59 protein-coding genes and 1 tRNA gene (1 of these 60 only partly in view) are annotated in these 55,785 nt (G+C 65.1%); 34 read left to right on the forward strand and 26 right to left on the reverse strand.

Translation table 11 applies throughout. From position 1 onward, the window contains the following. Window positions 1-431 precede the first annotated feature (431 nt). From GTZ99_RS15050 to GTZ99_RS15060, 3 genes are read left to right on the forward strand one after another with little or no spacing between them, the layout of a single operon-like run. Window positions 432-1,364 (forward strand): sugar phosphate isomerase/epimerase family protein, encoded by a 933-nt coding sequence (locus GTZ99_RS15050; protein WP_161720365.1) that lies wholly within the window; start codon window positions 432-434, stop codon window positions 1,362-1,364. A gap of 57 nt (window positions 1,365-1,421) precedes the next feature. Beyond that, entirely contained in the window at window positions 1,422-2,732 is a 1,311-nt protein-coding gene (locus GTZ99_RS15055; RefSeq protein ID WP_161720367.1) for a glycoside-pentoside-hexuronide (GPH):cation symporter, read from the forward strand. Continuing rightward, window positions 2,729-4,330, forward strand: a complete 1,602-nt coding sequence (locus GTZ99_RS15060; RefSeq protein WP_161720369.1) for a GMC family oxidoreductase — start codon at window positions 2,729-2,731, stop codon at window positions 4,328-4,330. Before GTZ99_RS15055 ends, GTZ99_RS15060 begins: the two co-directional genes overlap by 4 nt. 241 nt (window positions 4,331-4,571) lie before the next feature. Here the strand turns inward: GTZ99_RS15060 and GTZ99_RS15065 are convergent, their stop codons facing one another. After that, window positions 4,572-6,638 carry a TonB-dependent receptor gene (locus GTZ99_RS15065; RefSeq protein WP_161720371.1) on the reverse strand — a complete coding sequence of 689 codons (2,067 nt, stop codon included), beginning with the start codon at window positions 6,636-6,638 and terminating at the stop codon, window positions 4,572-4,574. Window positions 6,639-7,194: 556 nt separating this feature from the next. Here GTZ99_RS15065 and GTZ99_RS15070 point away from each other — a divergent pair. The 4 genes from GTZ99_RS15070 to rutA all read left to right on the forward strand — a co-directional run bounded on the left by GTZ99_RS15070 (window position 7,195) and on the right by rutA (window position 11,131). After that, the gene (locus GTZ99_RS15070) at window positions 7,195-8,202 is read left to right on the forward strand and encodes a LacI family DNA-binding transcriptional regulator (RefSeq protein ID WP_161720373.1); all 1,008 of its coding nucleotides are present in this window, start codon (window positions 7,195-7,197) and stop codon (window positions 8,200-8,202) included. 255 nt (window positions 8,203-8,457) lie between these two features. After that, the gene (locus tag GTZ99_RS15075) at window positions 8,458-8,655 is read left to right on the forward strand and encodes a hypothetical protein (RefSeq protein WP_161720375.1); all 198 of its coding nucleotides are present in this window, start codon (window positions 8,458-8,460) and stop codon (window positions 8,653-8,655) included. Next, window positions 8,652-10,028, forward strand: a complete 1,377-nt coding sequence (locus GTZ99_RS15080) for an amidase (RefSeq protein WP_227711410.1) — start codon at window positions 8,652-8,654, stop codon at window positions 10,026-10,028. Before GTZ99_RS15075 ends, GTZ99_RS15080 begins: the two co-directional genes overlap by 4 nt. A 23-nt stretch (window positions 10,029-10,051) precedes the next feature. Continuing rightward, the gene (rutA, locus tag GTZ99_RS15085; RefSeq protein ID WP_161720377.1) at window positions 10,052-11,131 is read left to right on the forward strand and encodes a pyrimidine utilization protein A; all 1,080 of its coding nucleotides are present in this window, start codon (window positions 10,052-10,054) and stop codon (window positions 11,129-11,131) included. Window positions 11,132-11,293: 162 nt separating this feature from the next. Here the strand turns inward: rutA and GTZ99_RS15090 are convergent, their stop codons facing one another. Beyond that, a complete protein-coding gene (locus GTZ99_RS15090) occupies window positions 11,294-12,508 on the reverse strand; it encodes an MFS transporter (protein ID WP_227711411.1) in 1,215 nt (404 codons plus the stop codon). A 145-nt stretch (window positions 12,509-12,653) separates the two neighbouring features. Here GTZ99_RS15090 and GTZ99_RS15095 point away from each other — a divergent pair, with 145 nt between their 5' ends. Next, window positions 12,654-13,883 carry an amidase gene (locus GTZ99_RS15095; protein WP_161720381.1) on the forward strand — a complete coding sequence of 410 codons (1,230 nt, stop codon included), beginning with the start codon at window positions 12,654-12,656 and terminating at the stop codon, window positions 13,881-13,883. A 2-nt stretch (window positions 13,884-13,885) separates the two neighbouring features. Here GTZ99_RS15095 and GTZ99_RS15100 read toward each other — a convergent pair whose 3' ends face one another. From GTZ99_RS15100 to rpe, 5 genes are all read right to left on the reverse strand, one after another. Beyond that, window positions 13,886-14,347, reverse strand: coding sequence for a Fur family transcriptional regulator (locus tag GTZ99_RS15100; protein ID WP_161720383.1), 462 nt, complete (start codon window positions 14,345-14,347; stop codon window positions 13,886-13,888). Window positions 14,348-14,405: 58 nt separating this feature from the next. Continuing rightward, window positions 14,406-14,546 carry a hypothetical protein gene (locus GTZ99_RS15105; protein WP_161720385.1) on the reverse strand — a complete coding sequence of 47 codons (141 nt, stop codon included), beginning with the start codon at window positions 14,544-14,546 and terminating at the stop codon, window positions 14,406-14,408. Between the two features lie 198 nt (window positions 14,547-14,744). After that, window positions 14,745-16,319 (reverse strand): bifunctional phosphoribosylaminoimidazolecarboxamide formyltransferase/IMP cyclohydrolase, encoded by a 1,575-nt coding sequence (gene purH, locus GTZ99_RS15110; RefSeq protein ID WP_161720387.1) that lies wholly within the window; start codon window positions 16,317-16,319, stop codon window positions 14,745-14,747. Window positions 16,320-16,512: 193 nt separating this feature from the next. Then, window positions 16,513-18,330 carry a heparinase II/III family protein gene (locus GTZ99_RS15115; protein ID WP_406818603.1) on the reverse strand — a complete coding sequence of 606 codons (1,818 nt, stop codon included), beginning with the start codon at window positions 18,328-18,330 and terminating at the stop codon, window positions 16,513-16,515. 123 nt (window positions 18,331-18,453) lie between these two features. Next, window positions 18,454-19,116, reverse strand: a complete 663-nt coding sequence (gene rpe / locus GTZ99_RS15120) for a ribulose-phosphate 3-epimerase (RefSeq protein ID WP_161720390.1) — start codon at window positions 19,114-19,116, stop codon at window positions 18,454-18,456. Between the two features lie 223 nt (window positions 19,117-19,339). On the opposite strand from rpe, the gene GTZ99_RS15125 reads away from it, so the two are divergent. The 7 genes from GTZ99_RS15125 (at window position 19,340) to GTZ99_RS15155 (ending at window position 27,708) form a co-directional block, all read left to right on the forward strand. Then, entirely contained in the window at window positions 19,340-20,575 is a 1,236-nt protein-coding gene (locus tag GTZ99_RS15125) for a M20 metallopeptidase family protein (protein WP_161720392.1), read from the forward strand. 106 nt (window positions 20,576-20,681) lie between these two features. Then, window positions 20,682-21,398: a pirin family protein gene (locus GTZ99_RS15130; RefSeq protein WP_161720394.1), complete on the forward strand. Its 717-nt coding sequence runs from the start codon at window positions 20,682-20,684 to the stop codon at window positions 21,396-21,398. A gap of 74 nt (window positions 21,399-21,472) precedes the next feature. Beyond that, a complete protein-coding gene (locus GTZ99_RS15135; protein WP_161720396.1) occupies window positions 21,473-22,051 on the forward strand; it encodes a nitroreductase family protein in 579 nt (192 codons plus the stop codon). A gap of 304 nt (window positions 22,052-22,355) precedes the next feature. Continuing rightward, window positions 22,356-24,467, forward strand: a complete 2,112-nt coding sequence (locus GTZ99_RS15140; RefSeq protein ID WP_161720398.1) for a putative bifunctional diguanylate cyclase/phosphodiesterase — start codon at window positions 22,356-22,358, stop codon at window positions 24,465-24,467. Window positions 24,468-24,599: 132 nt separating this feature from the next. Then, window positions 24,600-26,429, forward strand: coding sequence for a TadE/TadG family type IV pilus assembly protein (locus GTZ99_RS15145; protein ID WP_320076697.1), 1,830 nt, complete (start codon window positions 24,600-24,602; stop codon window positions 26,427-26,429). Continuing rightward, window positions 26,426-27,007: a TadE/TadG family type IV pilus assembly protein gene (locus GTZ99_RS15150; protein WP_161720400.1), complete on the forward strand. Its 582-nt coding sequence runs from the start codon at window positions 26,426-26,428 to the stop codon at window positions 27,005-27,007. Before GTZ99_RS15145 ends, GTZ99_RS15150 begins: the two co-directional genes overlap by 4 nt. Continuing rightward, window positions 26,998-27,708, forward strand: coding sequence for a TadE/TadG family type IV pilus assembly protein (locus GTZ99_RS15155; RefSeq protein WP_161720402.1), 711 nt, complete (start codon window positions 26,998-27,000; stop codon window positions 27,706-27,708). The genes GTZ99_RS15150 and GTZ99_RS15155 overlap by 10 nt, the downstream gene beginning before the upstream one ends. A gap of 2 nt (window positions 27,709-27,710) precedes the next feature. On the opposite strand, the gene ybaK is transcribed toward GTZ99_RS15155, so the two are convergent. The 7 genes from ybaK to GTZ99_RS15190 form a co-directional block, all read right to left on the reverse strand. After that, complete coding sequence (gene ybaK, locus GTZ99_RS15160; protein ID WP_161720404.1) at window positions 27,711-28,184, reverse strand: Cys-tRNA(Pro) deacylase; 474 nt, start codon at window positions 28,182-28,184, stop codon at window positions 27,711-27,713. A gap of 4 nt (window positions 28,185-28,188) precedes the next feature. Further along, complete coding sequence (locus GTZ99_RS15165; RefSeq protein WP_161720406.1) at window positions 28,189-28,914, reverse strand: HPP family protein; 726 nt, start codon at window positions 28,912-28,914, stop codon at window positions 28,189-28,191. 54 nt (window positions 28,915-28,968) lie between these two features. After that, on the reverse strand, window positions 28,969-29,328 hold the full coding sequence (locus GTZ99_RS15170; RefSeq protein WP_161720408.1) for a hypothetical protein: 360 nt from the start codon (window positions 29,326-29,328) through the stop codon (window positions 28,969-28,971). A gap of 110 nt (window positions 29,329-29,438) precedes the next feature. After that, entirely contained in the window at window positions 29,439-29,918 is a 480-nt protein-coding gene (gene rpsI, locus GTZ99_RS15175) for a 30S ribosomal protein S9 (RefSeq protein ID WP_161720410.1), read from the reverse strand. Continuing rightward, the gene (gene rplM / locus GTZ99_RS15180; RefSeq protein WP_161720412.1) at window positions 29,918-30,397 is read right to left on the reverse strand and encodes a 50S ribosomal protein L13; all 480 of its coding nucleotides are present in this window, start codon (window positions 30,395-30,397) and stop codon (window positions 29,918-29,920) included. The genes rpsI and rplM overlap by 1 nt, the downstream gene beginning before the upstream one ends. Before the next feature lie 190 nt (window positions 30,398-30,587). Next, window positions 30,588-30,920 carry a divalent-cation tolerance protein CutA gene (cutA, locus tag GTZ99_RS15185; RefSeq protein ID WP_161720414.1) on the reverse strand — a complete coding sequence of 111 codons (333 nt, stop codon included), beginning with the start codon at window positions 30,918-30,920 and terminating at the stop codon, window positions 30,588-30,590. Then, complete coding sequence (locus GTZ99_RS15190; RefSeq protein ID WP_161720415.1) at window positions 30,917-31,954, reverse strand: COX15/CtaA family protein; 1,038 nt, start codon at window positions 31,952-31,954, stop codon at window positions 30,917-30,919. The genes cutA and GTZ99_RS15190 overlap by 4 nt, the downstream gene beginning before the upstream one ends. Before the next feature lie 173 nt (window positions 31,955-32,127). Here GTZ99_RS15190 and GTZ99_RS15195 point away from each other — a divergent pair, with 173 nt between their 5' ends. From GTZ99_RS15195 to GTZ99_RS15230, 8 genes are all read left to right on the forward strand, one after another. Beyond that, window positions 32,128-32,502 (forward strand): MerC domain-containing protein, encoded by a 375-nt coding sequence (locus tag GTZ99_RS15195; RefSeq protein WP_161720417.1) that lies wholly within the window; start codon window positions 32,128-32,130, stop codon window positions 32,500-32,502. An 18-nt stretch (window positions 32,503-32,520) separates the two neighbouring features. Then, a complete protein-coding gene (gene thiS, locus GTZ99_RS15200) occupies window positions 32,521-32,733 on the forward strand; it encodes a sulfur carrier protein ThiS (RefSeq protein ID WP_161720419.1) in 213 nt (70 codons plus the stop codon). A gap of 59 nt (window positions 32,734-32,792) precedes the next feature. Continuing rightward, window positions 32,793-33,578, forward strand: a complete 786-nt coding sequence (locus tag GTZ99_RS15205) for a bifunctional sulfur carrier protein/thiazole synthase protein (protein WP_161720421.1) — start codon at window positions 32,793-32,795, stop codon at window positions 33,576-33,578. 234 nt (window positions 33,579-33,812) lie between these two features. Further along, window positions 33,813-34,337, forward strand: coding sequence for a hypothetical protein (locus GTZ99_RS15210; protein ID WP_161720423.1), 525 nt, complete (start codon window positions 33,813-33,815; stop codon window positions 34,335-34,337). Window positions 34,338-34,452: 115 nt separating this feature from the next. Beyond that, the gene (gene dcd / locus GTZ99_RS15215; protein WP_161720424.1) at window positions 34,453-35,019 is read left to right on the forward strand and encodes a dCTP deaminase; all 567 of its coding nucleotides are present in this window, start codon (window positions 34,453-34,455) and stop codon (window positions 35,017-35,019) included. A gap of 17 nt (window positions 35,020-35,036) precedes the next feature. Then, entirely contained in the window at window positions 35,037-35,414 is a 378-nt protein-coding gene (locus tag GTZ99_RS15220; protein WP_161720426.1) for a VOC family protein, read from the forward strand. Between the two features lie 15 nt (window positions 35,415-35,429). Then, a complete protein-coding gene (gene fdhD / locus GTZ99_RS15225; RefSeq protein WP_161720428.1) occupies window positions 35,430-36,275 on the forward strand; it encodes a formate dehydrogenase accessory sulfurtransferase FdhD in 846 nt (281 codons plus the stop codon). Between the two features lie 128 nt (window positions 36,276-36,403). Next, the gene (locus tag GTZ99_RS15230) at window positions 36,404-37,075 is read left to right on the forward strand and encodes a glutathione S-transferase family protein (protein ID WP_161720430.1); all 672 of its coding nucleotides are present in this window, start codon (window positions 36,404-36,406) and stop codon (window positions 37,073-37,075) included. On the opposite strand, the gene GTZ99_RS15235 is transcribed toward GTZ99_RS15230, so the two are convergent. Next, window positions 37,072-38,025: a complex I NDUFA9 subunit family protein gene (locus GTZ99_RS15235; protein ID WP_161720432.1), complete on the reverse strand. Its 954-nt coding sequence runs from the start codon at window positions 38,023-38,025 to the stop codon at window positions 37,072-37,074. The two genes, GTZ99_RS15230 and GTZ99_RS15235, sit on opposite strands and share 4 nt — an antisense overlap. Window positions 38,026-38,322: 297 nt before the next feature. Here GTZ99_RS15235 and GTZ99_RS15240 point away from each other — a divergent pair. Both GTZ99_RS15240 and GTZ99_RS15245 read left to right on the forward strand, forming a co-directional pair. Next, a tRNA-Leu gene (locus tag GTZ99_RS15240) sits at window positions 38,323-38,409 on the forward strand. 165 nt (window positions 38,410-38,574) lie between these two features. Further along, complete coding sequence (locus tag GTZ99_RS15245; protein WP_161720434.1) at window positions 38,575-38,892, forward strand: Arm DNA-binding domain-containing protein; 318 nt, start codon at window positions 38,575-38,577, stop codon at window positions 38,890-38,892. Window positions 38,893-38,930: 38 nt separating this feature from the next. On the opposite strand, the gene GTZ99_RS15250 is transcribed toward GTZ99_RS15245, so the two are convergent. Both GTZ99_RS15250 and GTZ99_RS15255 read right to left on the reverse strand, forming a co-directional pair. Beyond that, a complete protein-coding gene (locus GTZ99_RS15250; protein WP_161720436.1) occupies window positions 38,931-39,554 on the reverse strand; it encodes an alpha-ketoglutarate-dependent dioxygenase AlkB family protein in 624 nt (207 codons plus the stop codon). A gap of 6 nt (window positions 39,555-39,560) precedes the next feature. Beyond that, on the reverse strand, window positions 39,561-40,472 hold the full coding sequence (locus tag GTZ99_RS15255; protein ID WP_201742566.1) for a LysR family transcriptional regulator: 912 nt from the start codon (window positions 40,470-40,472) through the stop codon (window positions 39,561-39,563). A gap of 99 nt (window positions 40,473-40,571) precedes the next feature. Between GTZ99_RS15255 and GTZ99_RS15260 the strand changes: the two genes are divergently transcribed. From GTZ99_RS15260 to GTZ99_RS15285, 6 genes are all read left to right on the forward strand, one after another. Beyond that, window positions 40,572-41,534 carry an alpha/beta fold hydrolase gene (locus GTZ99_RS15260; RefSeq protein WP_201742567.1) on the forward strand — a complete coding sequence of 321 codons (963 nt, stop codon included), beginning with the start codon at window positions 40,572-40,574 and terminating at the stop codon, window positions 41,532-41,534. Window positions 41,535-41,545: 11 nt separating this feature from the next. Next, window positions 41,546-41,731 (forward strand): tautomerase family protein, encoded by a 186-nt coding sequence (locus tag GTZ99_RS15265; protein WP_161720440.1) that lies wholly within the window; start codon window positions 41,546-41,548, stop codon window positions 41,729-41,731. 91 nt (window positions 41,732-41,822) lie between these two features. Continuing rightward, window positions 41,823-42,386 (forward strand): LamG domain-containing protein, encoded by a 564-nt coding sequence (locus tag GTZ99_RS15270; protein ID WP_201742568.1) that lies wholly within the window; start codon window positions 41,823-41,825, stop codon window positions 42,384-42,386. After that, window positions 42,383-43,384 (forward strand): aldo/keto reductase, encoded by a 1,002-nt coding sequence (locus GTZ99_RS15275; RefSeq protein WP_161720442.1) that lies wholly within the window; start codon window positions 42,383-42,385, stop codon window positions 43,382-43,384. The genes GTZ99_RS15270 and GTZ99_RS15275 overlap by 4 nt, the downstream gene beginning before the upstream one ends. A 20-nt stretch (window positions 43,385-43,404) precedes the next feature. Beyond that, a complete protein-coding gene (locus tag GTZ99_RS15280; protein WP_161720444.1) occupies window positions 43,405-43,776 on the forward strand; it encodes a hypothetical protein in 372 nt (123 codons plus the stop codon). Window positions 43,777-44,049: 273 nt separating this feature from the next. Further along, window positions 44,050-45,357, forward strand: coding sequence for a surface lipoprotein assembly modifier (locus tag GTZ99_RS15285; RefSeq protein WP_161720446.1), 1,308 nt, complete (start codon window positions 44,050-44,052; stop codon window positions 45,355-45,357). On the opposite strand, the gene GTZ99_RS15290 is transcribed toward GTZ99_RS15285, so the two are convergent. From GTZ99_RS15290 to GTZ99_RS15320, 7 genes are all read right to left on the reverse strand, one after another. Further along, window positions 45,354-46,439: a nucleotidyltransferase family protein gene (locus GTZ99_RS15290; RefSeq protein ID WP_161720448.1), complete on the reverse strand. Its 1,086-nt coding sequence runs from the start codon at window positions 46,437-46,439 to the stop codon at window positions 45,354-45,356. The genes GTZ99_RS15285 and GTZ99_RS15290 overlap by 4 nt on opposite strands. Beyond that, on the reverse strand, window positions 46,436-48,064 hold the full coding sequence (locus tag GTZ99_RS16985; protein ID WP_161720450.1) for an ATP-binding cassette domain-containing protein: 1,629 nt from the start codon (window positions 48,062-48,064) through the stop codon (window positions 46,436-46,438). The genes GTZ99_RS15290 and GTZ99_RS16985 overlap by 4 nt, the downstream gene beginning before the upstream one ends. Further along, entirely contained in the window at window positions 48,064-48,744 is a 681-nt protein-coding gene (locus tag GTZ99_RS15300) for a glycosyltransferase family 2 protein (protein ID WP_161720452.1), read from the reverse strand. Before GTZ99_RS15300 ends, GTZ99_RS16985 begins: the two co-directional genes overlap by 1 nt. Continuing rightward, window positions 48,741-49,433: a glycosyltransferase family 2 protein gene (locus GTZ99_RS15305; RefSeq protein WP_161720454.1), complete on the reverse strand. Its 693-nt coding sequence runs from the start codon at window positions 49,431-49,433 to the stop codon at window positions 48,741-48,743. Before GTZ99_RS15305 ends, GTZ99_RS15300 begins: the two co-directional genes overlap by 4 nt. Continuing rightward, entirely contained in the window at window positions 49,426-50,496 is a 1,071-nt protein-coding gene (locus GTZ99_RS15310) for a phosphoenolpyruvate carboxykinase (ATP) (protein WP_161720456.1), read from the reverse strand. The genes GTZ99_RS15305 and GTZ99_RS15310 overlap by 8 nt, the downstream gene beginning before the upstream one ends. Then, complete coding sequence (locus GTZ99_RS15315; RefSeq protein ID WP_161720458.1) at window positions 50,489-50,923, reverse strand: PqqD family protein; 435 nt, start codon at window positions 50,921-50,923, stop codon at window positions 50,489-50,491. Before GTZ99_RS15315 ends, GTZ99_RS15310 begins: the two co-directional genes overlap by 8 nt. 186 nt (window positions 50,924-51,109) lie before the next feature. Then, window positions 51,110-51,493: a hypothetical protein gene (locus GTZ99_RS15320; RefSeq protein ID WP_227711412.1), complete on the reverse strand. Its 384-nt coding sequence runs from the start codon at window positions 51,491-51,493 to the stop codon at window positions 51,110-51,112. Window positions 51,494-51,531: 38 nt separating this feature from the next. Between GTZ99_RS15320 and GTZ99_RS15325 the strand changes: the two genes are divergently transcribed. Then, on the forward strand, window positions 51,532-52,653 hold the full coding sequence (locus tag GTZ99_RS15325) for a serine hydrolase domain-containing protein (RefSeq protein ID WP_227711413.1): 1,122 nt from the start codon (window positions 51,532-51,534) through the stop codon (window positions 52,651-52,653). Here GTZ99_RS15325 and GTZ99_RS15330 read toward each other — a convergent pair whose 3' ends face one another. Both GTZ99_RS15330 and pdxH read right to left on the reverse strand, forming a co-directional pair. Further along, window positions 52,654-53,577: a cation diffusion facilitator family transporter gene (locus GTZ99_RS15330; RefSeq protein ID WP_161720462.1), complete on the reverse strand. Its 924-nt coding sequence runs from the start codon at window positions 53,575-53,577 to the stop codon at window positions 52,654-52,656. It lies immediately after the preceding gene. Between the two features lie 15 nt (window positions 53,578-53,592). After that, a complete protein-coding gene (gene pdxH, locus GTZ99_RS15335; protein WP_161720464.1) occupies window positions 53,593-54,213 on the reverse strand; it encodes a pyridoxamine 5'-phosphate oxidase in 621 nt (206 codons plus the stop codon). A gap of 93 nt (window positions 54,214-54,306) precedes the next feature. Between pdxH and GTZ99_RS15340 the strand changes: the two genes are divergently transcribed. After that, on the forward strand, window positions 54,307-55,218 hold the full coding sequence (locus GTZ99_RS15340) for a DnaJ C-terminal domain-containing protein (RefSeq protein ID WP_161720466.1): 912 nt from the start codon (window positions 54,307-54,309) through the stop codon (window positions 55,216-55,218). Window positions 55,219-55,229: 11 nt separating this feature from the next. Next, window positions 55,230-55,785 carry the 5' portion of a YihY/virulence factor BrkB family protein gene (locus GTZ99_RS15345; protein WP_161720468.1) on the forward strand. Its footprint extends 347 nt past the window's final position, so the window shows 556 of its 903 coding nt (coding positions 1-556); the start codon lies at window positions 55,230-55,232; the stop codon falls past the right edge of the window.

The raw sequence follows: 55,785 nt of genomic DNA on the forward strand, positions 1-55,785 counted from the left end.
AAAGCCCCCGCCACCAGCTCGATCTCGCGGTCCAGTTCCGCCGCAATCCGGTGCACCGGGCCAATAAATGCACCCGGACCGCCGCCAATCATCCCCATCCGTAAACGTCGCAAGGCTACCTCCCACCACACCGGCGTCCCGCCCCGTTTGGGCCCGGAATTCCGCGATTGTAAACATTTTCAGACCGCGCACCAGACAGCTGGCGCGCGCCACTGATCTCCGGTGTGACATACAATGGCTGACGCTGTCATGCCAGCATGTGACCGATTATAGCAAACGTATGCCTCAGCCATGCTTGACAGGGCGGAGCCGCTCGCTCAAAATGAAAACGATTACTGCAAATCGGTCAGCCGTCCGCGCCCACCATGGCCCCGCGCCATCGCCACCGCGCCGGACACGCGATGCAGCAGACGGGTTATTCAGGGTAGATCATGTCGGAAACCGCATTTGCAATTGATCTGATTACGTTTTTCCACCCCGGCTTTTGGGATGTGGAGACCGAGACGGACGTGATCGCACTGGGCCATGCCCAACCGCGCCCCTTTTGGGACCGGCTGCTGGACGCGGCGCGCGATAGCGGGGCCAAGGGGATCGAGCTGACCTTCTCGCCGTTCAGCTGGCGCGACACGATCGCCGCCTATGGCTCGGCGGCGGCGTTCGCACAGGAATTACAGGCACGCGACCTGCGCCTGGCCACCGGCTTTTTCGCCGATGTGGCAATTGGTGGCGGGCTGGATGATGCCGGCACGCAGGCAGCCTATATTGCCGAAGCCTCTGAATATGCGGCCTATCTGTCCGAACTGGGTGTTAGCGTCATGGTCATGGGCCTGACGATGCGCAAAAGCTGGAACAGCCAGCCCGCGCCCTATATCGGCATCGATCAAGCCGCCCCCATCGCCGATTTCTGCAACCGTCTGGGCGCGGCCACGCTGGCCCATGGCGTGCAACTGGCCCTCCACACCGAGGCGCACTCGATCTTCTCGCTGGCGCGTGACGTGGATCTGTTCATGCTGCTGACCGATCCGGTGTTCGTCAATTTCTGCCCGGACACGGCACATATCCTGCTGGGCGGGGCGGACCCCATCGACGTCGTCGCCCGCCATATCGAGCGTGTTGTCGCCACCCATTGGAAGGACGCCACCGGCCCCGCGCCCGTGCGCATCGCCATCGACCACGAAGTGCACAAGCAGCACCGCCCCTTCTTTTGCCCGCTGGGCAGCGGCAAGGTGGATTGGGCCCGCTGGCGCGCGCTATTGGATCGCGCCGGTTTTGCCGGGTGGAACATCATCGAAATCGACGCCACCCCCGATCCGGTCGGCGCGGTGCAGGCGTCCTTGGCGTTCATCCGGGGCCATCAGGCCTAAAGACAAACAGCCCCTTTCGGGTCGCACGACAAGGGCAAAAGGATAGGGAGCCGGTCAATGGATACAAAGCTGAGCCTGAATGAGCGCCTGAGCTATGGCGCGGGCAATTTCGGGGTAAACCTCATCTTTGGCCTGACCGGCGCCTATCTGATGTATTTCTATACCGATGTGTACATGATCGCGCCGGCGGTTGTGGCGCAATTGTTCCTGCTGGCGCGCGGGGTGGACGCGATCTTTGACCCGCTGCTGGGTCTGGCGATTGACCGCACCAAAACCCGCTGGGGCAAGCATCGGCCCTATCTGCTGTGGTTTGCGATCCCCTTTGCGCTGTTTGGCGTGGCGGTGTTCTGGGCCCCCGATCTGACTGGCGGGGCGAAACTGGCCTATATCTACATCACCTATACGGTGGTGGGGCTGCTCTATTCCTGCCTCAGCCTGCCGCTCAATTCCATGCTGCCGACGCTGACGCGCGACGTGCCCACCCGCAACACCACCAACGCCATCCGCGAATTCATGGGTTCGGCGGCCACGGTGGGCGTGGGCTATGCGACGATGCCGCTGGTGGCGTGGCTGGGCGGGGCTGATCAAAAGACCGGCTTTCTGCTGTGCGCGGCAATGCTGGCGGTGCTGACGCTGGCGGGCATTGCGGCGGCCTTTTTCGGCACGCGTGAACGGGTTGAGCCCGACAGCAGCCCACAGCAATTGACCACCGCCCAATCGCTGAAGGCGACGCGCGGCAACTGGCCGTGGATCGCGACGATGGCGGTCAACCTGTGCTTCTGGATTGGCTTTATCGGCCATGTGCAGTCGACCGTCTATTACGCCCGCGATGTGGCGGGGCAAGCCGAATGGGTCGCGCCGCTGATGGCGATGATGCTGGTGGTGCTGGCCGGCACGGCGTGCAGCGCCTATGTCGCCAACCGCATTGGCAAGCCCGCGACCGGCATCATCGGCGCGGCCATCGCCGCCATCGCCACGGCGATCATTCCGCTGTCGGGCGATTTTGGCTGGCTGATGGCGATGAATGCCATTGGCTATTTCGGGCTGGGCCTGCTGGGTGGCTTGCTGTTCGCGCTGATGGCCGATGCGGTCGATTACGGCGAATGGAAAAGCGGCTTTCGCGCACAGGGCTTTCTGTTTGCCGCCAGCAGCTTTGGCGTAAAGCTGGGGATGAGCATCGGCGGCGCGGCGGGGGCCTATCTGCTTTCGGCGGCCAATTACACCGCCGGCGCGCCCGCTGACGCGGCCGTCATCACCGCCATCAAGTGGAGCCACGCCTGGCTGCCGGCGCTCTCCTATGTGGCGATGGGTGCCAGCCTGCTGCTGTTCCGTTTCGATCCCGCATATCCAAGGGCGTCTCGTGCATGACCTATGACTATATCATCGTCGGGGCCGGTTCGGCCGGCTGTGTTCTGGCAGACCGGCTGTCGGCCGACGGAACCAAGCAGGTGCTGTTGCTGGAGGCCGGTGGCCACAACAACGACCTGATGATCAACATGCCGCGCGGCATGGCCAAGATCTGGATGAACCCGAAATATTACTGGGGCTTCCCGGTCAAGCACCAGCCCGGCCGCCCCGATGGCGAGGCATGGTATTACGGCAAGGGTCTGGGCGGTTCCTCGGCGGTGAACGGGACGTGGTATTACCGCGGCCAGCCCAAGGATTACGACAGCTGGGCCATGCCCGGCTGGAACTGGGCCGAGATCGAGCGCTGTTACGCCGAGCTGGAGGCCTATCAGGGGGCCAACGCGGCCGATTGCCGTGGCACCGATGGCCCGCTGGAAGTGATCGCCAGCACCGATGACAGCCCGCTGACCCATGCCCTGTTTCAGGCCGGGCGCGAATATGGGCTGGACGTGCTGGAGGATGTCAACGATCCGGGCAGGGGGGGCATCGGCCGATCGCAGATGACGGTCGACCGCCGGGGCAAGCGGGTGACATCGGCCACCGCCTTTCTGGCGCAGGCCCGCAAGCGCCCCAATCTGACGATCCGCACCGGCGCGCTGGTACACAAGGTAGTGACCGAAGGCCGCCGCGCCACGGGCGTGCGCGTCTCGTTTGGCGGCGCGCCCGAAACCATCGCCGCGCGCGAAGTGATCCTGAGCGCCGGCGTGCTGACCAGTCCCAAGCTGTTGCAGCTTTCGGGCATTGGCCCGGCCGATGTGCTGGCCGAACAGGGCATTCCGGTGGTGGCGCATAACGCCGCCGTGGGCGCGAACATGAGCGAGCACATGATGGTCTCGCTTTCGTGGCGTTTGCACGGCATGCATGGCCACAACCGCGAGTTCCGGGGCTGGCGCCTGTACGCCAACGCCTTGCGCTATATGCTGACGGGGACGGGGCTGATGTCGCGGCTGGTGCCGGACGTGTCGGCGATGATCCCGCTGCAGGCGGACAGCGACTGGCCGGATCTGCAATTGGGCATTGCGCCGTTCTCGATGGAATCCTCGGCCGAGGACAAGCCCGAGGCCGGGCGCGGAACGACCGAAAGCCAACCGGGCATCACCATCGTCGGCTTTTACCTGCGACCGCACAGCCGGGGCCGGGTGACGATCCAGTCCACCCGCGCGGCCGACGCGCCGCTGGTGGATGCGGCATGGCTGTCCGATCCGCGCGACCGTGACGCGGCCATGGCCATGGTCAAGGCGATCCGCCAATTCGCCGCCCAGCCCGCGCTGGCGCCCTATATCGGCGAGGAAACCATCCCCGGCCCGGCCGTCACCTCGGACGAGGAGCTGGAAAAGGCGCTGTGGTGGATGCTCTCCACCGGGCTGCACGGCACAGGCACCTGCCGCATGGGGCCGATGGGCGACAACAGCGTGGTGGACGAGAAACTGCGCGTACACGGCATCGCGGGCCTGCGCGTGGTTGATTGCAGCGTCATGCCAACGCCGATCTCGGGCAACACCAACGGCCCGGCCATGGCCGTTGCCTGGCGCGCGGCAGAGATCATCCAGCAGGGCTGATCCACACCCCTTTCTCCCGCAGGGGCATCCCTCTCCCGCCCCTGCCCCCTAAAGCCCCGTCGGTCGTACAGCGGACCGGCGGGGCTTTTTCTGTGGGGCCGGTGTGGCGGAGCGGGCAGTGCGCGGCCGCTGACGTGCCCCCATCCCGCCTTGGGCTACCCCACGCAAAAAGAAAGGCCCGACCGTTGCCGGCCGGACCTTTCCCTGGAAGAACCCTTCCCCAATGTGGGGGGGAGAGGGATCAGAAGCTGTAGCTCAGACGCACGCCATAGGTGCGCGGATCAGCAAACTGCACCAGATAGCCACCGGCATAGCCAGCTTCATCCGAGGCGGTCAGGATCGTCGAATTCTCGACGTTGTAGACATAGGCCGATGCCGAGAAGCCCTTGCCCAGCGGGGTATAGCTGAGGATCAGGTCGGTCTTGGTATAGGCCTTTTGCAGCTGATAATTACGGTTCTCGAAACCAAAGTACGACTTGGTCTGGAAACGGGTCTGAACGCGCGCGGTGATCTTGGCATCGGGCAGCAGGAAGTCATGCGAGTAACCACCGCCATAGGCCCACTCGGGCGACTGGGGCAGGGTGTTGCCCGCATATTGCGTGCCGTTGTTCAGGAAGTCCAGATAACGACCATGCACCCAGTTGATGTTCGCATCGATGCGATCGGTGGGCGTGATGGCAAAGCTGGCTTCGGCCTCGATGCCGTACACGCGGGCCTTGCCAGCGTTGAAGATGCGGCTGATCGCGGTGACCGGATCGTTCTGCTGCACCTGCAGCGACGAGTAATCATACCAGAAGCCGTCGACGTTCAGCTCCAGATGGTTGTCGAGGAAACGGTTCTTGGTGCCGATTTCAAAGGCGCGGATCGTTTCGGGGCCATAGGTATAGCCGTTCTGGAAACCGCCCGACTTGAAGCCGGTGTCGAACTTGGCATAGACCAGATTGGTGCGGGTCGCCTGCCAGTCCAGACCCAGGTGGTAGGTGTCCTTGCTGCCGCTGTAGTGCTGATTGATCACGCTGTAGGTGCCAGCGATGTTGTTGAAACCAATCTGGCTCTTGCGCTCGTCGGTGTAACGCGCGCCGGCCGACAGCTTCAGCGTCTCGGTCAGCTTGTACGAGACCTGACCAAAGCCGGCGAACGACTTGGCGTTGGTGTCATACGAGAAGGTGTAATAGTTGAACGGCGTCGCACCGCCCAGCACCTGGAAATAGGTCAGCGCATAGCCGCCCTCGCGGAAGTAATACAGGCCACCCTGCCAGGCAAACGGGCTGTCATTGTTCGAGGCAATGCGCAGTTCGTGGTTCTGGGTTTCGGTGCTGCCGTCGGTCGGGAAGCCATAGTTATAGGCGGTGCTGCCGTCCTGATCGTTCTGGCGACGCAGGTGCTGCGTGCGGAAGCCACCGATATAGGTGATGCTCGCGCCGTTCAGATCATACTTCAGCGTGCCACGGATGTTCTTGATCGTCAGGTCAATGAAGCCCTGCGTGTTCAGGTTCCAGCTCTTGGTATCGCCCAGCTTGAGCGTGCCATCAGCGTTTTCATTGCCGTACAGGATGCCCTTTTGCACGGCGCCCACGCCGCCCACATGGGTGTATTCACCGGTCACCAGCGCGCTGAAATTGGTGGTCGGTTCCCACAGCAAGTGCAGACGGGCGGCCTGCGACACGTCATCATTGCCACCGCGCGTCACCAGACCCGAATTGGCGCTGCTGAGCGAACCATTGTCGCGGTACGCATCGCGCTGGTGCACCGAGAACGAGCCGCGCACGAACAGGTTGTCAGTGATGCCGGTGTTCAGCATGCCTTCGACCAGCAGGGCGTTCTTGTAGCCAAAGCCGGCGGTCATGCTGCCTTCGGTGCGCTTCTTGGGCTTGGCGGTCTGGATGTTGATCGCGCCAGCGGTCGCGTTGCGGCCATACAGCGTGCCCTGCGGCCCGCGCAGCACTTCGATGCGGTCCAGATCGAAGAAGCCGACGTTCAGCGCCGTGCCGTTCTGCAAGTAGAAATTGTCGGTGCTGATCGCCACCGCCGGGTTGCCGGTTTCGGTATAGTCGCGGCTGGAAACGCCACGGATGGTGATCAAGGTGTTCTGGTTGTTTTGCGCAACGTTCAGCGTCGGCGCGATGTTCGACAGACCGTTGACGTCAGAGACGCCCGCCTGCGCCAGCTGCGCGCCGGTGGCGACAGTCATGGCGATCGGGGTCTTTTGCGCGGTGCTTTCACGCTTTTCAGCGGTGACGACGATTTCCGTCAGGCCGCCCGTGGCTTCGGGCTGCGCGGTCTGCGCGATGGCGTGCGCAGGCGACATGCCAACGGCGAAAGCAACGAGGGCGGCGCTGGCCGCAAGCTTCGATTTATTCAACATCGACAATCCCCATGAGAGTTGATCTGGCGTTCCCGGCGATGCCGCCGTCCCTGCGATGACACATGCTCTGCGCCTCGGAAAAGGCGTTGTGGCAACGTTTTCATTACAATATGACGTTTCCGTGGAAATGCAACAGGGCATGTCCGATGGACAAAAACGCCTATTTTCCTATATTTTTTCGATGCTTAATTATTCCGCAGCGCAGCACAAACGAAATTCGACCTGCGCCTGTGGCATAAATGCCGCTATGGATCGACTCATCCGGCGGGAAGCCTCCGCATCTCGCGAAGAGCGTTTTCCGCCCACGTGCCGATGATAGGTCAAAATACGCCTGATTTGCGGCAGTATTTCGGATAAACACGCGAACCATCCTGTACGACCAAAGTCGGGCATGAAAATGTAAACGTCATTCAAATACGGTCAGCACCCCGATATTCGGCCATTGGCCCTTGCCGCCACGCCGCCCTTTGGGCAAAACCGTTTTCCAGCAGGAGAGGACATGGCCAACATCAAGGATATCGCGGCAATGGCGGGCGTTTCGATCGCCACCGTGTCGCGCGCGTTGCGCCAGCCCGGACTGGTCAAGGACAAGACCGCCGCCAAGATCGAGGAAGCGATCCGCGAGCTGGACTACAAGCCCAATCTGGTCGCGGCCTCGCTGCGCCGGCAAAAGGCGGACGCGGTGATCATCGCCGTGCCCTCGATCCACAACCCCTTTACGTCCTCATTCGTCGAGGGCGTGGAAAACGTCGCGCGCGAAAACGGCACCAAGGTGCTGTTGGCCATCACCGAAAGCCGGTCCGACCTGCTGGACCGCCATTACGAAATGATCGCGGGAAAACAGGCCGATGGCATGATCCTGCTGGACCTGATCGAACCGTCCGATCTGGCCCGCAAGGTGGCCGGCGCCAGCCCTTTGCCGATCGTGCTGGCCTGCGAATATCAGGACGGCAAGGATCAGCCGCGCGTGCGGGTGAACGATGTGGACGCGGCCGCCGATGCCGCCGCCCATATCGCGGGGCTGGGCCATACACGCATCGCCTGTCTGTCGGGGCCTTCGGTCCAGCGGATGAGCCGCGACCGTCAGCGCGGTTTCCGGCTGGGTCTGCGCCGCGCGGGGCTGGAACTGGCCGAGGATCTGATCGTCGCGGGCGATTATTCGCTGCAATCTGGTGTGGAGAGCACCTTTGCCCTGCTGGATCGCGGGCATCCCTTCACCGCCATCCTGTGCGAAAATGACGAAATGGCGCTGGGCGCGATTCACGCGCTGGCAGTGCGCGGTCTGCGCGTGCCACAGGATGTCAGCGTGATCGGCATCGACAACATGCGCTTTGCCGCGTTCAGCAATCCGGCGCTGACCACGGTGTCGCTGCCGACCACCGCGATTGGTGAACAGGCGATGCGACTGATGCTGGACTTTGCCATCGACGCGGATGGGGCGTGCCGGGAAATCATCCTCCCGCATCAATTGATTAAGCGCGAGAGCACCTGCCCACCCCAGGCGTGATGGGCAAAGCCGAGCGTTAAGGGCGCAATCCACCGCGCCACCGCACCCCGAACAAGGGGCGCAATGCCCCCCCGCAAATTCGCACCTGCGGCATATTGCTGCATATGCGTAATTTTGCCCGCTTGACTTCATCCGCCGATGCGGCACGATGAAAACGTTTCCACGACACTGGCCCGCCGGCCCGCTCAGGCAATCGCACACAGGTGCTTTTGTCGGCGCCCCCGGCTTGCCCAAACACCCCAAAGGAGCCCCACTTTGGACCCGTCCACTGGCCTGCCCGAACAATGGATCACCACCACGCAGGGACTGACCGCCCGCCCCGGCGACGCGGATCGGATCGCCGCCCATTGGCAGGCCGACCGCGCATTGCTGGATCTCGCCCAGGCGCGGCCCGATGCGGCGGGGCTGTTTGACGTGGCGATGGCCCGTTTTGACGCTTTGGTGCGGCCATGAACGCCCCCTTGGACGCCATGGATCTGGTCGCGCTGGCCGATGCCATAGTGGCGGGCGACATCACCGCACAGGCCGTGACCGCTGCCGCCCTGTCCCGCGCGCAGGCTGTCACGCCGCTCAACGCCTTTGTCCGCATCGACGCCGATGGCGCGATGGAGGCCGCCCGCGCCGCCGACCAGCGCCGCGCGGCGGGCGCGCCTTTGGGCCTGCTGCATGGTGTGCCGCTGGCGCACAAGGACATGTTCTATCGCGCGGGGCGCATCACGGGCTGCGGATCGAAAATTCGCGGCGATTTTGTCGCCGAGACCACCTGTGATCTGCTGACCCGGCTGGACGATGCGGGCGCGATCGAGATCGGGCAATTGCATATGGCCGAATTCGCCATGGGCCCCACAGGCCACAACGCTCATCTGGGGCGGTGCCGCAATCCATGGTTGGCGGACGCCATCACCGGCGGCTCGTCATCAGGCAGCGGCGCGGCGGTGGCGGCGCGCGTGGTGGCCGGAGCGCTGGGGTCGGACACGGGCGGATCGGTACGCCTGCCCGCGCATTTTTGCGGCGTGGTGGGGCTGAAGCCCACCCATGGGCGGCTGACTCAGGCGGATATGATGCCCCTGTCAGAAAGTCTGGACACGGCGGGGCCGCTGGCCCGGTCATCGCGCAGCGTGGCGCGGTTGATGGATGTGCTGACAGGGGACGCCGTGCACGAGGCCGCGCTGCGCAGCGATCTGCGCGGGATGCGCGTCGGGATCCTCGATGCCGATGATCTGGGCGAATGTGATAAGCCCGTGCTCAACGCCCTTACCGAAGCGGCCCACACCTTGGCCGATCTGGGCGCGCAGGTGGTGCCGGTGCGCCTGCCCGATCTGGCGCATTATGCGGCGATGGCGGCGCTGGTCTGGGCACCCGAAGCCGCCGCGCTGCACCTGCCCACGCTGCGCGACCACGCGGATGATTACGGCCCACAGGTACGCAACCGGCTGATGCACGGCCTGTCGATGCCGGCCACCCATTATGTACAGGCCCGCCGCCTGCGCTCCTGCGATCTGGCGGCGTTTCTGTCTGGCCCGATGGCCGGGCTGGACGCCATCGCCCTGCCCACCTGCCGCATGGTCACCCCCATGGCGCATGACGCAGATGCCGATGCGGGCGCGGCCATGGATACGGTGATCGGCGGATTGTCGGCGCTGACGCGCGGGTTTTCCTATCTGGGCGTGCCGGGGTTGGTGACGCCGATGGGCTTTGACTCGCGCGGGTTGCCCATGGGGCTGCAACTGATCGGCGCCCCCCGCGCCGAAGCCACGCTGTGCGCCATTGGCCACGCCTATGAATCGGCCACCAATTGGCTGGCCCGCCCCCTCCCTCTCCTGTGACCCTTCAGAAAGGAAGCACCCTCATGGATCTTGGCGTCTTTATCCCGATCGGCAACAATGGCTGGCTGATCTCCAAGAACGCGCCGCAGTACATGCCCAGTTTCGAGCTGAACAAGGCCATCGTGCAAAAGGCCGAAGGCTATGGCTTCAGCTTCGCGCTCTCGATGATCAAGCTGCGCGGTTTTGGCGGCGAGACGAAGTTCTGGGACTACAATCTGGAGAGCTTTACGCTGATGGCTGGCCTTGCCGCCGTCACGACAAAGATCAAGCTGTTCGCCACCACCGCCGTGCTGACGCTGCCGCCCGCGATTGCCGCGCGCATGGCGATCACCATCGATTCCATCGCGCCGGGCCGGTTTGGCATGAACATCGTGTCGGGCTGGGCCAAGGGCGAATATGACCAGATGAACCTGTGGCCGGGCGATTCCTATTTCGGCTATCGCTATGACTATTCCGAGGAATACGTCCAGGTGATGAAGGACCTGTGGGAGACGGGCAGTTCCGACTTCAAGGGCAAGTATTTCACCATGAACGATTGCAAGCTGGGGCCGCAGCCCAAGGGCAAGATCGAGCTGGTGGGCGCGGGCCAGTCGGAGCGCGGCATGGATTTCGTGGCCAATTACGGCGACTACAACTTTGTCACCTGCGGCGGCATCAACAAGCCCTATCAGCATCAGGGCACCGTCGAAAAGCTGGTGGAAGCGTCCAAGAAATCGGGCCGCGATGTGGGCGCCTATATCCTGTGCATGGTGATCATGGGCGAGACCGACGAGGAAGCCATGGCCAAGTGGGAACACTACAAAGCAGGCGCCGACATGGGCGCGCTGGCGTGGATGGCCGATCAGGGGTCAAAGGACACGACGGCCGATTCAAACTCGACCTCGCGCCATATCAACCTGCCCGAGGGCGCGATCAACTTCAACATCGGCACCTTTATCGGCAGCCACGCCACCGTCGCCAAGCTGCTGGATGAGGCCGCCAGCATCCCCGGCACCAAGGGCATCATGCTGACCTTTGACGATTTCCTGACCGGTCTGGATGAATTTGCCGCAAAGGTGCAACCGCTGATGCAGTGCCGCCAGCACATGCTGGCCGATGCCTGATTGAACAATGGCCGCGCCACCTGACCGGGGTGGGCGCGGCTTCCCTGCCGGAGAGGATAGAGCCCCCTTTCCGGCAGGATTTCATTTCACCCTGCCTGGCGCGTGTCCTGTGGGATGATACCCCACCGGACACGCGCCTTTTTTATGCCAGATGACGTGGGATTATGCCGCGCGCCGCTGGTGCAGCGCCAGCCAGCCACTGGCCAGAGCCCCCAGCACCAGCGCGCTGGACACCGCGACAAAGGTGGCATCATAGCGCCCCAGCCCTTCGTAAATCAGGGCATAGGACGAAGGCCCCAGCATCACTCCAATGAAGGTATAGACCAACGCCCCGCCCATCACGCGGCCGGTGTCCTGCGGCGGGGCGGAGCGGGCGATTTCGGCCATCGCCACACCATTCCACCCCGAAAGACAAAAACCCAGCGCGCACAGCAGCGCAATCTGCCCCGCCATCGGCATGGCGCTCAGCCACAGGCAGGCCACCAACCCAAGAGTGCTGGCCACGCCAATGAACGACAATATGCCGATGCCCGAACCAATCCGGTCGGCCAGCCAGCCCCATGTCACGCGCCCCACCGCGCCAAAGGCCTGCAACAATCCGCCCACAGCCGCCGCGCTGACCAGTGACCAACCGTGGTTCTCCACCAGCATGAGCACCAGAAAGGCCGAGAGCGACAATTGCACCGCCGAATAGAGCAGCCCCAGCGCCGAAAGCACCCGCAGCCGCCCCGACCGCCACACCAATTGCTGTTCCGCGATGAAATTGGCGATGAACCCGGCGCCGGGCCGGGCGTGGTGGTGATCATGGCGGTGGTGCCACAGCAAATGCGCGATCAACAGCACCGGCGCGATGGCCATCAGCGCCACTGTCATCCTCCACCCGATGATCTGGTCCATCACCGGCAATGACAGGCTGGAGGCGACCGCGCCCAAGGGCACGCCCGCCTGCTTGATCGAAAAGACGATGCCGCGCCGCGCGGGCGGGCAAACATGGTTCAAAATGTGCGAGGAGGCCGGGTTTTGCAGCCCATAGCCCATCCCCACCGCCACCGAGGCCAGCACCGCCAAATCCAGCCGCGCCGCCGAGAGCAGCAACAACCCCAATGCGAACAAGGCCAGCGAGACGACCTCGATCAGCACCGCGCCAAACCGCGCCAGCAGCGTCCCCGACATGGCCGAACCAATCGCGCCAACCAGATAGATCAGGCTGATCTGATAGCCGACATAATGCGCCGCGATCCCCAGATCGGCCGCCGCACGCGGGGCAATCGGCGGCAGCGCCAGCGCGGTGGCTGTGGCGATGATCTGCACCAGCGTGGTGGTTGTTAGCGCATGCAGCAATCCATGCGCGGCGGGGGCTTGGGGCGGATGGCGCAAAGGGCGATCCTTATGCAAGGGGAATGCGGGAATTTCCACGTCATATCGAGCATTATCCCACGCCGCAAGATGATATGAAAATGTTTACATTTTTCTTTCGCAATGGCAGCATCGCCGCCATCAATACACGCCACAGGAGCCCCGGATGACGCCCCAGATGCCCCCGCTTGATGCCGTCAATGCCGCACTGCAACGGATCGCGGCGCGCGATGGCGATGTGCGGGCATGGATCGCGCTGGACCCGGCCGGGGCGCGGGCACAGGCCCTGGTCACCAGCTCCGCCGCCCCGCTGGCCGGGCTGGTGCTGGGGGTAAAGGATGTGATCGACGTGGCGGGGATGCCCACCACGCATAACTCGCCATTGGGGAACCCCGCCCCGGCAATTGCCGACGCGCCCTGTGTCGCGGTGCTGCGGGCGGCGGGCGCGATTGTGCTGGGCAAAACCGACACCACCGAATTCGCCGCCGCCGGGCGCAATGCCGCCACCGCCAATCCGCACGCCTTTCACCGCACGCCGGGGGGATCGTCATCCGGCTCGGCGGCGGCGGTGGCCGATGGCCATGTGCCCATCGCGCTGGCCACCCAAACCGGCGGATCGACCATCCGCCCCGCCAGCTTTTGCGGCATCCCGGCGCTGAAACCCACATGGGGCGTGATCAGCCGCGAAGGGGCCAAGCAATATGCCAACAGTCTGGACACCATCGGCCTCTACGCCACCAGTTTTCCCCTGCTGGAACGGATGGCGGCGGTCTATGACATGGCCCCGCCCAGTGATCTGCCCACCGCCCCGCGCATTGGCCTGTGCCGCACGCCCTATTGGGACCGCGCCGCCCCCGAAACCCATGCCGCCATGCAGGACGCCGCCGCCCGCCTGCGTGCCGCTGGGGCCGTGGTGGTAGAGGTGGACCTGCCCCCGTTGTTCGACCGGCTGGAACGCGCCTTCATGGCGATCCTGTTCCGCGAAGGGGCCGCCGCCTTCCTGTCGTTGGCCCGGACCGAGCCGCATCTGCTGCATGACGATTTCCACACCCGCATCGCCAGTCGCGCCACATACAGCGATGCCGAATGGGCAGAGGCGCAAGACATCACCGACCTCGCCCGGATCGAGGCGGAGCGGCTGCTATCGGGACTGGACGCCTTTCTGACGCCCAGCGCGCCGGGGATCGCCCCGGTGGGACGCGGACCGGGCAATCCGATCTTCAACCAGATGTGGACGCAATTGCACCTGCCGGTGGTCAACCTGCCGCTGTACCGCGCACAAGAAGACATGCCGCTGGGCCTGTCGCTGGTCGGGCGGCGGCACAGCGACCGTTCACTGATCGCGCTGGGCGCAGCCTTGGCCGATGTGCTAGGGCTGCACCGCCCGCTGGCGTAACGTCAGGAGCAGTGGTCGCACATGCCGCGCAGTTCGACCACCGGCCGCACATCGGCAAAGCCCGCCTTGCGCGCGGCCTCGACCAAGGCGCCGGTCAGGCGGTCGTCATCGATATGCACCGCCCGCCCGCATCCGTCACAGATCAGGAAAATGCAGTCATGGCGGCACCCCGGATGCGGGTTGGCGACATAGGCATTGGCGCTTTCCACCCGGCGGGCCAGATTGGTGCGCACAAACAGGTCCAGAATGCGATAGACGCTATTGGCCGCAACGCGCTTGTCGCGCAATTTCGACACCGCCTCGGCGATGTCATAGGCGCTGGCAGGGCGCTCATGCGCGCTCAGCGCGCCATAGACATCGGCGCGCATCTCGGTCCACTGCTCGTCAGCAGACTCCAGCGCGGCACGGGCAGCAGACACCAGCCCTTCGCCGGAATGTTCGTGATGATGGTGATGGGCGCTCATGGCCCGCGCCATACCGCTTTTTGGCGCGCAAGGGAATGTCCCTGCGGGCGGCGGGTGATCAGTTCTGCGGTGCGGCAACCGCGGCTGGCACAATGGTGCCGTGCCCGCCCGACAGGCCGTAAACGGCGGCCAGCATCAATCCGCCCACGGCAAAGCCGATGGCAAAAGATCGCACAATGTCCCGAGGAACAAATCCCATACAAATACTCGCGCCGTGATTCGCCCAAGAGCAAGCGACCGGCTGATCGCCTGTGCGTGGATAATTTTCCAGCCTGCAGGTGTGGTAAGTCCGCGTTAACGAGACGAAAAGACTTTCACCTGCGACGAAATGCTGCACCGCAGCGGCCGGAACCGGAAGACAGGGGCCAGCCCGCAAAGGGCCAGCCCCCAAATCCGATCAATGGTTGAAGTGGCGCATCCCGGTGAACACCATCGCCAGACCAGCGGCGTCCGCAGCGGCGATCACTTCGTCATCGCGCATCGAACCGCCCGGCTGGATCACCATGGTGGCACCCGCCTCGACCGCGGCCAACAGGCCATCGGCAAAGGGGAAGAACGCGTCCGAAGCCACCGCGCTGCCCACCGTCAAGGGCGCGGCAAAGCCATGCGTCTCGGCGGCTTCCTTGGCCTTGGCGGCGGCGATGCGGCTGGAATCGCGGCGGTTCATCTGGCCAGCGCCGATGCCGGCGGTGGTGCCGTCCTTGGCATAGACGATGGCGTTCGACTTCACATGCTTGGCCACAGTCCAGGCGAACAACGCATCGGTCAGCTCCTGCTCGGTCGGCTGACGCTTGGTCACCACCTTCAGGTCGTCGCGGGTGATGCTGCCGTTGTCGCGCGTCTGGGCCAACAGGCCACCGGCGATCGGCTTGACCTTCAGGCCGGGGCGCTTGGGATCGGGCAGTTCGCCCGTCAGCAACAGGCGCAGGTTCTTCTTCTTGGCAAACACCGCCTTGGCCGCGTCATCGGCATCGGGGGCGCAGACCACCTCGGTAAAGATGCCGCTGATCGCCTCGGCGGTGGGGCCGTCCAGCGGGCGGTTGACGGCGATGATGCCGCCAAAGGCACTGACGCTGTCGCACTGGAACGCGGCCTCATAGGCCTCGACCAGCGTGGCGGCAGTGGCCACGCCACAGGGGTTGGCGTGCTTGACGATCACGACGGTGGGGTCGGCGTCGCGGAATTCGGCGACCAGCTCCAGCGCGGCATCGGCATCGTTATAGTTGTTGTACGACAGCTCCTTGCCCTGCACCTGCACGGCCTGCGCCAGACCACGCGCGGCCGGGCCATTGGGCACATACAGCGCCGCCTTCTGGTGGGGGTTTTCGCCGTAACGCAGCTCGGTCACGCGGGCGCCGGTGATGGCCAGCGTCTCGGGGAAGGTTTCGCCCTGATCGGCAAAGGCAAACCACTGGCTGATCGCCGAGTCATAGGCGGCGGTCAGCGCATAGGCCTTGGCGGCAAACTTGCGGCGCTGGGCCAGCGTGGTTTCACCGGCAGCCACAGCGGCATAATCGGCCGGATCGGTGACGATGGCGACGAACTCGTGGTTCTTGGCCGCCGAGCGCACCATCGAAGGGCCGCCGATGTCGATGTTCTCGATGATGTCTTCACGGCTGCCGCCGCGCGCCACGGTCTGCACGAACGGATACAGGTTCACCACCACCAGATCGATCGCGCCAATCGCGTGCTCGGTCATGCTGGCGACGTGTTCGGCATTGTCGCGCACCGCCAGCAGGCCGCCATGCACCTTGGGGTGCAGCGTCTTGACGCGGCCGTCCATCATTTCGGGAAAGCCGGTCAGCTCGCTAATGTCCTTGACGCTCAAACCGGCATCGCGCAGCGCCTTGGCCGTGCCGCCGGTCGACACCAGTTCCACACCCTTGGCGGCCAGCGCCTGGCCCAATTCGACAAGGCCCGTCTTGTCAGACACAGAGAGCAAAGCCCGGCGGATGGTGACGGTATCGGTCATGGTGATGTTCCTGTCGCGCGAGGTGGGGAGGACGGGCGCTGACGGCCCTTTGGCCGCCCCCATACGGATTTTGGCCGATTTGGAAAGGGTGTGCAGGCGCACACATGTCAGGAAAATGCAACAAGGCGGGACAGTCACGCCCCGCCTGTCACCATCGCAACACCGTCAGGACGCGCGAAACGCCCTGCCGCCATCACCCCATCTTCTTGAGCAGCCACGAGAAATTGCCGCCGCCCCGGCTGACCATGCCCTGAATCACCAATTGCTGCACCGGCACCGGGCGGCCCTGACCATCGGCCCAGATCGATTCCTCGATCGTCACCTCACCACTGCCGCTGCGGAATTGCCAATACGATCCATCCGGCAGCGCCATGCCGATGCCCAGCCCATCCTCTGACCGGCCAATCTCGATCCCCGGCCCCAGATGGAACCGGATGGCAAAGCCGACCATGCCGCGCTTGCCCTTGCGGCCATGGGGGACCAACAGATCCTCACCACGCAATTCCGTCCCGTCATCGCGCAGGATCAGAATGCGGCGATGCACCAGACCATAGCGCGCGGCATAGCCGTCATGGCTGGCCTCCAGCCTTGTCGCGCCCGAACCGCGCTCACCCTCCAGCGTGCGGCGGTCCACCTCCACCTCGGTCACGCCGGTGCCCAGACCGCCATTGATCAGCACCGCGGTCGAATTGGCATCGTCCAGCACCAGCGTCGAATGCGCCGCCGTCGCGCGCAAGCCCTGCTCCAACCGGACCGGCATCAAGCCGCCCGCCGCCGCGCCGCCGCCGCAATTGACGATGATCCGCTGACCCGCATGGCTGAATTCCAGCGCCAAAGTCGAGGCACAGCCCGACCGGGCATGACGCGCCAGCGGCGGGGGGGCCGCGTCGAATTGCAGGATGCTTTTCTGCGCAACCGCGCGTTGATAGCCCCATTGCCGCACATCACGCAGCGGGCGGGTGCGCACGCCGGTGGCCGACACCAGATTGGCAACGTCACCCGCCGACACCGCCCAGCCGCCCTGCCAACTACCCAGCGCGCCATCGCCATGCGTCAGCGTCAGCAATGGCGGCACCATCAGTTGCATGATCGAATCCAGCGCCTCGGGCGGATCGCGGCGGCAAGCGCGGTAACAGGCCACCAGCCGGGTCAGCAGGGCAATCGCCTCCATCTGGCCCAGCGGGCTGCGGCTCATCACCCCGCCATCATCGCCCAGCAATTCGCCCAGCGCCTGAATCAGCCCGGCCTCACCAAACAACCGCCGCGCGCGGCCATCGGGCAGCAACAGACCCGCCGCGACAATGCCGCACCAGCCCGCCACCTGCGCCAGCGTATCCTCTGCCCGGCCGACATTGCTGTCCAGCCAGCGGGCGGTATCGCCCACCGCGTCCATCACTTGTTGGCGCAACGCCTTGTCCGCGCCGGTCAGCAACAGCGGCGCATGCACCAGCCAGTTCAGCAAACGCGCACCGGCATTGCCCACGTTCCACGCCGGCCCTTTGCCGGGGCGCGCCGGCATCTTGGCATTGGCCTGCATCCAACTGGACAGGATGCGCTCAGCCACGGCCGTCACCTGTTCGCGCGGCGCGGCCGCCTCCAGATCGGCCAGCCAGTGGAAGCCATGCACCACCCGTTCGACCGGCGGCGCCAGACGGCCCGCGCCGCCAAAATCCACCTGCGCGATCGGCAGTTTCAGCCCATGGATCAGGAAATGCCCCGCCCGCAGCGCCGTCCCCGCCGCGCGGTCACCGGGCAGCGGGTTGGCGGCGGTGGCCAGCAGACGCGGCTTGGCCGGTTTGCGCAGCGACAACAGGCCGCCACGCAGCCCCATCTTGTACGCCAGCCGGATCAGCCGGTCTCCCGCCCCGATCGAGGGCGGGCCGAAATCGGCCAGCGCCAGCGCACGGCCAGGCTCGATCACCTGACCGCCGCGCGGCTTTTTCACGGCGTCGGTCGATGCCGCCACCGCCTCGCCGCCCTGCTCGATGTCCTGTACGCCCGGCTCGCTCACCCTCTTCGACCCTTCCGCTTCCACCGCGGTGGAGCCCAGTGCGGTCAACGGTATCGCCTGCCGCTTGCCCCGCTGTTTTGCGGATGCCAAACCCTTTGCAGACGCGTCGACCTCGATCATGGTCTATCGGGCTCCCTTCAAGGCCGCAATATTGGCGGCATACATATCCGGGCCGCCGCGGAAAGTGGCCGTTCCCGCCACCAGCACGTCAGCCCCCGCATTCACGCAGAGCGGGGCGGTCGTCGTGTCGATGCCCCCGTCCACTTCCAGCCGGATGTCGCGGCCGGTCTTGTCGATCATCTTGCGGATCGCCTCGATCTTGCGCAACTGGTTGCTGATGAACTTTTGCCCGCCAAAGCCGGGGTTCACGCTCATCACCAGCACCAGATCGATATCGTCGATCAGATAATCCAGCATCTTGGCCGGCGTCGCCGGGTTCAGCGACACGCCCGCCTTGCAGCCCAGCGCGTGGATCGCCTGCACCGTGCGGTGGGCATGGGGGCCCGCCTCGGGGTGGAAGGTGATGTAGTCCGCGCCCGCCTGGGCAAACCCCTCCAGATAGGGATCAACCGGGCTGATCATCAGGTGGACGTCAAACACCTTGGCCGTGTGGGGGCGCAACGCCTTGACCACCATCGGGCCGATGGTGATGTTGGGCACGAAATGGCCATCCATCACATCGACATGGATCCAGTCGGCCCCGGCCGCGTCAATCGCGCGCACTTCCTCACCCAGCCGGGCGAAATCGGCGGACAGGATCGAGGGGGCAATCAGGGGCACGGTCATAGAAGTCATAATTCCAGCAGCTTTCCATGGCGCTTAAATGCGCGATTCGTGAGGGACAAGTTAGGGTGTCTCCATTTTCCACACAGTTTCCCCGGATTTCCACCCCAGAAGCGTCAACCTAGGCATTTACCCATGGGGCGTGACACCAAAGCCCGCCCAACACCGCATTGCGCAATGCCGCGACCCGCGCCATGCTGTGCCCTCCGCGCGCAAGGAAAGCCTCATGACCCAAGCCCTCCCCTCCCCCGCCTTGCTGGCACAGGCGCAGGGCCTGTCGGCCGAACTGGTGGCATTGCGCCGCGCCATCCATGCCGAGCCGGAGCTGGGCCTGATGACCCCCATGACCCGCGACAAGATCCGTCTGGCGCTGGCGCATCTGCCGATTGTCTGGCGCGAGGGGCCTTCGACGACCGGCCTTGTGGGGGTGCTGCGCGGGGGTGGCGGGCCGGCAACGGGGCCGCGCCCGACCGTCCTGCTGCGCGCCGACACCGACGCCCTGCCCATGGCCGAGGAAACCGGCCTGCCCTATGCCAGCCGCCACGAAGGCGTGATGCATGCCTGTGGCCATGACTCGCATGTGGCGATGCTGGCCGGAGCGGCAGAGCTGTTGGCAGCGCGGGCCGATGATCTGGCCGGTGACGTGTTGCTGATGTTCCAGCCGGGCGAGGAAGGCCACCACGGCGCCCGCTTCATGATCGAGGACGGCTTGATCGAGGCCGCCCCCGGCGTCTGGCCCGATGCCGCCTTTGCGCTGCATGTGATGCCCAATTCGCCACATGGGCGCATTGCCGGGCGGGTAGGCGCGCTGTTGGCGGGGGCGGACCAGATCGACATCGCCATCACTGGCGCGGGCGGCCATGCCAGCATGCCGCATGACGCGCGTGACCCGGTGCCGGTGGCCTGCGAGATCGTCACCGCGTTGCAAACCATGGTGACGCGCCAGTTTGACGCGCATGACCCGGTGGTGGTCACCATCGCCCGGATCGAGGCGGGGACCACCCACAATGTCATCCCAGACACCGCCCGGATGAAAGGCACGATGCGCAGCCTCTCGCCCGTCAATCGCCAACGGCTGCGCGATTGCGTGCGGCAATTGGTCACCGGCATCGCGGCGGCGCATGGGTTGCAGGCAGAACTGGTCGTCACCCCCGGCTTTCCCGTGACGCTGTGCGATGCCCGAGCGGTCGATCTGGGCGCGGCGGTCAGCGCAGATATGTTCGGACCCGATGCATTTGTTCGCCTGTCCGCGCCCATCATGGGGGCAGAGGACTTTGCCTATGTGCTGGAACATGTCCCCGGCGCGATGTTCTTTATCGGCGCGGCGCATCAGGGCAGCCAATGGGCATCCTGTTGCGGCATTCACAGCCCCCGAATGGTTATCGATGAAAGCATTATGCCCCGAGGGTCAGCGCTATTGGCGGGCTGTGCGTTGCGCTATCTGGCGCGTGGGTGGGACTGACAATCGGACCCATCCCAAAACGCAACCCACCCATCCGCAAACCGGCAATTCACGCATGGCCACGCCCGCCCTATCTCCGGCGCATACCCCCCGCTGGAGATAACCCATGATCGAACTTCGCCCCTTTGCCACCATCGGCGCGGCCAACCACGGCTGGCTGGATGCGCATCACCACTTTTCCTTTGCCGATTACCATGATCCGGCCCGCATGGGCTGGGGCGCGTTGCGGGTGTGGAACGATGACACCATCGCCGCGCAAACCGGATTCCCGCCCCACCCGCACCGCGACATGGAAATCATCACCTATGTCCGTCAGGGCGCGGTATCGCACCGCGACAGTCTGGGCAATGCGGGCCGCACCGCTGCCGGCGACGTACAGGTGATGAGTGCGGGCAGCGGCATCCGCCACGCCGAATACAATCTGGAGGACGAGGCGCTGACCCTGTTCCAGATCTGGATCCTGCCCGAAGCGCGCGGCGGCGAACCATTCTGGGACCAGCGCCCTTTCCCCAAGGGCGATCGGGCGGGCGCGTGGGCGGTGCTGGCATCAGGCATGGCCGGGGACGCGGGCGAAGCGCTGCCGATCCGGGCACAGGCGCGGGTGCTGGGCGCCACGCTGCGGGCCGGCGAAACGGTGACATATCCGGCCGATGTGGCGCGCCATCTGTATCTGGTGCCGGCCATCGGTCAGATTCGCGTGGGCGATGGCGCGGGCACAGATGTGCTGGCACAGGCGCGTGACGGGGTGGCGATCACGGCGGTGGACAATATCTCTATCACCGCGATAGAAGATAGTGAAATCGTTCTCGTCGACGCGCTGTAACGGCGCGGGGCGGGCATGGTATCACCCTCTCTTCCATCCCATAACCCCTTGTTTGTCCAAAGGATGTCAGACTGATGACCACCCGTACCACCAGCCCCGCGATCCTGCCCGCCATTGCCCAGCGCTGGAGCCCGCGCGCCTTTGACGGCAGCGCCGTGCCGCAGGCCGATCTGGAGCTGATCTTCGAAGCCGCGGGTCTGGCGCCCTCGGCGTATAACTATCAGCCCTGGACGTTCCTGTATGCGATCAAGGGCGATGCCAATTGGGACGCTTTCCTGTCGCTGTTGATCCCGTTCAACGCCAGTTGGGCCAAGGAAGCGGGCGCGCTGGTGTTCATCGTCTCGGAAAAGGACATGGTGCAGGGCGAGAAGGTCAACCCCAACCACAGCCACAGCTTTGATGCGGGCGCGGCGTGGGGTTATGCCGCCTTGCAGGCCAAGGCGCTGGGCTATGACACCCATGGCATGACCGGGCTGGACATGGGCAAGGCAACGGCCGAACTGGCCATCCCCGACACCCACCGTCTGGAAGCCGCCTTTGTCATCGGCAAGGCGGGCGACAAGGCGATCCTGCCCGATTTCCTGCAGGGCCGCGAAGCCCCCGGCACCCGCAAGCCGGTGACCGAAATCCTGCGCGCCGGGCGTTTCGCCTGATCGCCACGCGATAGCCGCGGGCCATCCGGCCCGTTGCCTCAGCGCCCCGGATCGTCATGGTCCGGGGCGTTGTGCGTTAAAAGCGGTGCGTTCTGGCCGCGCCGCTGCGTTTTTCTGCCATCTCTCCACCGCCACATCCGCAGTTTCCCGCAGTGGCAAGGCAAAGCGTTCTGAATGCCCCGCCCCTACATTGCCCATCAATGACAGGAACGCGGAACCCGCTCTGGCTGAACAGACCGCTGTGCTTATGGCGCAGCGGTTCGTCTGTGCTGTGCGCCCACCGCCAGCGCGAGAGGTAAGCCAAATGTCCGCGATGGATCACGCGTCGCTGTTCGATGCGCTCTCGGATTTTTCCGCGCCGCCTCCGGCCGAACCCGATCCCCCCGCGCCCTCTGCCGCCCAACACGCGCCGCGCCCCCCGCGTCACAAGCAGGAACAACAGCGACTGGGCATGTTCCGCATGGTGGCCGGACTGGCGGTAGCGGCGTTGGTGATGCTGGTTGGCACCACCTATTTCGTCATCACCCGCGTGGAAAACAGCGCCCAATTCTATGTAACGGGCATTGTTGATCGCAGTTGGACCACGCGCAAGACCGAATGGCACAACGCCGTGCAGGCACTGGCCCGCACGCATGATTCCGCTCAGGTCGAGCACCGCGCCGCCGTTGCAGGCGCGCTGCGCGCCATCACCCATTCCGGCAATGTCAGCGTCATCTTGCAACCAGCCTCTGCCCAGCCGCGCGCTGCCGATACCAGCGGCACCCGCACCCGCCTGAGCGACGGCCGCGTGTTTGTCGACATCGCCGCGCCCGCGCTGCATGGCGAAGGGCGTCCGCAGCAATTGCTGGTCTCGGTTGAAGTGGACAAGGCGCTGCTGAAGGAATTTGGCCAGTTCCACAATCTGCGGGCCACGCGCCTGCTGCCATTGGGCGCGCCCACGCCGGGGCTGACCGCGCTGGTCCTGCGCGGACCCGATGGCGCGCCGCTGGTGCAAATGGCGTGGGTGCCGCTGGACACCGCCAATGTGCTGCGCAAGCAATTGCCGGCAACGTTATTGGTCATGATGACGCTGTTTGGCCTGTTGGCATGGGTCATTCTGCGCCGCAGCAGCACCATCACCAACGACCTGATCGCCAGCGAGGCGCGGGCCCGTCATCTGGCGTTTCATGACACGCTGACAGGCCTGCCCAACCGGGCGATGATGAATGACCGCCTGCACCAATTGCTGGCCATCGGCCGGCGCTATCAGGGCGATGTGGCGGTGCATTGTCTGGATCTGGACCGGTTCAAGGAAGTCAACGACACGCTGGGCCACCCGGCGGGCGATGAACTGATCCGGCAGGTGGCCGACCGCCTGACCGACCTGTGTCGCGAAAGCGATACGGTGGCACGGCTGGGGGGCGATGAATTCGTCATCCTGCAACCGGAAACCAATGCCTCGGGCGCGTCGCATCTGGCCGAAAGGGTGCTGAAAATCTTTGAAACGCCGTTTGAACTGGACAGTGGCGTGGTCGAGGTGGGCTGTTCGATCGGCGTGTCGCTGATCACCAACCCCGACATCGACGCCGTCGAGGCGATGCGGCAGGCCGATCTGGCGCTGTATCAATCCAAGGAAGGCGGCCGCAACCGCATCACCTTTTTCGAACCCGACATGGACGCGGCCTTGCGCATGCGCCGCTCGCTGGAGACCGACCTGCGCAAGGCGCTGGCCAACAATGCGCTGACCATGGTCTATCAGCCGCAGATCGACCACCGCGAACACATCACCGCGATGGAAGCGCTGGTGCGCTGGACCCATCCCGAAAAGGGGCCGATCTCGCCCACCATCTTTGTCCCCCTGTGCGAGGAAACCGGGCTGATTCTGGATCTGGGCGAATTTGTCATGGACCGGGTGTTTCAGGAAACCGCCCATTGGCTGGGGACGCGGGTGGCGATCAATGTCTCGCCGCTGCAATTGCGTTCGCCGATGTTCATGGCGATGGTGACGCGGCTGGTGGCGCGCTACAATATCGACCCCTCGCGCTATGAGATCGAGATCACCGAAACCGCGCTGCTGGGCGATGACGGGGTGACGCGCGACAATCTGCTGATGCTTAAACAAGAAGGGTTCACCATCGCGCTGGACGATTTCGGCACGGGCTATTCCAGCCTGAATTCGCTGAAACGGTTCGCCGTGGACAAGATCAAGATCGACCGCAGCTTCATCCACAATCTGGAGGCCAATGACGAGGCCGAGGCGCTGGTCGATGCCATCGTCAAACTGGGCCGGGCGATGAAGCTGTCGATCGTGGCCGAAGGCGTCGAGACCGAGGCCCAGCGCGACCGGCTGGCCGCCTGTGGCTGTAACCATTTCCAGGGCTTTCTGGTGTCAAAACCGGTGCCTGCCTCGGAACTCAACGACATCTTCTTTGGCTGATTGCAGGGCTGTTTCTGTGGCCGACACGCGCCCTGCATAGGGGTAACCCCTGATCCCCCGGCAAAGCCGCCCGCAACCACACCGGCCCCATGACGGAACCGCCCTTTCCCATCCGTCCGCGAGGCCTTTGGCGTGAAGCACCGCCGCCCCTTCTCCCTGTTCCTGCCGCGCGCCCTGTGGCGTGACATATGGCGCGATACTGGGGGCAATGCCTTGCCGATCATGGCCGGGTTCATGCTGTTGCTGGTGATCTTTGCCGGCAGCGCGGTGGATGGTACGCGGCTGTATATGGTGCAGGCTCGGCTGCAACAGGCCTGCGACGCGGGCGTATTGGCCGGACGGCGGGCGATGACCGATACCGCCACCACCAACACCACGCTGGACGCGGCCGCCACGGCGCAGGCCAACGCCTTTTTCGCCAATAATTTCCGCACCGGCATGTATGGCACGACCGCGGTCAGCTTTACCCCCGCCAAAACCACCGAAGCGCAGGTATCAGGCACCGCCCGCGCGACCGTGGGCATGACGATCATGCGCATGTTCGGCTATGGCTCGGTGCAGATGGCCACCACCTGCGAGGCCACCTATAACGTGGCCGACACCGATGTGATCTTTGTTCTGGATACGACGGGGTCGATGGCCTGCCTGCCCTCGGACGACACCGCCACCTGCAGCAGCTATACCGGATCGGCAGCCAAGGTCTCCTATACCCGCCCCGCCGATGGCGCGGGCAGCGGCAACACCAGCGTGGCCGGCTATCCCGGATCAACCGCCTATTACGTGACCGAAAAATCAGGTTCGCGCATATCAGCCCTGCGCACGGCGGTACTGACCTTTTACGACACGATGGCCGCCGCCGCCGATTCCAGCACGCATATCCGCTATGGCTTTGTCACCTATACCTCGGCGGTGAATGCGGGGCGGGCGATCATGGACATCTCGCCCACCTTTATCGTGGGAGGGCTGGGCAACCTGAACACCAGTTGGACCTATCAGACGCGCGTGCTGACCGGCACCTCGTTCTCGTGGAGCTGTTTCTGCACCGTCCCCAACTGGTCGTACAAACAGGCCAATCAGTTGCTGACCACCTTTGTCACCGGGGTGGCGACCGTTGATCCGACCAAATATGCCGCCACCACCGACAAATGGGACGGCTGTATCGAGGAAGCCTATACCACCCCCGGCGTCACCAGTTTCAACAGCTCCAGCCTGCCCCATGATCTGGACCCGGACCACCGCCCCGGCAGCGATATCACCACCCAGTGGAAGCCGATGTGGCCCGCCGTCACCTATGCCCGCAACGATTTCACCAGCACCGCCAACGCGTCGGGATCGGGTGATGCGCAGGGGCATTTCCCGGTGCTCTACAGCCCGCCCGAATCCTCCACCCACCCCAATCTGGACATCGCCGCCGTCTATCAGAACGGCCTGATCAGTTGTGGCAAGCCGGTCTCGCGGTTGCAGACCATGACCCGCAGCCAAGTGTCGGCCTATGTCAACGCCAGCGATTTCCGCGCGATGGGCGGCACCTATCACGACATCGGCATGATCTGGGGCGCGCGGCTGCTCTCGCCCGATGGCATCTTTGCCAATGACACCGCCGCGTGGTCGGGCCGCAACGCGCCCAACCGGGTGATCGTGTTCCTGACCGATGGCGACATGTCGCCCAGCCAGTACACCTATGGCGCCTATGGCGTGGAATATTACGACCATCGCGTGTCAGGTGGCGATCTGACCAACCTGAAATCCTATCACAACGCGCGCTTTCTGGCCGCCTGCGCCGCGGCCAAGGCCAAGAATATCAGCATCTGGACGGTGGCTTTGGGCATGGGCACCACCAGCCAGTTGCAGTCCTGCGCCACCAGCACATCGCAGGCGCTGGCCACCACCAGCGGCACAGGTCTGTCCGATCAATTCGCGGTCATCGCCAGCCAGGTGGCCAAGCTGCGGATTTCGAAATGATCCGGCCGCTGGCCTGCGATGACAGCGGCGCGGCGCTGGTGGAATTCGCGCTGATCGCGCCGGTACTGCTGCTGCTGGGCATGGGGCTGAGCGAGCTGGCCTATGAGGCCTATATGGAGGCGGTGGTGACGGGCGCGGTGCAACAGGCCGGGCGTGCGGGCACGATACAGGGCGCAACGGCCGCCACGGTGGATGCCAATGTGCTGAGCGTGATTCAGCGCTCCAACGCGCGGGCGGCCTTTGTCGGCGGCTATCCCACGCGCAAGACCTATGCCGATTATGGCTATATCGCGCCCGAACCGTTCACCGACAGCAACAGCAACGGCGTCCATGACGCGGGCGAATGCTTTACCGATGTGAACGCCAATGGTGTGTGGGATTCCGATCCGGGCACATCGGGCATGGGCGGCGCGGGCGATACCGTGGTCTATACGGTGCAAGTCACCTACCCCCGCCCCTTTCCGATGGCCTCGTGGCTGGGATGGGACAATCTGGCCAATATCTCGGTCACCACCATCCTGAAAAACCAGCCCTATGCCACACAGCAGACAACCACCCCGGCCACGGTATGCGCATGACCCGCGCCATGGCCCTGTGGCGCGACACATCGGGCGCCGCGTTGACCGAATTCGCGCTGGGGCTGCCGATCCTGTTCTTTCTGGGCATGGCGGGGATCGAATATGCCAATTACGGCCGGACCCAGTTGCTGGTCAGCCAGATTACCCAGACGCTGGCCGACAACGCCAGCCGCGTGGGCCTGACCAGCAATCTGGCCGCCACCCAATTGCGCGAAAGCGATATCAATGCGGTACTGACCGGCGCCAGATTGCAGGGCGCGGGGATCAAGCTGACCACCTATGGCCGGATCACCCTGTCCAGTCTGGAAAACGTCCAGCAGACCTATGACACCACCACCGTCCAGCGCATCCACTGGCAACGCTGCATCGGGCTGAAAAGCGGCACTTCCTATGATTCCACCTATGGCACCACCAGCACCACGGCGGGCACCACCGCCACGCTGGCCAATGCCGGCACCACCAAATCCAGCGGCATGGGCGACAACGGCTATCTGGTCAGCGCCCCCAGCGGCGGCGGGGTGATGTTTGTCGAGGTGAACTTCCTCTATCAGCCGCTGTTCTCCTCGATGTTCATCAGCAGCAGCACACTGATCCATTCCACCGCCTCGTTCGTGGTGCGCGATCAGCGGGATTTCTCGATGGTGTACAACACCTCGCCGGTGGTCACGCGCTATACCTGCGACCGCAACACGGCCAGCTAGACTCAGGCGGTGATGTCGGCCGCCACCGCCCCGATGGCGCGCAGCACATCATCGGGCAACAGGCGCAATTGCAGCCCGCGCTGACCGCCGTTGACATAGACATGGTCACAGACCAGCGCCATTTCCTCCAGCACCGTGGGCACGCGGCGCATCTGGCCAAAGGGGCTGATCCCGCCCACCTTGTATCCGGTCATCCGCTCGGCATCGGCAGGCGGCATCATCTGGGCCGATTTGGCGCGCAGGGCAGCGGCCAGCTTTTTCATGCTGACGGTCTGATCAGACGGCAGGATGACGCAGGCCGGTTTGCCATCGGCCAGCACCATCAGCGTCTTGAGCACACAGGCCGGATCCTCGCCCAGCGCCTGTGCGGCGGCCATGCCGATCCGGTCGGCATCGGGGTCATAGTCATAGGCGATGGTGGCATAGGCAATGCCGGCCTCGTCCAGCATGCGGGTGGCGCGGGTAACCCTGGACATGGGATCAGCCCTGCGCGCGGCGCAAGACCGCCTGCATCAGCGCCGCCAGATCGTTGGGGCTGACGTCGATCTCGTCGGGCCATTCGTCCAGCACCGCCTGAATATCCGCCAGAGCAAAGGGCGCGGATGGTGGCACGGCCACCACGGCGGGCCGCGCGCGATGCGGATAGCTGTGCCCCGTCAGCCGGTTCCACACCACCGCCAACAGCACCAGCAACACCACATTCACCCCCACCGGCATCAGCAGAAACCGCCAGCCCGCCATCGCCACCGGCGGCGAGGCCAGCGCCAGCACCAGCGTCGATCCCCCCGCCGGGGGGTGCAAACAGCGCAGCGCCAGCATCAGGACACAGGACAGCCCCACCGCGACAGCGGCAGCCATCACCGGCGGCATCCCCGCCCGATGCACCACCAGACCCACCGCCGAAGCCACCAGATTGCCGCCGATCACCGGCCATGGCTGTGCCAAAGGGCTGGCAGGAACGATGAACAGCAGCACCGCCGATGCCCCCATCGGCGCCACCAGCCACGGCAACAGCGCGCTATCGGCCATCACCATGCGCGACACCAGACCGGTCAGCAAAATGCCCAGAAACGCGCCAATCGCGCCGGTCGCCACACGCCGCCACGCGGGCTTTTCCACCAAAGGGGTGGGCCGGGGCGGCAGTTCCGGTTCCCAGTCGCGCTCGGGCGTGACAGGGGCGGTGTCAGAGGTGGCGGTGCTGTCCATATCGGCTCCCGACGGCGGCGCGTTATGCTCGCGCCTGCGGTGGCGTTGCGGCCGTCACTCGTATTCGACCAGTTCCCAATCCTCATCCTCGCTCTCGCGGATGACGACATGGCCCTTTTCAACCCGGGGCAAGCCTTCCAGGTCGAACTCTTCCTTGTCCAGATCGGCCAATTCCACCAGCGACCAATCGCCCATCGCATGGTCCTCGGCACCGCAGGCGAATTGCAGATCGCCGTCATCGTCATGGGCAAAGGTCAGCACCGGTTCGCCATCCAGCACATGGTGGCAGACGATGCACAGCTTGGTGTCGGCGAATTCATGGCCAGCGATGGTGATCATGCCCACGCCATAGCCGCGCCCGCGCCAAATGGCGAGAGGGCTGATCTCCCCCCGTCCAACGCCAGCGTCAGACACGAAAAAAGCGGGGTTTCCCCCGCTTTTCTCTGTGGCAATGGCAGCCTGTTGCCAGACCGCCCCAGTACCAAAAGCGATGAACGCTTCGGGGACTGGCAGCCGAAGCGCGATTAACGCTTCGAGAACTGGAAGCTCTTGCGAGCCTTGGCCTTGCCGTACTTCTTACGCTCGACGGCGCGCGGGTCGCGGGTCAGGAAGCCAGCGGCCTTGACCACGCTGCGCAGCGCGGGCTCGAACTTGGTCAGCGCCTGCGAGATGCCGTGCTTCACAGCACCGGCCTGACCCGACAGACCACCACCCTTGACGGTGGCGACCACGTCATACTGACCCGAACGGTCAGCGATGCCGAACGGCTGGTTGATCACCAGACGCAGGGTCGGACGTGCGAAATACACTTCCTGATCGCGGCCATTGACGGTGATCTTGCCGGTGCCGGGCTTGATCCACACGCGGGCCACGGCGTCCTTGCGGCGGCCGGTGGCATACGAACGGCCCTGCGCGTCGACTTCACGTTCACGCAGCGGGGTCGTGGGGGCGGCGGCGGCCGGAGCGGCGCCGATTTCAGCCAGAGCGGAGAATTCTTCGGACATTACGCGCCAACCTTGTTCTTGCGGTTCAGAGCAGCGACATCGAGCGGCTGGGGCTGGGTGCCACCATGCGGATGCTCGGCGCCAGCGTACAGGTGCAGGGCGCGCATCTGCGCACGGCCCAGGGGCCCGCGCGGAATCATGCGCTCCACGGCCTTTTCCAGCACGCGCTCGGGGAAGCGGCCTTCCAGCACCTTGGCTGCGGTCACTTCCTTGATGCCGCCGGCATAACCGGTGTGCTTGTAGTACACCTTGTTCTTCAGCTTGTTGCCGGTCAGGCGAACCTTGTCCGCGTTGATCACGACGACATGGTCACCGCAATCGACGTGGGGGGTGTAGCTGGGCTTGTGCTTGCCGCGCAGCGTGTTCGCGATGATGACGGCAAGACGGCCGACCACCAGACCTTCGGCATCGATCAGATGCCACTTCTTTTCCACCTCTGCCGGCTTGACCGACTGGGTGACCTTGGTGAGCGCCTTCATGGCTTTGGTTCCCATATGAATAGCAATCCCGCCATGGGCCGGAACGCATGCGGACAGGCCGCACACAGACCACCCCTGGCGGGGAATGGGCGGCCTTTTGCCGATTGGCGGCGCAGAGTCAAGCGCGGGGACGGATTTCCGCGCCTTTCAAGAGAGGTAAAATGATACCGCGCTACCATCAGCGCCCGTTTCACCCGCCCGTCAACAGCCCCCCCAGCCAGTCGCGCGTGGCAGGCGCCGCCATGTCACAGGCCCAGCCCAGCACCGCCGGCTCGTCATAGGGATGCAGCGCCGGGATACGCGCCTGTAACGCTGGCAACAGCGCCGCGTCCGTCTTGAACAGCACGCCGACCTCTGCCGATTCGCCCCTTTCCCCGCGCCAGACATACAGGCTGCGCATCGGCGGCAGGATATTGGCGCAGGCGATCAGGCGTTCGTCCAGCAACGCGCGGGCGACATCAGCGGCCGACGATTCATCCGGAAACGGGCACCAGACCAGCGCGGGCCCTTGGGGCGTATTCATCGCGCGCGGCCCAGTTCGTGCGCGCCCCACACCACCGTGATCAGCAACAGCGCGCCCACCACCTGATGCAGCACCGCCACCCAGATCGCCACGCCCAGCATCACCGTGGCAATGCCCAGCAACACCTGCGTGCCAAAGGCGCTGTGAATCGCGATGCTGGCCGGACGCGCGCCGATGGCTTTCAACCGGCGCGCCATCACCACCAGTACCGCCACCACGCCCCACGCCCACCAGCGGTGGATGAAATGCACCACGGCCGGGTCGCTGGTCAGATACCACGGCAGGCTTTGCCCGGTTTGCGTCACGCCGGGCCATGCCGCGCCGTTCATCAATGGCCAGTCACGCGCCACATGCCCCGCGCGCAAACCTGCCATCCACGCGCCATACAACAGTTGCAGCCCCAGCAGACCCAGCGCCCAGCCACCCATCGCCGTCAGCCGGGCTGGGCGCGCCGCGCCATCGCGCGCCAGCCGCCGCAGGTCCAGCGCCGTCCACACCACCCCGCCCAGCGTTACCAATGCCACCAGCAAATGCGCGGCAAGGCGGAAATGGCTGACCTTTACATCATGGACGATGCCCGATTTGACCATCCACCAGCCGATTACCCCTTGCAGCCCGCCCAGTGCCAACAGCGCCAACAGCCGCGCGTGATAGCCCGCCGGGATCTGCCGCCGCAGCCAGAACCACGCCAGCGGCAGCGCGAACACCATGCCGATCGTGCGCGCCAACAGGCGGTGCACCCATTCCCAGAAAAAGATGAACTTGTACGTGGCCAGCGTCATACCCGCCGGGCCATTGATCAGACGGTATTGGGGGGTGGCCTGATATTTGGCGAACTCGGCGGTCCATGCGGCCTCGGTCAGGGGGGGCAGAGCGCCGCTGACCGGCTTCCATTCGGTGATCGAGACGCCCGATTCGGTCAGGCGCGTAATGCCGCCCACCACCACGATCCCCACGATCATCGCCGCCACAATCCACAACCAGCGCGCCAACAGATCAGGGCGCGACGTCCGGGCAAAGGCAGAGGTGGTCATGCGGGGCATCCTGTTTGGGGTTTGCCCTATGTCTTTGCGGGGCCGCGCGCGTGGGCGCAAGAGGGCCGTGCGGGCGCGTCTTGCACGGAAACGCGGCTTTCATCCGATTAATTGCACCCTCCGCAGCCCCCCGCTCTTGCAAGATGTTATACTGTCACATATCTGCCAAGCCCATGAGCGCCCCCCTCTCCACCCTGATTCGCCGCCGCATGGACCGGTTTGGCGTGGCCCTGTCGGCGCTGTGCCTGGTGCATTGCGTGTCGGGGCTGGTGCTGGTGACGCTGTTGGGTGTGGGTGGCGGCGTGCTGCTGGACCCGCGCATTCACGAATATGGGCTGGCCGTGGCGATTGTGGTGGCCGCGCTGGGTCTGGGCATCGGGGCATGGCGCAACCGGCGCTATGACCGGTTGGCGCTGGGCGGGGCGGGCATCGTGCTGATGTCGCTGGGCCTGCTGGTCCCGCATGGCCTGCCAGAGGTGATCGCCACCATGTCGGGCGTCTCGATGGTGGCGGGCGCGCATATCCGGAACTTGCGCCATCCGCATTGAACGTTCATGGCAGGCGCCATGACTGACATGCTGAATCTGACCGTGAATGGAGAGCCGCGCCGGATCGCGGCGGGCGCCAGCGTGGCCGATCTGGTGGCCGATATCGGCCTGACCCCGGCCAAGGTGGCGGTGGAGCGCAATGCGCTGATCGTGCCGCGCAGCACGCTGGGCGATGTGCAACTGACCGATGGCGACGTGCTGGAAATCGTCCATTTCGTCGGCGGCGGTTGACACCGCTGCCCCAGCCCCCATCTGGCACACGCCCCGCATTTCCAAGGATCTGACCCAAAGTGACCACCCCGACCACCGATGACAGCTGGACCGTTGCCGGCCGCACCTTTCGCTCGCGCCTGATTGTCGGCACCGGCAAGTACAAGGATTTCGCTCAGAACGCCGCCGCGCTGGAGGCCTCTGGCGCCGAGATCGTCACCGTGGCGGTGCGCCGCGTGAACGTGTCGGACCCCAAGGCGCCGATGCTGACCGACTATATCGACCCGAAAAAGGTGACCTATCTGCCCAACACCGCGGGCTGTTTCACCGCCGAGGACGCGATCCGCACGCTGCGCCTGGCGCGTGAGGCGGGCGGCTGGGATCTGGTCAAGCTGGAGGTGCTGGGCGAGGCGCGCACGCTGTACCCCGACATGCGCGAAACGCTGAAAGCGACCGAGGTGCTGGCCAAGGAAGGCTTCCTGCCCATGGTCTATTGCGTGGATGACCCCATCGCGGCCAAGCAGTTGGAAAGCGCGGGCGCGGTGGCGGTGATGCCGCTGGGCGCGCCGATCGGCAGTGGTCTGGGCATCCAGAACCGCGTCACCATCCGCCTGATCGTCGAGGGCGCGAGCGTGCCTGTGCTGGTCGATGCGGGCGTTGGCACGGCCTCTGACGCGGCGGTGGCGATGGAACTGGGCGTGGACGGCGTGTTGATGAACACCGCCATCGCCGAGGCCAAGGACCCCATCCGCATGGCCCGCGCGATGCGTCTGGCGGTGGAGGCCGGGCGTGATTCCTATCTGGCGGGCCGCATGGCCACCCGCAAATACGCCGATCCCTCCAGCCCGCTGGCCGGGCTGATCTAAGGGACTCTGGCCCGCTGGTCGGGCTGATCTGATACTTTGGTGCCGGGATGGGGCGGTGATGCCGCGCCACCCCGGCACAATCCTTTACAGCCATCCTTTGCACGTCCCTAATCGCTCAGGGACAATCCCTGCGCAGACGCCCGGAACATGGTTAACGTCTTTATAACCAGAATCAGGGCAACTTGCATCCATGGGTCCACAAATGGGCCACCACATGGTTCAAAGGTCAGGTCGATGGCGAATACGGGAATGGCTGCTCTGGCGATCGCCGAATTGCGCGAATTTGCCGGATTCACCCCCTGCGAACAGCGCTATATCAAACGCAGTCTGGATGTGGGTCTGGGCCGTCAGGACGCGTTCAAGCTGTGGGCCCGCGACGCCAGCGAAAGCGCCAGCATCCGCGCGCAATATGTGGCCTATCAGGAATTGCGCAATCTGCGCGGCACCTTGCCGGCCGAGGACGGGTTTGATTCGCTGACCACGATGGGCCTGCTGATCCGCCTGACCGCCTTTGATCTGGCGCAGGAAAAGCTGTCGGGCTTCTCGGCCTTCCGCTTCCTGTACGAACGCCTGCTGGGTGCCGAAGTGCGCCCCTGGCTGCCTTCTGCCTTTTGCGCCGCCGCCGCCCTGCCGCAGATCCGCCCCGAACGGCGCAAACGTCTGCTGCAGTCGATCAGCGAAGCGGCCGCCACAGCCCCCGCGTGGTCGACCCGCGCACCCCAGTTCTATCCCGAGTGGGTGGAAAAGGAAGCGGCCTGAACACCCGCCAATCCTTGAATGCAGCGAGCGTGAAAGGGCGGCCTGGCAACGGACCGCCCTTTTCGCATGCGGCGCCTGCTTGATTCGCCCCGCCGCATTCGCCATGAACGCGGCCATGGCTATTCTTTCCGACAAATGGATCCGCGAACAGGCGCTGCAACATGGCATGATCGAGCCTTTCGTCGAGCGGCAAACCCGCAAGGGCGATGGCGGCGGCTGCATCAGCTATGGCCTGTCCTCCTATGGCTATGACGCAAGGGTGGCGGACGAGTTCAAGATTTTCACCAATGTCGATTCGGCCGTGGTGGATCCCAAGAATTTTGACGCCAACAGCTTTGTCGACCGCAAGACCGATGTCTGCGTCATCCCGCCCAACTCTTTCGCGCTGGCGCGGACGGTGGAATATTTCCGCGTGCCGCGCGATGTGCTGGTGATCTGCCTTGGCAAAAGCACCTATGCCCGCTGCGGCATCATTGTGAACGTCACCCCGCTGGAGCCGGGCTGGGAAGGCCACGTCACGCTGGAATTCAGCAACACCACGCCCTTGCCGGCCAAGATTTACGCCAATGAGGGCGCATGCCAGTTCCTGTTCCTGCAGGGCAACGAACCATGCGAGGTCAGCTATGCCGACCGCGCGGGCAAATATATGGGCCAGCGCGGCGTCACCCTGCCCCGCCTGTAATCTGACGGAGAATAGCCATGTTCAGCCACCTGTTTGTCGGGTCGAACGACCTGACCCGTGCCAAAACCTTTTACGACGCGGTGTTTGCCGCCATCGGCGGGCCCGAAGGCTTTCTGGCGCCGACCGGCACCCGCCTGATCTATGGCCACAAGGGCGCCAATTTCATCATCGCCACCCCCAATGATGGCAATCCGGCCACGGTGTGCAATGGCGGCACCATCGGCTTTGCCATCGACAGTGTCGAACAGGTGGACGCATGGTACGCGGCCGGGATCGCCCATGGCGGCGCGGCCTGTGAAGACCCGCCGGGCGTGCGCCCCGCCTTCAACGCCTATATCGCCTATTTGCGCGATCCCGATGGGCACAAGCTGTGCGCGTTGCACAAGCTGCCATAAGGCCGCGCTGAGCGCATGACCCTGCCCCCGCCCGAAATGCTGCCCGCCCTGCCTGACGGCGGGGGTTTGGTGTTTCGCGCGGATGGCGGATCGGCGGCGGCCACACGCTCATGGGTGCCAGAGGTGCCTGTCGCGCTGGAGTTCAACGGCCTGTCCTATGCCGTGATGATGGCCAGCCCCACCGATCTGGCCGATTTCGCCAGCGGATTTGCCCTGAGCGAGGGCATTGCCACCAGCGCCGATCAGATCACCGCCATCACCCCGGTAGAGGTCGAGCAAGGCTGGATCATCCGCACACAGGTGGCGGGGTTGGACGCGGCGCGCCTGTCGGAACGGGTGCGGGCGCGCGTGGCCGAAAGCAGTTGCGGGCTGTGCGGCATCGACAATCTGGCCGCTATCGCCCGCCCTTTGCCGCCGGTACGGTTTCATTCGCGGGTGGAGCCTGCGGCGATCTTTGCCGCCTTGCGCGCTTTGCGGGGCTCTCAGGCGCTGGGGCAGGCCACAGGCGCTGCCCATGCCGCCGCGCTGTGCGATGGTTCTGGTGCCATTCTGGGGCTGCGTGAGGATGTGGGCCGCCACAATGCCATGGACAAGCTGATCGGGGCGGCCGCCCGTGCCGGGTTGGCGCTGGGCGAAGGCTTTGTCCTGTCCACCGCCCGGTGCAGCTATGAAATCGTCGAAAAGGCGGTGAAGGCGGGGGCCACCTCGCTGGTGACGATATCGCTGCCCACCAGCATGGCGGTGGCGCGCGCGGCGGTGGCGGGGTTGTCGCTATGGGTGCTGGCGCGCGATGATTCGGTGACGCTGGCGCATGATGGCGCGCTATGCGTTCACCCTCGCGCCTTGCCGCCCCATCCCTGAACAGGGCGCGCTGATCGCGCCCAAATGGCGGTTTGCCACAGTTTTCCACCGCTGATGATGCCTTGCCCGCCGCTTGCCCCTTTTTCGCGGGTGGACGCGCGCGCCCTTCCCCGCCAAGAGTTTCGCCCATGTGGCAGCTCTATCAGTTCCCCCTGTGCCCCTTTTCCCGCAAGGTCCGCCTGATGCTCAGCGAGAAGGGCATCGCCTATGAATTGTGGCGCGAGAACCCGTGGGAAATGCGCGAGGCGTTCATGCACATGAACCCGGCGGGCCGCACGCCGGTGCTGCACGATCCCGAACGCGCCATCACCCTGATCGATAGCCGCGCCATCTGCGAATATATCGAGGAGACGACCGACCGCGTCCCCCTGATCATCGGCACCGCATCGGCGCGGGCGGAAATCCGCCGGTTGGTGGCCCTGTTTGACGAAAATTTCTTCGCCGATGTCACCGGCCCGCTGCTGAATGAAAAGATGAAGAAGCGCATCTTTTTAAAGCAGCCGCCCGAATCGCGCGTGCTGCGTGACGCGATGCGTCTGGCGCACGAACATCTGTATTACATCGACTATCTGGTCGATCATCGCCCCTGGCTGGCCGGCCCGACAATGAGCATGGCCGATCTGGCCGCCGCCGCGCAGATTTCGGTGGCCGATTATCTGGGCGGGCTGGACTGGAACGGCCACGATCAGGCCCGCGCATGGTATTCGGTGTTCAAAAGCCGGCCCAGCTTCCGCCCGCTGCTGGCCGAACGGATGGAGGTGATCCAGCCGCCCATCCACTATGCGGATGTGAACGCCTAAACCCGTCCCTTGGGGCGGTAACGCGCCATCCAGCGATCCAGATAGAGCCCCATCGGCCTGGCCGTCAGACCCAGCGCGGCCAGATCGGGCTCTCCGGGCGGGACTGTGCTGCCCGCCAGCAACAGCGCGTATTGATCGGGCGTGATTGGCGTGCCGGGCAGCGCCGCGATCACCCGCGCCAGCCCATCAGGCATCGGCAACAGCCATGGATGGCGATGACAGGCCGCCGCGATGCGCTGGTTCAGTTGCATCATCGTCACCACCTCTGGCCCGCCCAGCGCATAGCGCCGCCCGCCATGCGCCACCGGATCAACCAAGGCCGCCACCACCGCCTGTGCCACATCATCCACCAGCACCGGCTGCATCACCGCATCGGGCCCAAACACCGGCAGCACCGGAGCCAGCACCATCAACCGGGCAAACATGTTCAAAAACGCATCGTCCGGGCCAAAGATCACCGATGGGCGCAGGATCGTCGCCTTGGCATAGGTCTCCATCACGGCGGCCTCTCCCTGCGCCTTGGTCCGGGCATAGGCATAAGGCGAGGCTGCATCGCCTCCCAGCGCCGAGACATGGACAAAGGCCCTGACCCCCGCCTGCGCCGCCATGGCCGCCACACGGCCCACACCGCGCCCCTGAATGGCATCCAGATCCCCGGCAAAGGCCCCGGCCATATAGACTACCGCATCGGCCTGCGCGATCACCGGAGCCAGCGTATCGGGCCGCGTCACATCCACAGTGGCAAAGGCCACCTGCCCCGGATCGCCCAACGAGCGCAGCGCATGGGCGCGCTCGGGCCGGCGGCAGGCAATCGAGAGCACCGCCCCCGCGCCAACCAGCGCCTGCGCCACATGCCGCCCGACAAAGCCACCACCGCCAATCACCGCCACGCGCAGCGCCGCCAGTTGTCCGGCAAAGGGTTTGGAATGAAGCGCAGCGGACGAGGGCATAGGGCACCTGCGAATTTGGGGGATGGCCTGTTGAAAATGCGCCTCGTCGGGCCAACGCGCAAGATTTCGGCCCCTGCCCGTTGGGGCAGACAGATGTATTTGCACGTGATTCGCCGTAGTGATTCGCGGTGAGCGGGTTTGACCAAATCGGCGATGTGGCTGAAATTGGCTGATTTCCGCCATTCTTTGGGGGTCGGCAAAAAAAATCACATTTTGTGTTTGACAGCTCTGCGGATCACCCTTAGAGGCGCCCTCCTACCCGGCGAGGACGCGGAAACGCACCGAGCCAAACAAAGTGCCCAGGTGGCGGAATTGGTAGACGCACTAGCTTCAGGTGCTAGCGCTCGCAAGGGCGTGGAGGTTCGAGTCCTCTCCTGGGCACCATTTGTTTGTATCTAGACACCCCCTCGGGGGTCGCAAACTCCCCAAAAACATGGCATTTATCGTCTCTCGCTGTCGCAGGGCGTTTCCAGCCATGCCCCCACAATCCGCAACATTTGGGGGCATATCCCGTTTGGGCAGCGTTTTGCCGAAAGGTCATGCCCCCAAATGGCGCTCAAAGACGCAGAAATCCGGGCTTTTCAGGCAGGCATTACGCCCGTCAAAAAGGCCGATGCCAAAGGCCTCTATATCGAGATTTTCCCCAACGGCTCCAAGCTGTGGCGGCTGAAGTTTCGGGTGGCCGGCAAGGAAAAGCGGCTGGCCCTAGGCGCCTACCCCGAAGTATCGCTGGCCGAGGCCCGAAAACGCCGCGATGCCGCCCGCGCCGAGCTGGACATGGGCAAAGACCCAGCCCTTGAACGCAAGCGGGAAAAGGCCGCATTGACACATGTGGCACATGCGTTTTTCGAGAGCCAATCCTCCTGACAAAACAGGCATCGCTCTGACGTTAGCCAGATAACCGATTATAGAGCGCCAACAGATGCTTCAGACCCTGCCGTCAGGCGGAAAGTCAGATTGATGCGTTCACCAATCGGTTTGGCGGTGCGCATGACGGCGTGCTGCCAATGGCGTTGCATCGCGCCTGCCATGATCAGCAAGCTTCCATGTTCCAAGGTGATGCGTTTTACCTGCGCATGATCGTCTTTGCGGCGCATGTGGAAACCCCTTTCCGCCCCGAAACTGAGCGAGGCGATCACAGGCGCAGGCCCCAGTTCCGGCTCATCATCCGCATGCCAGCCAATCGCGTCTTGGCCGTTACGGTACAGGTTCGCCAGCATCGAGTTGAAACGCGCCGCGCAAATGGCCTCTACGCGCTCACGCAGATGCGCAACCACGCCGCTCCATGGATGCGGCACCAGCACATGGGCCAGCGTGGAATAGGTGTGGACCACCTCACCATGCCAACTGCTCAGGCGCGGCTGAGGAATGATCTGACCATGGATGTTGACGCTATGCTGCTCCCACGGGATTTCGGCGCGCAGGGCGGCGAAAATCGCGTCGGGATGCAGGCCCAGATCGGGGCTGGGATGATAGATGACCCGCGCATCTGCCAAGGCAATCGGGCGGATTTCGTTGAACAGGTCCATGGTCAGTCAGTCCGCCCGATGCAGGGTGTCGGCAAGGAAGGTCGCAAAAGCTTCGACGCGTGGGAGACTGGCGCGGTGGGATGGACGCACCAACCACAGGGCGCCGCGTTCGCAATGCTGATCGGGCAGCAGCGCAACCAGCCGACCATCCGCCAAAGCAGGCGCGGCTGCATAATCGGGCAATTGCGCCACGCCCATGCCTGCCTGCGCCGCCAGAACCACCGCCTCGCCATCGTTGAACACCGCGCCCGCGCCCAATTCGCGATCCATTTCGCGCCCATCAAATGACCAGCGTTCCAATTGTCCGGTGGAAGGGTAGCGAAAGCGGAGGCAGGCATGGTGCGCCAGATCATCTGGTGTCAGCGGCTCGCCCCTGATCGCCAGATAGGCTGGCGCGGCGCAGAGCACAAAACGGTGCGGCGCAAGGCGGCGCGCGATCAGCCCGCTGTCTTCCAACATGCCGGTGCGCACCGCCAGATCATAGCCGCCCTCGACCAGATCCACTTTGCGGTCATCCAGCCCGATATCCAGTTCGATCCCCGGAAAGCAGGCCACAAATTCCGCCAAATGCGGGATGACGACCATGCGCCCCAGAGTTGCGGGCAGGCTGACCCTGATCCGCCCCACAGGAGCGCCGCGCTGGGCTGCCATCATGCTTTCCATATCGCGCAAATCGTCGATCAACCGCGTGGCGCGGGCGTAAAGCTGCTCGCCTTCAAAGGTCATCACCACCTGCCGGGTAGTGCGGTTGAGCAAACGCAGGCCCAGCCGCGCCTCGACCCGCGCCACCGCCTTGCCCACGGCGGATGATGAGAGGCCAAGTCGCCGAGCGGCCGGAGCAAACCCGCCAGCCTCGACCGTCGCCACAAAGGCGGAAAGGCCGGACAGCGATTCCAGATGAGAGATTGCGGATATCATGTCCGGACTGATCGGATTTTTGCCACCATTCCGTCAAGCATGGATTTGCGACATAAGCGGGTGCCTCCTCTTTCTCCTTGGTGACATATGCTGCGATCCTTGTTGCTGGCTTTGAGCATTGGCCTGACGGGCCTGACGACGGCGCACGCCGAACCGGCCATCAGCGTGCTGGGCCGCGATTATGTCTTCCCACATGCCATCGCGGGGATGCCTGCCAAGCTTTCGGACTTTCCTGCCCTGCAGATCAAACATTTCACCACCAGTGACGGCGTGCGCATGACATGGTGGGAGGCCGGAACAGGGCGGCCCATCGTCATCATTCCTGGCTGGTCGTCCAACGGGGCGGAATATGTGAATGTGATGTGGCTACTGGCACGCAACCATCGCGTGCTGGTGCTGGATCCGCGCAATCAGGGCCTGTCTGGCCGCGTGGACTATGGCGCGCGGATTGCCCGCTATGCGGCCGATCTGCATGAATTCCGCGCAGCGGCGCAAGTGGGCGAAGCAGATTACGTGGGCCACTCGATGGGCGCCAGCGTGATCTGGAGCCACATCGACCTGTATGGCACCAAGGGCATGCGCAAGCTGGTCTTTATCGACGAAGGGATCTCCTTGATCGCCGGATCGGATTGGACCGACGAGCAACGCCGCGATGCAGGCGCGATTGCCGACAGCTATGATGGGTTCCGCTCTGCTCTGGCGCCAAAACCGGATGGCAGCGATCTGTTCACCCGTCTGATGCGCGATCGCACGCCCTATTTCGAGAATTCACAAAGCTTTTCCGATGCCTTCATCCACAATGACATGGCGCATATGGGCCTGGTGATGCGCGACCATGCGGGCAATGATTGGCGCGACGTAATCACGCACAAGATTGACCGTCCCACCGCCTTCTTCACCGGCGAATTGAGCGCCAATGTGGCCAGCCAGCACTGGGCTGCGCGCCAGATCCGGGACGCCCGCGTGTTTGTCTACACCGCCGCTGAACATGGCGATCACCTGCTGACTTATAAAAACCCGGTCAAATTTGTGGCCGACCTGACCCGGTTTCTTGATCAATAAAGGAGCATCCCATGCCCGTCGTTCGCGTCAGTTGGTTTGAAGGCAAAGACACCGCCCAAAAGGCCAAGGTAGCCGCCGACATCACCGACAGCATTGCCCGCAATACCGGCACGGATCCGTCCTATGTCTATGTGATTTTTGAGGATGTGAAGCCTTCGGATTGGGCAGGAGCGGGGAAGCTGTATGCGCAGGAATAGCGCCATGGGTGTAGTCGCCGCTTTAGCGCTGGCTACCTCGGCACATGCCACTGATCCAGCGCCGTCGGCATTTCGGGTCAATGGGGTGGAATTGACCAAAGATACCGATGGCCTTCGCCTGTCCATGCCGCGCCAATATTGGCAGGATCCCTCACGCGAAGCCTTGGCCGACCGGGATTTCATGGCGTGGTTGCCGGTCGATTTTCACAACGGCGTGATCGAGGCGGAGGTGAAGGCAGAGCTTGCCCCCGGTGCGCCCGCATTCGCACGCGGTTTTGTGGGGCTGGCGTTCCGTTATGACGGGACGCAGTTTGAAAGCTTTTACCTGCGGCCAACCAATGGCGTGGCCGATGATCAGGTGCGGCGAAATCATGCCGTGCAATACGCGGCCTTTCCCGATTGGCGCTTTGACCGCCTGCGCCGCGAAAGCCCCGAGCGATACGAGACAGCCGCCGACATTGCGCCTGATCGCTGGGTGCATATGCGGATCGAGGTGAAAGGCGCGCAGGCCAAGCTCTATCTCGATCATCGGCCGTCGCCGGTGTTGATCGTCAATGACCTTAAACTGGGCGCAGATCTGCGTGGCGGGGTGGGCCTGTGGATCGAAACGGCCACCATCGCCCATTTCCGCAACATCAAGGTCATGCCGCAATGATCAAAAAGCTGGGGTTTGGCGGCGCGCCGCTGGGCAATATGTTCGCCCCCATCGACGAGGCAACCGCCGACGCCACCATGCAGGCAGCGTGGGACAGCGGCGCGCGTCATTTCGATACCGCGCCCGTCTATGGCGGCACACTGGGCGAGCATCGCTTTGGCCGGTTCCTGCGCCAGATGCCGCGCGATGACTTTGTGATCTCCACCAAGGTCGGCCGATTGATGCGCCCCGGCCGGGAGAAATCAGCTGCGCCAAAGGTCGTTCATGGCCCCAGTTCGGACGAGGCGGGGCTGTTCAAGGGCGGCCTGCCGTTCCACGCGCATGTCGACTATGGCTATGACGCGGCCATGCGCAGCTTTGAGGACTCGCTTCAGCGGCTGGGTTTGGACCGGATCGACATCGTCTATGTCCATGATCTGGGCGCCGATCATCTGGGCCCCGCGTGGGAAGAGCATTGGCCGATAGCGATGAATGGGGCCTTCCGAGCCTTGCGGACGTTGCGCGATCAGGGCGTGATCCGCACATGGGGCATGGGCAACAATGTCATTGAACCCTGTCTGCGCGCGCTGGAGCAGACTGATCCTGATATCATCCACATTTCGGGACGTTATACATTGCTGGATCGTAGCGCGGAGGACCTGCTGGCGCAGTGCCTACGGCGTGGTGTGCCGGTTGTGCTGGGCGGATGCTATAATTCCGGCATTCTTGCCGATGGGCCATATGACGATTACCGCCCAGCCATTGCGCAGCGGATTGAACAGCGTGATCGTCTGGCGCAGGTGTGCGCGCGTTATGGAGTCAGCCTGAAGGCCGCCGCCTTGCAATTCTGCGCCCGCCACCCTGCGGTAGAGGCTATCGTGCCGGGCGCTAAATCGCCTCTCAAGGCGCGCGAAAATGCGCTGATGCTTCAGGACCCAATCCCGCCAGACCTTTGGACGGAATTTTCCACGACATCCGCAATGCCATTTTGTTCCAAATCTGCTACGGATTTAGGATAGTCTAGCTGGAACAAACCAGCATGGGCGGCATAGGTTCAGGGCGACACGGTGGCAGGCCGACGGCGGAGTCCTCACTCAAGATCGATCTGGCGTGGATGGCGCGGCGGGGATGGGTGAAGCAGGGGCAGCGCTGGCACGGCACACTGGCGTGGACCTGTGGCGGCGAACCGTCCGGTTCCATCGGCTATGTCACGATCTTGGATGAACCGGGGCAAGAGCGGCTGGAACTGTCCTATGTGCGCGGGCCGGATCATGCGCGGGAAAACGTCCAGCAAACCATCCGCCTGACCGCCACCACGCCCCGCTATGGCGGCAAACGCTTTGCCAGCCGTCAATCGTGGCGGCTGGGCAGTGCCTTCAACATATGGGCGCCAAATCAGACGTATAGGTGATTTTTTCGAGTCTCTCCTGGCACCATTTGTTTGTATCTAGACACCCCCTCGGGGGTCGCAAACTCCCCAAAATCTGGCATTTATCGTCTCTCGCTGTCGCAGGGCGTTTCCAGCCATGCCCATGGCCACCCACCAGCGATAGGAGGGCCACTGCGCGTCCCAATCTGGACAGCGCTCGTGCCGCCTTATAAGACCGCAGGGGTATCAAGGGGGCGGATCATTTCCATTATCGCTGTTGTTGCGGCCACGGCGCTCGTCGCCGCAGGGCCGGTTGTGAACGCCAGCCCGGCCGATGCGCCGGCCTCGGCGCCCGTTGCAGCGCCCCCGCCCCCTGCCCCCGCCCGTGATCTGTCACCGGCGCAATTGTTTGCCTTTGCCGATGCGGCGCGCGACCGGGGCGATTACGCCACCGCCCAGATCGCCTATCGCGCGCTGGCTTCCAACCCAAACCCCGATCTGCGCAACGAGGCGCGCTTTCGTCTGGCGCTGATGCTGGCCGATCGTCAGCACCAATTGCGCGAGGCGGCGGTGGAATTGCGCCGCATTCTGGATGACAAGCCCGATGCGGCCCGCGTCCGGCTGGAACTGGCGCGCATTCAGGCGCTGCGCGGCAATGTCGGCGCGGCCCAGCGCGAATTGCGCGCGGCGCAGGCGGGCGGCCTGCCGCCACAGGTCGAACGCATGGTGCGTTTTTACGCCGCCGCGCTGCATGCCCGCAAACCGCTGGGCGGCAGTCTGGAAATCGCCTTTGCGCCTGACAGCAACATCAACCGCGCCACGCGGTCCGACACGCTGGGCACGGTGCTGGGCAATTTCACGCTGGACGATGCGGCCAAGGCGAAATCGGGGCTGGGGCTGGCGGTGCGGGGGCAGACCTATGCCCGCCTGCCCCTGTCGGCCAAGGCCAATCTGACCGCGCGACTAAACGGCCAAGCCAGCCTGTACCGCGATCCGGCCTTCAACGACATTCTGGGCGGCATCCAGATCGGCCCGGAACTGATGCTGGGCGCGGACCGGCTGACGCTCTCGGCCGGGCCGACATGGCGCTGGTATGGCCCCGCGCCCTACAGCTTTACGCTGGGCGGCAACGCCAGCTACCAGCACCCGCTGGGTACAAAGGCGCAACTGCGGGTGGACGCGGGCCTGTCGCATACCGTCAATGACCGCAATCCGCTGCAAACCGGCAACAGCTATAGTCTGGCGGCGGGCTATGACCGCGCGTTTTCGGCGCGGCTGGGCGGTGGGGTACAGGCCAATGTCATCCGCACCACCGCGCGCGATTCCGGCTTTGCCGATGTGAGCTTTGGCGGCGCGCTGTTCGCCTTCCGCGAGATCGGGCGGACAACGGTGGTGCTGAATGCGGGGTACAACCGGCTGGAGGCGGACGCGCGCCTGTTGCTCTATCCCCGGCGGCGCAGCGACGACCGCTTTACCGCGCAGGCCAGCCTGGCGTGGCGGGGGCTGCAATGGAAAGGGATCTCGCCCATCGCGCGGCTGCGCTGGGAACGCAACCGCTCCACGGTCGAGATCTATGGCTATAACCGCGTGTCAGGGGAAATCGGGCTGACCTCGGCCTTTTAACCGGGGTGGGAGGCGCCCCCGCGCCACGCCGCGCGCAGCACCGCGCCCCAGCCATCCGCCGCCACCCGGTCGCGCAACAGGCCCACGATCAGCCCCACCCGCCGCCACAGCCCGCCGTTGCGCCGCGTCAATTGCCAGATCAGCCTGGCCCCGCGCGCCGTCCTTTCGCGCACCACGCGTGCCCGCGCCTCGGGCCGTACGGCGGGCAGACTGTTGAACGGCGCGCGCATCCGCACCACGTCCAGCCCCGCCACCACATCCAGCGCCATGCGCGCCACCGCCGCCTGATCCAGCCGCGCGGCCTCATCGGCGAACAGGGTCCAGTCGATGCTGCCGGGCTGCACCCGCAACAATTGCACCGCATCGACCATCCAGCGCACCGGCATCACCGCATTGGGCCGCAACCCGTGCGAAAGCGTGTGCAGCAACTGGTCCTCGGCGCCCAGCATCGCCACGCCGGCCGCCATCCCCGGCACCGGCACCACCCGGTCCAGCAACGGCAGGACATGCCCACGGCCAAACACCTCGGCATAGGGGGAGCGGTGCAGGTCCAGCTCCATCACGCCGGGCGCACGCAAACCATCCCCCCGCGCAGGCGGCATGGCGCATATGGCGTGAAACATCTCGCGCCGCAGAGTATAGCCCATGGCCCGCATCCGCCCCACCACCGCGTCGAACGCATCCGGGTGGACCAGAACATCCATGTCGACAAACGGGCGATGCACCGGCGTGTCATAGGCATATTGGCCCAGCGCCACCCCCTTTAACACCACCAGCGGCGTGTTCAGCCCCGCCAGAGCGGCCAACACACCCTGCATATGCTGCCGCCGGGCCGAATCCAGATACCACGCCTGCCGGTACAGCCCCCGGATGCGCGGCACCAAGGGATGCGCGACATGCATCACCGCCAACCGGCTGTGCAGCATCGGCATCAACCGCCGTGTGCCCTCGTCCAGCGCGTCAAAAGCCACCCCCTCCAGCCACGCCTGCGCGGCGGGGCGGGCACGCTCAGGCTCGGCCAACAGCGCCAGCAACAATTGCACCTGCAAGGCGTCGGGCGCGAAAAGATCCCGCTCGCTCATGCCAGCGCCCGCACCGCAGCGCCCACCGGCGCCAAGCGCCCATCGCGCAACACCATCTCGCGGTCAGCCAGATCCACCACCGCCCGGTCATGGCTGATGACCAGCACCGCCGCATGCTGGCGCGCCTGATCCAGCACCCGCGCCAGCATGGCCATGCCTTCCGCGTCCAGATGGTTGGTCGGCTCATCCAATATCAGCACCTTTGGCCGCCCGACCAAGGCGCGGGCCAGCGCCACCCGCTGCCGCTCTCCACCCGACAAAGGCCGTCCCTCGGCGGTCAACACCCGCTCTGGCGGCATGTCCAGCCCTACGCGCCGCATCACCGCGCGCACCGCCTCGTCACTGATCTGCGGCCGGGCATAGGCGATCATGTCGCGCAGCGTCCCCGCAAACAGCACCGGCGCCTGCGGCAGCACGCCAATGCCCCGGCGATAGGCATCCATATCCACCTGCGCCAAGGGGCGGCCATCGACCCGCACCTCTCCACCATCAGGCGCGATCAACCCCAGCAACAGGCGCAACAGAGTCGTCTTGCCCGCGCCATTGGCCCCGGTAATCGCCACCACCTGCCCCGGCGTCAGCGTCAAATGCACATCACACAGCACCATCCGCCCGGCCCAGCCATGCATCAGCCCGCGCGCCTCTATCCGCCAGCTCGTTGGGCGGTGCGTGCCCGACGCCACCCCCGGCGCATCGGCCAACAGCCCGCGCACAACGCCCAGAACGCCCCATCCATCGGCCATGTCACGCGCCGATTGGCTGATCGACTGCACCGCCCCGCGCAGCACAAACAACAGGAACAGCGCGGGCGCATACACCGCCCAATCCGCCCCCCGCGCCACCCAGCCCAGCCCGGCCAGCCCAGCCACCAGCATCACCCCGATCAGCCAGCCATCCACCTCGGCCAACAACACATGGCGGCGACTGGCCCGCGCCGTCACCGCCTGCACCCGCGCCACGGCCTGCGCCGCCACGGCCTGTTCAAACCCTGCCGCCGCGTGGCTTTGCACCAATTCATGCCGCGCCATCAACGCGCCCATATCCGCGTCCAGCCCCGCCACATCGTCCCGCGCCGCCGCCAGATGGGCGTGAATGCCCCGCAACAGCGCGCGCCGCAACAGCACCAACCCCGCCGCCCCCGCCGCCAAAGGCAGCGCCAGCCCCGGCACCAGCACGATCAGCCCCGCCAGCGCCGCGCCGCCCAGCATTCCCGCCGGCAGCATCACGCCCAACAGGGCATTGGCCATGATGTCGATCGCCTCGGCCTGGGCGACGATGGTCTGCCGCCATTGGGCCGCGCCATGCGCGCCATGCGCCACCGGGTCCATCGCCAAGGCCCGCGCCACCAGCGCCAGCCGCAACCTTGCCACCATCGGCTTTACCCCGCGCAGCACCATGGCCCGCGCGCCATAGCCCAGCCCCGCCGCCACGCTGAGCCCGACCACCGCCAGCACCGCGCCCATCGCCAGACCGCCCGCCATGGGGCGCATCGCCCGCGCGATCCACCCCGCCACCGCCAGCAAGGCCAGCGTCCGCAGCAGCCCCAGCCCAACGCCCAGCCCCAGCCAGCCGCCCTGTCCGCCGCCAAAGCGCCGCATCAGCCACCACAGAGCGGCCCCGCGCATCACCCCAACCGCCGCCGGGCCAGTGCCGCGCGGGCCACCTGCAGATAATCGCCGCGCTGATCGCGCTGAGTGATCGACATATTGTCGCCATGCACCCGCCGCCGCACGCCCAGTTCCGGCAAGGTCTGCTCCACCGCGCCGCGCGCCCGCATCCGCATCACCACATCAATAAACGCGCCCAGCCGGATCGCCGGATCAAACCCGCCCGCATCGCGCAAAGCCACCAGCCGCACACAGGCCCCGCTGGTGATATATCCGGTCTGCACCCCGTCCCGCACCTGCCAGCGCAGCGCGGCCGCACCCTCGGCAAATTCGGTATAGCCGCCAAACAGCAGATCAGCCGATGATTGCCTCAACGCCCGCGCCACCCGCGCCACATGGCCCGGCAGCAACAGATCATCCGCATCCAGAAACATCACAAACGGCGTGCGCACCACCTCACACCCATGGTTCAACGCCGCCGATTGCCCGCGTGAGGCCGACCAGCGCAACACCTGCACCCCATCGCCATAACCGGCCAGCACCGCCCCGGTGCCATCATCCGATCCGTCATCCACGATGACATGGCCCGCCACGCCCTGACCGCGCACCGATTCCACCGCCTGCGCGATGAAACCCGCCCCGTTGCGCACCGCCGTCACCACAGTGATATCGGCAGGGGTAATATCGGCCCCGGTCATGCCCCCGCGCCCATCGCCCGGCGCCGCGCCATCACATTGCGCGCCACGTCAAACCACGCCCGCGTCGAGGCATCGCGGTCCTGAGTCATGTTCGCGGCATGGCGGCGATAGATCGCCACATCGGCCGCAACGCGGGCGATCTTGCTCCCACGCTCGATCATGCGCTGCATCAGATCGCCATCCTCACCAAAACGCAACGCGCCGTCAAACCCGCCCAGCGCCATCAGATGCGCCCGACCAACCACCATCGAAGGCAGGAACACCAGATGCGCCGCCGCCGTTGGCCAACCGAAATGCGGCGCGGCCCCGCCCGGCAGAATTTGCGTGATGGTGCGCCCCCATGCCGCGTCCGCCCCATGCTCCACGATGGCCGCCTGCATCAGCGCCAGCGCATCGGGCAACAGCACATCGTCGGAATCGCAAAAGCCCACCAGATCGCTGTCGCACACCGCCAGCCCGCGGTTGCGTGCGCCCGCCGGGCCGATACCCTGCGTATGTTCCACGTGGATCACCCCGGCATAGCGCGCCAGCACATCGCCCGTGCCATCCACCGATCCATCATCGACCACAATGATCCGGTCTGGCCGCCGGGTTTGCGCCAACAGGCTGTCGATCGCGGCGGCCACCATCCCCGCCCGGTCGCGCGAGGGGATGATCACGCTCAGGCTGGGGGGCGACATATCAGGCATCGGCCAGATCCTGCACCGATGCCCCCACCACATCGTGCAGCGCCGCCAATTCGCGCAACGCCGACACATTGCGCGCCGTATCGCGGCACAGGTGCAGGCGATAGCAGGGCATGTCCGCCAGCGTGGCACGCATCAACCGCAGCTTGGCCGCCTCATCCCCGCGCAATTGCCACAGGATCGATGGCGCGACATGGCGGATCACCTGCGCCGCCGACACCGCCTCCACCACCGGAGAAGCCACATCGGCGATCTGCGGCAGTACCACCGCGCCAATCCCCACCTGCGCCCGGCACCGCGCGGCATCGATCAGCCACACGTCCTTGTCCCCCGGCACAGCGCCACGGCCCAACAGCCTGCCCAGCCCCGACAGATCGCCCCCCGCCGCCACCTTGGCCGAGCGGAACAGGCCCAGCGCCCGCGTCCCCCCGTCCGCATCGCGGCGCAGCGCCACATAATCATCGCCCAGATAGGCCGCCCCATCCGCCACCGCGCCCAGCGCCAGCGTGGATTTGCCCGCGCCCCCCGGCCCCAGCAAAACCACGCCGCAATCGCCAAAGGCCACCGCCGCGCCATGCGTTGCCAGCACCCCGTGCCGCACACCCCACCAATCCACCATGCGCAATCCCGGTGCGGCGCGGGCCCATGCGGGCATCTCGCCCCGCTGGGCAAACCACACCTCACCCTCGGCCCCATGCTGGCGGCATACCGTTTGCGTAAAAGGATCAAAGAACCAGCGATGCCCGCCGCTGTCGGCCGCCATCACCTGCCCCGCCTGCCAGCGGGCGTCGACCTGCCAGTCCGGTTCGGCCAGGATCAGTGGATTGCCGATGATGCCATCATGGCCGCCCTGCGCGTCGGGGCAACTGATCCCCCCCGCCCCGCGCAGGCCGATGGCAAAGTCCCCCTCCACCGGGTCCAGCCCATCCACCACATCGCCCATGAACACCGGCAACAGATCGGCCACATCGGCATCTGCCACCACCGACAGCCCCGGCCAGCCCGCCGTTCCGCCCAGCCGCACGCCCGCCACGCCGCGTCGTTCAGGCAGCAGCCATTCAGGCATGCGGCCATCCCTGCGGCGCGACGTCATGGATCGGGTCCAGCATCATCAGCTCGGCCATATCCTCAAACCGCTCAATCACCGGGGGAGCGTAATCCGGCAAAGCCACCGCCCCCACAGCGCCCGTTCCCGCGCCCGGCACCATCAGGCCCGGCGTGATCAGGTCCAGCCCCACCAGTTCATCAACAAAGGCGCCCACATCCCGCGCCCCGCCAAACGGCGCCGCCGCCGCGCACAGCGCCTGACGGCTGGCCCCGCCGATCAGCGCCGTCCAGATCCGCGCCGCCGTCCCCCGCATGCTGAAATAGGCACCAGTGCGGAAATCGATGGCGATGACCTCTCCATCCACCATCTCATGCGCGACATGGGTGCCATCGCACCGATATGTCGCCTCCACAGTTTCGATTTCACGCTGGAAAGTCTCGGCCAAAACACCGCCCCTTTTTCCACAGTCATAGCCCGTGGAAAAAGGGGTGAGCGCCGCCCCGCACAGTGTCAATGCGGGTGCGCGATACCCACCCGATATGAACCCATTACCTGCCGCAGCGCGATATATGGGCGATTATTGCATCCGCTTACGTCTGAAATCGGCGGCCTTTTCGGCCCGGCGCGCGGGTCAGTCGCCCCATTTGTCCAGCACGCATCCCGCCCCGTCGGCATAGCGCGCGGTGGCGCTGGCCAGCAGGGGAAAGCGGGCCGTGACCGCATGGCTGCCCGCGTCCTCGCTCAAGGAAATCATGCCCATCCCGGCCTCGAAATCGGTGCGGCAGGATTCCAGCGGGCGCCCCTCCACATAGCGGCAGGCACAGCCCACCCGCGCGCCATAGGCCACCCCCAGCCGCGCATCGGCCAGCACGCGCGGGCCGCGCCACAGCCCCACGCCCAGCAACAGCGCCAGCACCACCACCGCCCCGATTCGCCACCATTGGCCCGCACGCCCCCCTCCATCGCGATTCGGCCACCACGAAAGCGGCACAAATCGGCGGGGTGCAGGGTTCATGGTTGCCATCCTTTCCGGGGTTGCGCATGGATGCGCGCATGAAGGTAGCGCGCGCCCTGTCCCTTATCCTGCCCGTCCTGTTGCTGCCAGCGCTATCGGCCTGTGGCGGGGGCAAGAGCGCCCAACCCCTGTCGGCCGAGGCCAGCAACGCGGTCAAACCCCGCCCCGGCGCCCCGCGCGAAACGCTGGCCCGCGCGATCGACGCGCTGTTTACCGATCCGGCGGTGGGCGAAACGCGCGCGGTGCTGGTGCTGTATAACGGGCGGATCGTGGCGGAACGCTATGCCCCCGGCTATACCGCGCAAACGCGCCACATCGGCTGGTCGATGTCAAAAACGGTGACGGGGATCGTCATCGGCATGCTGGTGGCGGACGGGCGGCTGAAACTGGACGAATCGGTGCCGGTGCCGATCTGGCAACGCCCCGGCGATCCGCGCGGCGAGATCACCTTGCGCCAGTTGTTGCAGATGCGATCGGGCCTGCAACATCTGGAAACCGCCGAAAACCCCAGCGATGCCGACACCCCGCGCATGCTGTTTCTGGACGGGCGCGACAACATGGCCGCCTATGCCGAGGCGCAACCCCTCTCGCACGAGCCGGGGCGCGAGTGGCGCTATTCCACCGCCACCAGCGTCATTCTGGCCGATGTCGCCACCCGCACCCTGACCGACAGCCAGGACCCGGCGGCGCGGCGTCAGGCGATGAACGATTATCTGCATTCGCGCCTGTATGTGCCGCTGGGGCTGACATCGATGGTGGCCGAATATGACGCGGCGGGCACCATGCTGGGCGGCAGCATGATCCACGCCACGGCGCGCGACTGGGCGCGGGTGGGTGAATTCCTGCGGGCCAACGGCGTGGTGCGCGGCGTGCCGCTTATGCCCAGCGACTGGGTGGGATGGATGACCAGCCCCAGCCCCGCCAACCGGGCCTATGGCGCGCAAATCTGGCTGAACCGCCATGACCGCCGCGCGCCGGATGAACTGTTCCCCGAACGCGGGCCGGCCGATGCCTATGCCTTGATTGGCCATCTGGGTCAGTATGTGATCGTCGCGCCCAGCCTGAATCTGACCCTGGTGCGGTTGGGCCATACGCCCGACAATCAACGCGCCGCCCTGCGCGCGCGGCTGGGCGATATTGTCGAACTCTACAGCCAGTAATCAGGCGCTCAGCACATCCTGCGCGGCCACCCCGCGTTCGTCCACATGGCCTTCGGGATCGGGATGGATCAGGATTTCCACGCCCGGAAATTCGGCGTGCAGCTTGTCCTCGATCTCGTCCATCACGCGGTGGGCCTGCGTCACGGTCATGTTGCCGTCGACCCATACGTGAAACTGCACGAAATCGCGGTTGCCGCTGGTGCGGGTGCGCAGATCATGCACACCGCGCAATTCGGGATGGCGGCCCAATACCTCGATAAAGCGGGCCTTTTTGTCCTCGGGCCATTCGTGGTCCATCAATTGCTCGATGGCTTCCTGGCTGGCGCTCCACGCGCCCCAGCCCAGCCACAGCGCAATGCCCAGACCAAACAGCGGGTCCGCCTTGGTCCAGCCGGCATATTGGTCCAGCAACAAGGCGCCGATCACCGCCAGATTGAGCAGCAGGTCCGATTTGTAATGCAGATGGTCGGTGGCGATGGCGATGGAATTGGTCCGCGCCAACACATGCCGCTGCCACGCCAGCAAGGCCAGCGTCGCCACAATCGCCACGACCGAAACGATGATGCCATTGCCCGCGTCCTGCGTGCGCTCTCCGGCCATGAGCTGCTGCACCGCATGCACCGCCAGCGCCGCCGCCGACAGCGCGATCAGCACCACCTGAAACATGGCCGAGAGCGCCTCGGCCTTGCCATGGCCGAAACGGTGGTTGTCATCCGATGGCTGTCCGGCCACCCACACCCCCACCAGTGTCGCCACCGAAGCCAGCAGGTCCAGCCCGGTATCGGCCAGACTGCCCAGCATCGCGGTTGACCCGGTGCTCAGTGCAGCCCAAGCCTTCAGCCCGATCAGCAACAGCGCGGTGGCGATGCTGGCCAGCGCGGCGCTGCGGTTCAGGCCGGCGTGGCCATGGTCATGTGCGCTCATCGTGCAGGCTCCGTCTCAGGGGTAAAGCAGGCTGGAGGACCAGCCGCCATCAGGCGCGCGTTCGAACCGGCGGCGTTCATGCAGGCGGAACGGGCGGTCCATCCAGAATTCAATGGCGTGGGCCGACAGGCAAAAGCCGGTCCAGTGCGGCGGGCGCGGAACGGTGCCGATCAGGTGGCGCGCCGTCACGCGGGCGATATCGGCGATGAACTGCCCCCGGCTGGAAAGCGGCTGCGACTGTTGGCTGGCATGGGCGCCCAATTGTGAATCGCGGCTGCGGCTGGCGAAATAGGCGTCGGCCATCTCGTCGCTCACGCGTTCGACCGCGCCCTCGATCCGGATCTGGCGGCGCAAGGATTTCCAGTGGAACAGCATCGCCGCCTTGGGATTGGCCAGCAATTCGCCCCCCTTGCGGCTGTGGCTGTTGGTATAGAACACGAAGCCCGCCCCATCGCCCAGATGCACGCCATGGTCCTTCATCAGCACCATCCGCACCGAGGGCCAGCCATCGGGCGAGGCCGTGGCCACGGCCACCGCCTCGGGGTCGTTGGGTTCGCGCGCCTTGGCCAGGGCAAACCATTCATCGAACAGCGCCATCGGGTCGGTTGCGGTAATCGCGTCGGTCTCGTTGCTCATGCCTTGCCGTTACCCCGCTTTGCCCACATCTGCCAGACGCCTTTATGTCCATAAAGCCTTGCAGCGGGGGCTTGCTGTTCCTAGCTAGGGCGCATGGCAAAAGATCCCTATGCAATTCTGGGCGTGACGCGCGGCGCCAGCGAAAAGGACGTGAAGTCGGCCTATCGCAAGCTGGCCAAGGAATTGCACCCCGACCACAACAAGGACAACCCCAAGGCGTCCGAACGCTTTTCCGAGGTGACGCAGGCCTATGACCTGTTGTCCGACAAGGACAAGCGCGCAAGGTTCGACCGCGGCGAGATCGATTTTGACGGCAACCCCATCGGCTTTGGCGGGGGTGGTTTCGGTGGCGGCGGCTTTGGTGGCGGGGGCCAGCGCGGCTTTGGCGGCGGGCCAGAGGGCGTCGATCTGGGCGACATTTTCGAGGGCATGTTCGGCGGGCGCGGTGGCGGCGGTTTTGGCCGGGGCGCCCCTCCGCGCGGGGCCAATGTCAATTACCGCCTCTCCGTCTCGCTGATGGAGGCGGCCATTTGCGCGCCCCAGCGCATCACCCTGTCCGATGGCAAGACGGTGGACCTGAAACTGCCCAAGGGTGTCGAGGACGGCATGCAGATGCGTCTGGCCGGCAAGGGCGAGGCCGGCCCCGGCGGCGCGGGCGATGCGATGGTGACGATCACCATCCTGCCCCACCCTTTCTTCAAGCGCGAAGGCGACAATGTGCTGATCGACCTGCCGATCGGCATTGACGAGGCGGTGGCCGGCGCCAAGGTGCGCGTGCCAACGGTGGAGGGCGCGGTGATGCTGACGGTCGCGCCGCTCAGTTCATCGGGGCGGACGTTGCGGTTGAAAGGCAAGGGCTTTACCCGCAAGGACGGGACACGCGGCGATCAGCTGATCCGGCTGGAGATCACCCTGCCCGAGGCCGGCAGCGCGGCCGCCGATGATCTGGCGGCCCGGCTGGATGGGTGGAGCGACCCGCGCGACGTGCGCGCCAAGCTGGCCTGAGACAGGCGGACATGGTCTGGCCCAATTCGCTGAGTGCGCGCCGCGCCCGGCAGGTGGCACAAGGCGTCTGGCGCGATGGCTTCATCCATGCGGGCAATCTGGCCTATATGGCGATCCTCTCGCTGTTTCCGTTCTTCATCGTGGTGGGGGCGATGCTTTCGGCGCTGGGCGAAGAGCAATCGCGGGCGGCCTCGGTCCATGCCTTTCTGGCCGGATTGCCGCGGGTGGTTGCCAATGTGCTGGAACCTGTCGGGCAAAGCGTGATCGAGGCCCGCCATGGCGCGCTGTTGTGGCTGGGCTGTGCGATTGGCCTGTGGACCTGTTCCAGCCTGATCGAAACCATCCGCGACATCCTGCGCCGCGCCTATCGTGTGGCGCCTGCGCAACAGGTGTTCTGGCGGCACCGGCTGATTTCTGGCGCTTTCATCATGCTGGGGGTGATGCTGTTGCTGGTGGCGCTGTACCTGCAGGTGGCGCTGGCCACGGTGCAGGAACTGATCACCGACCGCTTTCGCACGCTGCACGAAGGGCTGGCATTCGGGCTTAGCCTGTCGCGGGTGGTGCCAT

Source organism: Novosphingobium ovatum (assembly GCF_009909235.1).
GTDB lineage: Bacteria > Pseudomonadota > Alphaproteobacteria > Sphingomonadales > Sphingomonadaceae > Novosphingobium > Novosphingobium ovatum.

Excerpts from the sequence above, each read along its gene's own strand:
- GTZ99_RS15050 (WP_161720365.1), top strand. The coding sequence starts at position 432 with ATGTCGGAAACCGCATTTGCAATTGATCTGATTACGTTTTTCCACCCC.
- GTZ99_RS15055 (WP_161720367.1), top strand. The coding sequence starts at position 1,422 with ATGGATACAAAGCTGAGCCTGAATGAGCGCCTGAGCTATGGCGCGGGC.
- GTZ99_RS15060 (WP_161720369.1), top strand. The coding sequence starts at position 2,729 with ATGACCTATGACTATATCATCGTCGGGGCCGGTTCGGCCGGCTGTGTT.
- GTZ99_RS15065 (WP_161720371.1), bottom strand. The coding sequence starts at position 6,638 with ATGTCGCCTGCGCACGCCATCGCGCAGACCGCGCAGCCCGAAGCCACG.
- GTZ99_RS15070 (WP_161720373.1), top strand. The coding sequence starts at position 7,195 with ATGGCCAACATCAAGGATATCGCGGCAATGGCGGGCGTTTCGATCGCC.
- GTZ99_RS15080 (WP_227711410.1), top strand. The coding sequence starts at position 8,652 with ATGAACGCCCCCTTGGACGCCATGGATCTGGTCGCGCTGGCCGATGCC.
- rutA (WP_161720377.1), top strand. The coding sequence starts at position 10,052 with ATGGATCTTGGCGTCTTTATCCCGATCGGCAACAATGGCTGGCTGATC.
- GTZ99_RS15095 (WP_161720381.1), top strand. The coding sequence starts at position 12,654 with ATGACGCCCCAGATGCCCCCGCTTGATGCCGTCAATGCCGCACTGCAA.
- GTZ99_RS15100 (WP_161720383.1), bottom strand. The coding sequence starts at position 14,347 with ATGAGCGCCCATCACCATCATCACGAACATTCCGGCGAAGGGCTGGTG.
- GTZ99_RS15105 (WP_161720385.1), bottom strand. The coding sequence starts at position 14,546 with ATGGGATTTGTTCCTCGGGACATTGTGCGATCTTTTGCCATCGGCTTT.
- purH (WP_161720387.1), bottom strand. The coding sequence starts at position 16,319 with ATGACCGATACCGTCACCATCCGCCGGGCTTTGCTCTCTGTGTCTGAC.
- rpe (WP_161720390.1), bottom strand. The coding sequence starts at position 19,116 with ATGACCGTGCCCCTGATTGCCCCCTCGATCCTGTCCGCCGATTTCGCC.
- GTZ99_RS15125 (WP_161720392.1), top strand. The coding sequence starts at position 19,340 with ATGACCCAAGCCCTCCCCTCCCCCGCCTTGCTGGCACAGGCGCAGGGC.
- GTZ99_RS15130 (WP_161720394.1), top strand. The coding sequence starts at position 20,682 with ATGATCGAACTTCGCCCCTTTGCCACCATCGGCGCGGCCAACCACGGC.
- GTZ99_RS15135 (WP_161720396.1), top strand. The coding sequence starts at position 21,473 with ATGACCACCCGTACCACCAGCCCCGCGATCCTGCCCGCCATTGCCCAG.
- GTZ99_RS15140 (WP_161720398.1), top strand. The coding sequence starts at position 22,356 with ATGTCCGCGATGGATCACGCGTCGCTGTTCGATGCGCTCTCGGATTTT.
- GTZ99_RS15150 (WP_161720400.1), top strand. The coding sequence starts at position 26,426 with ATGATCCGGCCGCTGGCCTGCGATGACAGCGGCGCGGCGCTGGTGGAA.
- GTZ99_RS15155 (WP_161720402.1), top strand. The coding sequence starts at position 26,998 with ATGCGCATGACCCGCGCCATGGCCCTGTGGCGCGACACATCGGGCGCC.
- ybaK (WP_161720404.1), bottom strand. The coding sequence starts at position 28,184 with ATGTCCAGGGTTACCCGCGCCACCCGCATGCTGGACGAGGCCGGCATT.
- GTZ99_RS15165 (WP_161720406.1), bottom strand. The coding sequence starts at position 28,914 with ATGGACAGCACCGCCACCTCTGACACCGCCCCTGTCACGCCCGAGCGC.
- rpsI (WP_161720410.1), bottom strand. The coding sequence starts at position 29,918 with ATGTCCGAAGAATTCTCCGCTCTGGCTGAAATCGGCGCCGCTCCGGCC.
- rplM (WP_161720412.1), bottom strand. The coding sequence starts at position 30,397 with ATGAAGGCGCTCACCAAGGTCACCCAGTCGGTCAAGCCGGCAGAGGTG.
- cutA (WP_161720414.1), bottom strand. The coding sequence starts at position 30,920 with ATGAATACGCCCCAAGGGCCCGCGCTGGTCTGGTGCCCGTTTCCGGAT.
- GTZ99_RS15190 (WP_161720415.1), bottom strand. The coding sequence starts at position 31,954 with ATGACCACCTCTGCCTTTGCCCGGACGTCGCGCCCTGATCTGTTGGCG.
- GTZ99_RS15195 (WP_161720417.1), top strand. The coding sequence starts at position 32,128 with ATGAGCGCCCCCCTCTCCACCCTGATTCGCCGCCGCATGGACCGGTTT.
- thiS (WP_161720419.1), top strand. The coding sequence starts at position 32,521 with ATGACTGACATGCTGAATCTGACCGTGAATGGAGAGCCGCGCCGGATC.
- GTZ99_RS15210 (WP_161720423.1), top strand. The coding sequence starts at position 33,813 with ATGGCGAATACGGGAATGGCTGCTCTGGCGATCGCCGAATTGCGCGAA.
- dcd (WP_161720424.1), top strand. The coding sequence starts at position 34,453 with ATGGCTATTCTTTCCGACAAATGGATCCGCGAACAGGCGCTGCAACAT.
- GTZ99_RS15220 (WP_161720426.1), top strand. The coding sequence starts at position 35,037 with ATGTTCAGCCACCTGTTTGTCGGGTCGAACGACCTGACCCGTGCCAAA.
- fdhD (WP_161720428.1), top strand. The coding sequence starts at position 35,430 with ATGACCCTGCCCCCGCCCGAAATGCTGCCCGCCCTGCCTGACGGCGGG.
- GTZ99_RS15230 (WP_161720430.1), top strand. The coding sequence starts at position 36,404 with ATGTGGCAGCTCTATCAGTTCCCCCTGTGCCCCTTTTCCCGCAAGGTC.
- GTZ99_RS15235 (WP_161720432.1), bottom strand. The coding sequence starts at position 38,025 with ATGCCCTCGTCCGCTGCGCTTCATTCCAAACCCTTTGCCGGACAACTG.
- GTZ99_RS15245 (WP_161720434.1), top strand. The coding sequence starts at position 38,575 with ATGGCGCTCAAAGACGCAGAAATCCGGGCTTTTCAGGCAGGCATTACG.
- GTZ99_RS15250 (WP_161720436.1), bottom strand. The coding sequence starts at position 39,554 with ATGGACCTGTTCAACGAAATCCGCCCGATTGCCTTGGCAGATGCGCGG.
- GTZ99_RS15255 (WP_201742566.1), bottom strand. The coding sequence starts at position 40,472 with ATGATATCCGCAATCTCTCATCTGGAATCGCTGTCCGGCCTTTCCGCC.
- GTZ99_RS15265 (WP_161720440.1), top strand. The coding sequence starts at position 41,546 with ATGCCCGTCGTTCGCGTCAGTTGGTTTGAAGGCAAAGACACCGCCCAA.
- GTZ99_RS15275 (WP_161720442.1), top strand. The coding sequence starts at position 42,383 with ATGATCAAAAAGCTGGGGTTTGGCGGCGCGCCGCTGGGCAATATGTTC.
- GTZ99_RS15280 (WP_161720444.1), top strand. The coding sequence starts at position 43,405 with ATGGGCGGCATAGGTTCAGGGCGACACGGTGGCAGGCCGACGGCGGAG.
- GTZ99_RS15290 (WP_161720448.1), bottom strand. The coding sequence starts at position 46,439 with ATGAGCGAGCGGGATCTTTTCGCGCCCGACGCCTTGCAGGTGCAATTG.
- GTZ99_RS16985 (WP_161720450.1), bottom strand. The coding sequence starts at position 48,064 with ATGCGCGGGGCCGCTCTGTGGTGGCTGATGCGGCGCTTTGGCGGCGGA.
- GTZ99_RS15300 (WP_161720452.1), bottom strand. The coding sequence starts at position 48,744 with ATGACCGGGGCCGATATTACCCCTGCCGATATCACTGTGGTGACGGCG.
- GTZ99_RS15305 (WP_161720454.1), bottom strand. The coding sequence starts at position 49,433 with ATGCCTGATATGTCGCCCCCCAGCCTGAGCGTGATCATCCCCTCGCGC.
- GTZ99_RS15310 (WP_161720456.1), bottom strand. The coding sequence starts at position 50,496 with ATGCCTGAATGGCTGCTGCCTGAACGACGCGGCGTGGCGGGCGTGCGG.
- GTZ99_RS15320 (WP_227711412.1), bottom strand. The coding sequence starts at position 51,493 with ATGAACCCTGCACCCCGCCGATTTGTGCCGCTTTCGTGGTGGCCGAAT.
- GTZ99_RS15325 (WP_227711413.1), top strand. The coding sequence starts at position 51,532 with ATGAAGGTAGCGCGCGCCCTGTCCCTTATCCTGCCCGTCCTGTTGCTG.
- GTZ99_RS15330 (WP_161720462.1), bottom strand. The coding sequence starts at position 53,577 with ATGAGCGCACATGACCATGGCCACGCCGGCCTGAACCGCAGCGCCGCG.
- pdxH (WP_161720464.1), bottom strand. The coding sequence starts at position 54,213 with ATGAGCAACGAGACCGACGCGATTACCGCAACCGACCCGATGGCGCTG.
- GTZ99_RS15340 (WP_161720466.1), top strand. The coding sequence starts at position 54,307 with ATGGCAAAAGATCCCTATGCAATTCTGGGCGTGACGCGCGGCGCCAGC.